Source organism: Bifidobacterium leontopitheci (assembly GCF_009193355.1).
In the GTDB taxonomy this organism is placed as follows: domain Bacteria; phylum Actinomycetota; class Actinomycetes; order Actinomycetales; family Bifidobacteriaceae; genus Bifidobacterium; species Bifidobacterium leontopitheci.
Window position 1 is genome coordinate 1 of sequence record NZ_WBVT01000017.1, and the last position, 57,671, is coordinate 57,671.

A 57,671-nucleotide genomic window follows, 5' to 3' on the forward strand; every position below is an offset into this window, starting at 1 on the left:
GCCAGGCGATCCAGAACCTGGTGATCACGGGTTCGCTGATCACGATCGTCCCTCTGGTGATCGCGTTCCTGTGCCTGCAGAAGTACTGGCAGTCCGGCCTCGCCGCCGGCGCCGTCAAAGAATGACGCAATGACACGACGGGCGGGGTGCGCCGAAATCCGGCCGGCGCCACAGCCGGCGCCACAGCCATCGCCACAGCCGGCGGCCGTTCCGGATCGGCAGCCCGCCCGTCCACACCCATATCTTCAAGGAGAACATCCGATGTCGCTGTCAACCACCAAGGCGCTGGGCCGTTCCGACTCCGCCATCCGTCGCCCGTTCCGCTGGCCGACGCTGCTGACCGATAACGGCGCAGGCCTCGCCTACGGCGGCGACTACAACCCCGACCAGTGGCCCGAAACAACCTGGGACGAGGACATCCGCCTCATGCGGCAGGCACACGTCAACACGGTCGCGCTCGGCATCTTCAGCTGGAGCCGCCTCGAGCCACGCGAAGGCGAGTACGACTTCGACTGGCTCGACCGCATCATCGACAAGCTCGGCCGCGCCGGCATCGCCGTCGACCTCGCCTCCGCCACGGCGGCCGCACCCCTGTGGCTGTACGAACGTCACCCCGAAGTGCTGCCCGTCGACCGCTACGGCCACGTCGTCAATCCGGGGTCGCGGCAGTCGTGGCGGCCCACCAGCCCCGTATTCCGCACGTATGCGCTGGAACTGTGCCGCCGCCTCGCCGAACGATACAAGGACCACCCGGCCGTCACCGCCTGGCATATGAACAACGAGTACGGCTGGAACAACCGCAACGACTACTCCGACGACTCCCAGCGCGCGTTCCGCGAGTGGTGCCGCGCCAAGTACGGCACCATCGACGCGCTCAACGAGGCGTGGGGCACGGCGTTCTGGTCGCAGCACGTCAACGACTTCGACGAGATCCTGCTGCCGCGGCACATGGGCGGCGACGCGATGGCCAACCCCTCGCAGCAGCTCGACTACGAACGCTTCGGCTCGGACGCGCTCAAGGAGTTCTACAAGGCCGAACGCGACGCCATCGCGCGCATCTGCCCCGACAAACCGTTCACCACGAACTTCATGGTCTCCACCGACCAGTGCGCGATGGACTACGCCGACTGGAGCGACGAAGTCGACTTCGTCTCCAACGACCACTACTTCCACGAAGGCGAATCGCACCTGGACGAACTCGCCTGCTCCGACTCGCTGGTGTCCGGCTTCGCGCTCGGCCGGCCATGGTATCTCATGGAACACTCCACGTCGGCCGTGCAGTGGAAGCCGCTCAACGCGCGCAAACGGCACGGCGAGCTGATTCGCGACGCGCTCGCCCACGTGGCCATGGGCGCCGACGCCATCAACTTCTTCCAGTGGCGGCAGTCGCGATCCGGCGCCGAGGCGTTCCATTCGGCCATGCTGCCGCACGCGGGCGCCGGCACGCGCGTCTTCCGCGACGTGTGCGAGCTCGGCGGACTGCTCAAACGGCTGGGCGAGGCCGGACTGCAGGGCAGCCGCGTCGCCCCCTCGCGCACGGCAATCCTGTTCGACGCTGACAGCGAATGGGCGACTCGTTGCCAGACGCTGCCGAGCATGAAACTCAGCCACTGGCATGACGTGCGCGACTGGTACCGCGCGTTCCTGGACGTCGCCGACCGCGCCGACGTGGTGCCGTTGCGCGCCGACTGGAGCGGTTACGACACCATCGTGCTGCCGACCGTGCTGGTACTGTCCGCTGCCGACGTGCGGCGCCTCGCCGACTTCGTGCGCGGCGGCGGCACGGCGATCGTCGGATACGCGACCGGACTCGTGGACGAACGGTTCCACGTCGGTCTGGGCGGCTACCCGGGTGCGGGCGACGGTCTGCTGCGCGACGTGCTCGGCGTGCGCGGCGAGGAGTTCAACATCATCGGCGACGAGGGGGAGGACGGCTGCGACGGGTGCGGCTGTGGTGGTGATGGTGTGACGGCTGTCGGCGACCCGGCGACGGTCGGCCTGTCCAACGGCGCCGTCTGCCGGCTGTGGGCGAACGTCGTCGACGAGGTCGCGCCCGACGCGGCCGTGCTGGCGCGGTACGAGGGCGACACGGCCACCGAATGGGAACTGGACGGCACGCCGGCGATCGTGCGGCACGACTACGGCGACGGCACGGCGTACTTCGTCGGCTGCGACTTCGACCGCGGCGACATCGCGCGCTTCCTGCGCGACGTCGGCTATGGCCGCGGTCGCGGTCGCGCTGATTGCGCGGACGGTTGGGCGGATGAGCCGTCCGGCCAATCGGACGCCCGCATCCTGCACGTGACGCGCGAGACGGACGGGCGGCGGTTCGACTTCTACATCAACCGCGCCCACGACGATACGGTCGTGCGCGAGCCGGCCGGTGAGACGCTGATCGCCTACCGCTGTGACACTGGCGTGGCTGACGGGGCTGGCGTGGCCGATGCGGCTGGTGCGGCCTGCAGGGCGGTCACATTGCACCGCAACGGCGTGCTCGTCACCACAACCGCATCCCGGACGCAGTGACCCCGGCTCGCCTGCAAGTACGGTCGGTCATGTTTTCTCAACCGACCGTACTCGGGTGATTCGTTTCGGGTACGGTTCGTTGTGAATTATTGACGAACCGTACTCGGACGGGTTTGTTCGGGTACGTTCGGTCGTGTTTTTTCAACGGATCGTACTTGTAGGGTTCGTTCGGGTACGTTCGGTTGTGTTTTTCTGACCGACCGTACTCGTAGGGTCTGTTTGAGTACGGTCGGTTGAGAATTGTGAACGGACCGTACTCGGGAACATCAACGGCGATGGTTACGATGGGGAGGATTCCCAAGCAGCGAGGTGACATGATGGCCAAGACCGACGAGCGAGATGCAGGCAAGCGCAGCCCGGCTCACGGCACTTCAGTATCGTCGGCAACAGTATCGTCGGCTTCGTCGTCGGCAGTATCATCGGCATCATCAGTAACGTCGTCGGCAAGCCCACGCCGGCGCGTCACCCTGCGCGACGTCGCCGAGGAAGCCGGCGTATCGCTGAAAACCGCGTCGAACGTGATCAACGGCAACGGCCGTATGAGCAAGGCGACGCGAGCCAAGGTCGAAGCGGTCATCAAACGCACCGGCTACCGGGTCAACGTGGCCGCGCGTAACCTCAACCGCGACCGCACCGGATTCATCACCCTCGCCGTGCCCACGCTCACCGCGCCGTACCTGGCGGAGCTCGCGAACCGCGTGATCGACGCGGCCCGGCAGCGCGGCTACCTTGTTTATGTCACCACGTACGCGGAGGGTTCGGCGAAAGGCGCGCGGGCGCTGCTGCGCAGCTTCAACTCGACGGTCTCGGACGGCATGATCCTGTCGATGAGCGAGGTAGAGGACATCTCCCCGGAGGATCTGGACGTCGACTTTCCGCTCGTGGTGGTCGGCGCGCGCACCACGTGGGGCAAAGCCGATCACGTCACGCCCAACGACGTTCAGGCGGCGCGCGCGGCTGCCGGATACCTGTTCGACCGGGGCGTGCGCTCGCTGGCCGTGATCGGCGGCCGCGGCGAGTACGACGAGGATCGACTGCTCGGCGCGACGGAGGGCAACGCGCAGCTGCGCCTGCGCGGCATCATCGAAGAGTGCCGGCGGCGCGGGGCGACGTTGGACGCGCGGCTCGTCGGCAACGTCGAGCAGGAGTGGACGATCGGCGCGGGGGCGCACGCCACGCAGGAGCTGATCGACCGGGGGATCGCGTTCGACGGCGTGATCGGGCTGAACGACCAGCTGGCCATCGGCGCGTTGACGGTCATGCGCGCGAACGGCATCGAGATTCCGCGGCAGGTGCAGGTGATCGGCTTCGACAACATCGAGGAGGCCCAGTACCTGCAGATTCCGCTCACCACGATGGATTCGCGGCTGGAATGGACCGCGCCGACCGCGGTGGACCGCATTCTCGGGCGCATCCGCGGCGAGATCGTCAAGCCGGAGCTGCTCATGACCGACTGCGGCGTCATCGTGCGCGACAGCACACGCTAAGAGCGGGCTGGCATGGGTGCCGTTGCCGCGGTTTGCGGGATGTGACGTTGCCGGGGATTGCGCTCAGGCTCCCAAGGAGCGTATGGTGAGGCGACCGCCCCCTGTTCTCTGCTTCGAGACGGGAGACGCGGTGATGTCGTCGCGGTGATTGCCGTCTGGCTTGTTTTCCCTGAATAGTCTGAGCGCGATTCCTCATCAGTCGGCGCGACACGCCAGAAGTGGATGCACGCTCGAAAGATACGATTCGTGGAATCGCCGGTTTTCCGCTGTTCCTGTATGACCTATCTTTCGAGCGTGCAACCATCCTGGGCGTGTCGCGCGGGTGATGAGGCCGATACGGTGGTTCGGACGATCGCCGGTCTGTCCGCACTCACCCCAATCGGCGCGGATGCTCGCCGGAGACCTCCCAGCCCAAGGCCATCAGCGTCTTGCGGTCGGCCTTGTCGAGCCGACGGCAGTCCAGCTTCGCGATGAGGTCCGGTCGGATCCGGTCCGTACGCTCCAGCGCCTCATCGCGGCGGAACCGGTCGACCTTGCCGTGGTCGCCGGACAGCAGCACGTCCGGCACGCCCACGCCGCGCCACACGGCCGGCTTCGTGTACTGCCGATGCTCGAGCAGCGCGTTCTCGCCCGTGTACGACTCCTCGACGATCGAATCGGCGTTGCCCATGAACCCGGGCAGCAGCCGCGTGATCGCCTCCAGCATCACCGAAACCGCGACTTCGCCGCCATTGAGCACATAGTCGCCGATCGAATATTCACGCACGTCCACGCCCTGCGCCCGGTAATAGGGCGGGATGCGCGCGTCATACCCCTCGTACCGCCCGCAGCCGAACACCAGCCGGCCCGCGTGGCTGAGCTCGGTGGCGTCGCGCTGGGTGAACAGCGGCGCCGACGGGTTCGGGAAGATGAGCACGGTGCCGGGAGCGGCCGCAGGTTGCGCGTCGGCTTCCGATTGCGGCATGGCCTGCGTGTCATCGTCCGTCGCATCTGACGGCTGCGCATGTATTCCGTCCACGGCTGTCGGCTGCTCGGAGCGGTCAATACGAACCTCGCTTGCGTCCGCCGCCGGCTGTTCGTCGGTCGGCTGGTCATCGACGCCGGCCGAATCGGCCGCGGCATCCTCGGACGCGTCGCAGGCACCCATCTCGACCGGCTCCAATCCGAGCAGCTCGTCGAGGCATTCCGCCCATACGGCGGGTTTCATCACCATGCCGGCCCCACCGCCGACAGGGGTGTCGTCCACCGAATGATGCACGTCATGCGTCCAGTCGCGCAGGTTGTGCGCGGCGACTGAGACGATGCCCTTCTCCTGCGCCTTGCCGAACAGGCTGAGGTTCAGCACGTCGAAATATTCCGGGAACACGGACACGATATCGATCTTCATGCCCACCAGCCTACCGAACCGGTCAGAAAGCAGCACCAGGACGGCTAAAACCATGCATATGGTTCATGTTCGTATGGTCGATGCGCGGTTGCAGCCCCTGCTCAGGCCTTCAACCAGCACCGTGCTCGAGATGTGGGTGTTTTGTTGTCGTCAATGCAACAGGAACCGCATCGCGGAATGGCCATTTTCCAACGATTCTGTGATTCGCGACAGCGTGTTTGCGGTGATATTCGCCAAACAAAACACCCACATCTCGGCAAGAAGGCGAAAAGTCACATCTCCAGCGCATCTCAATCACCCCTTCACCCGTCAATAGCGCATGTTGATGCCGTGCTTGCGCCCGTACCTCAGAATCAGCGTGAATAGCACATACCCGAGCGCCAGATACACGACGACCTGCACGGCCAACGCCAGCCATTCAACCAACGACACCGGCCGTCCGAGAATGTAGTCGCGCGCCATCTGCGTGCCCAGCGTGATCGGCAGGCAGCGGCCGATCCATGCGAGAGGCGTGGGCAGTGAGGCCAGCGGCACAATCACTCCCGAAAGGAACATCATCGCGTAGCCGAGCATGTCGGCGAACGATGCGGTTTTCGTGTACACCACGGTCACGCCGGCCAGCACCATGGTGAAGCCGAACAGCGCGACCAGCGTCAGCAGCGCGACGGGGACCGCACCAAGGCTCATGCCCATCGGCACGTGCAGCAACGCGAACAAGAGCAGGATGAACGCCGTGTCCACGACGGTCGACACGACAACCCAGGTGAGCGCCTTGACGGTGATCTGCGTGAGCAGCGAGGTCGGCCGCAGCATGAGCTGCGTGAACGTGCCGTCCTGTTTGTCGCTGGAGATGGACACGCTGGATTCAGAGATCAGCGTCGACGAGGTGGTCCACAGCAGGAAGCCAATCCAGTATGAGGGGTCGGTGCGCGCCTCGCTCGACAGCGCCAGCATGGCGATGACGATGCCGGAGACGATGAGACTGGAGATGTAGCCGCTCACGTACCGGCTCACCTCGGCGAGATACCGCCGTATTTCGGCGGCGAACAGCAATGGGATCCGTGTCATCATCGTGCCTCTTTCACTCGTTGTCTTCGTCATCTTCGTCATCGTCATCCCCCGTATCCGCATCGAAGATGCGCAGCAGTATCGTCTCCAGCGGCTCCGGCCCGCCGCCCTGCGAATGGTCGGCGATGAACCGGTCATACGGCCCGGACCATAGCGCGTGGCCGTGTTCGATGAGCAGCACGTCGTCGGCCAGCTGCTCGATCACCTCCGACTGGTGCGAGGCGAGCAGCACGGCGGTGCCCTCGTCTGCCAGCTGCCGCACGGTGCGCATGAAGTCACGCTTGGAGACCACATCCAGTCCGAGCGTCGGCTCGTCAAGGATCAGCACCTGCGGCCGGGGGATCATGGCGGTGACCAGCGCAAGCTTCTGTTGGGTGCCGCGTGACCAGTCGCCGACCCGCTTGCCCATGTGCCGTTCCAATCCGAGCAGGCGGATCATCGGCAGACAGCGTTCGCGCGTTCGCCTGCGGCTCAGCCCGTACAGTGCGCCCTGATAGTAGAGGTTCTCCCAGCCGGGCAGGAACATGTAGGTCAGGGCGCTGTCCTCCAACACGCAGGACAGATGATTGTACAGTTTCGGTCCCAACGTGCGGATGGGTGCGCCTTGGAACAGCACGTCGCCGGCGTCGGGCTCCAGCAGTCCGCATGCGGTGTGCAGCAGCGTCGACTTGCCGGCGCCGTTCGGCCCGAGCACGCCGACGATGCGGCCTGCCGGCACGGTGAGGCTGACCGACATGAGTGCGTGGACGTCACCGTAGGATTTGGATACGGATGATATGGACAATTGCGCGGCGTGCGGCGCAGCGTTCGACACGTTGCGCGTCGACGACATGACCGTCATGGTTCCTTCTTTCGTCACCTGCGCCGCCGCCGAACCCAACCGCGATACGACACGCGACGCGATACTATGACAATGGCAGGCGATCTGACCCGGCAACCCGCCCGGCGTCCTGCCCATGACCCGCCTCTTGTTATACCCCCGCCGATTGATAACACCCTATATCAAATGCGTATAACGGGCCCCACATGTGAGCGCGACCAATGGTGTAGTGTTCTGAACTCGGAAGGGAAAGCGGCAGTCTTAGGAACTTTTCCTGAAATTATCGCGTACAGCAGAAAAATCACTGTGGTATCCGAGCGTCATGTCAGGATACGGCAGAGACCAAAGGAAAGACAGAAAGCAGAGGAAAGCGGAATATGTCACTTGCAACCAAGTCGCGCGCCCGCCGGATCACCTCGGTGCTGGCGGCGGCGGTCGCGGCGCTGATGCTCGCCGGATGCGGCGCCAGCAACAACAGCGCCACCAGCTCCACGCCCACCACCGTGGACGGCAGCCTCAACAAGATCGTCTACAAGGGCGACGCCTCCAAGAGCCCGGCCAAGGCCAACCAGCGCGACGACACGTTCGTCACCACTATCGGCACCCCGTCCGGCGTGTTCCTGCCCTACTTCCAGGACAACGGCTGGGACGGCAACGCCACGCAGCCGATCTTCAACTCGCTCGTCGTGGTCGACAACTCCGGCAACGTCAAGCCCGACCTCGCCGAGAAGTGGGACATCTCCAGCGACGGCCTGACCTACACGTACCACCTGCGCAAGGGCCTCAAGTTCTCGGACGGCAGCCCGCTGACCGCCAAGGACGTGGCCTTCACGCTCACCCTGCTCAACGACCCGGCCTACTCGGGCGGCGCCGACTTCACGAACATCGGCATCAAGGGCGTCGACGAGTACAAGAACGGCAACGCGAAGTCCATCTCCGGCATCAAGGTCGTGGACGACCAGACCATCACCATCGAGACCACGAAGGTCAACCCGCTCGCCCTGCAGACGCTCGGCGGCTCGGTCCTCTCCAAGGCCTACTACGGCAAGGACTACAAGAAGGGCAAGCTCGACTACCTCAAGGACCTCTACTCCAAGCCGATGGGCGACGGCCCCTACCAGCTGAGCAAGTACGTCGACGGCCAGGAGATCCGTTACAAGGCCAACAAGTACTACTACGGCGGCAAGCCGAAGATCGAGAACCTCATCTTCAAGGTCACGTCCAAGGACACCGCGCTCGCCAACTTCCAGAACGGCGAGACCGACGACGACAGCTTCACCCCCGATCAGGACAACCTCGACCAGCTCAAGTCCTTCGGCTTCGCGACGATCCGCGAATCCACCGTGCCGGACATCAGCGAGATCTGGCTGAACAACAAGAACGACATCCTCAAGGACAAGAAGGTGCGTCAGGCCCTCGTCTACGGCCTCGACCGTCAGCAGATCGTCGACGTCCAGCTCAAGGGCTTCGGCCAGGTCGCCAACGTCTACGCCGCCCCCACCCAGTGGTCCTACACCGAAAAGGGCGTGCCGACCTACAAGTACAACGCCGACAAGGCCAAGAAGCTGCTTGACGAGGCCGGCTGGAGGGAAGGCTCGGACGGCATCCGCGTCAAGGACGGCAAGAAGCTGACCCTGCGCTATCTGACCAGCAAGAGCGACGATCCGGTCGTGCCGATCGCCACCGAGAACTACAAGGCCATCGGCGTCAACTTCCAGCCGGAAGTGCTCGACGGCGACACCATCATCCAGCGCTGGACCCAGGGCGGCGACTGGGATATGGTCGGCGGCTTCCGCACCAACGGCCTGGTCGACCCGGACGACGCCATCAACGAGTTCTACAGCACCAACACGAGCGTGAACCTCACCGGCTACGACAACGCCGAGGTCACCAAGCTCGCCAAGGAGGGCATCGCCACCCAGGACAAGGACAAGCGCAAGGAGATCTACGCCGAACTGTACAAGAAGCTCGGCGAGGACGTCCCCACCATCCTCGTCTCCTACCGCCAGTCGCTGTCCGCCTGGAACGCCCGCATCAAGAACGCCGAGGACTTCAGCACCGGCTCCGGCGACAGCTCGCAGGCGCTCGCCAAGCTGGAGATCACGAAGTGACGGCCCCGGCCGGCTCAGGTCGGTCACGCTGACCGGTTGCGCTGACCGGTCACGCTGACCGCTTGCGCCGACCGGCCACGCCGCACGCCGCGGCACGCCCCCGCTGACGGATTCCACGTCGGCGGGGGCGCCTGCGTACGCCGGTGGCCCCCCGGTTCTGCGACGCGCGGCCCGCGCGGACTGACTCGAATCCGACCCCGCACCCCGCTGCCCGTCCGGCAGCCGCGCTGCCGCGCACCCCGCACGGTCCTCCCCAAGGAAACCCCATGCTCAAGTACACACTCAAACGCTTCGGCCAGATGATCCTGATGATGTTCCTCCTCTCGATCCTGGTCTTCTTCCTCTTCGCGCTCATGCCCGGCGACTTCTTCTCCGGCAACCGCAAGCTCACCCCCACCCGTCTCGCCGAGCTGCGCGCGCTCTACGGGCTCGACAAGCCGCCGCTGCAGCGCTACTTCATCTGGCTCGGCAACGTGCTGCACGGCGACTTCGGCTGGTCGCTCAAATACAACGAGCCGGTCACCGACCTGCTCAAGACGTACATGTTCAACTCGTTCATCGTGGCGCTCGCCGCCATGGTCATCGCGTGGACCATCGCCGTGATCGTCGGCGTGTACTCGGCCACCCACCAGTATGCGTTCGTCGACAAGCTGGTCACGGTCATCGTGTTCGCGTCGCTGTCGTTCCCGTCGTTCTTCATCGGCCTGCTGGCGATCAAGTTCTTCGCCGTGGACCTCAAGTGGCTGCCGGTCGGCGGCATGATCGACACGGGCAGCAACAGCACGGGCCTCGCGTACGTGCTCGAGGTGGGTCGTCACATGATCCTGCCGGTGCTGATCCTCGCGTTCTTCTCGGCGGGCGGCCTCACGCGTTACTTCCGTTCCGGCATGCTCGACGTGCTGCGGCTCGACTTCGTGCGCTGCGCCCGCGCCCGCGGCATCAAGGAGCATGCGGTCGTGTACCGTCACGCGCTGCGCAACGCGCTGCTGCCGGCGATCACGCTGCTCGGCTTCGAGCTGCCCGGCCTGTTCTCCGGCGCGATCATCACCGAGCAGATCTTCGGCTGGCCGGGCATCGGCCCGATCCAGCTGGACGCCCTGAACGCGCACGACTACGAGGTGCTGATGACGTGTACGCTGCTGCTGTCGTTCCTGACGATCCTCGGCAACTTCCTTGCGGACGTCATGTATTCGGTGGCCGACCCGCGCGTGCGCCTCGCGCAGAAGGCTGAGGCGTGAGATGGCCGTCGTGAACGAGAAAGAGACAGGCACAACCGTGAAACAGTCTGTGAAACAGCCGGATGGCAAGGCGGCGGCCCGCGCGAAGCGGCCGCTGCCGCTGTGGCGCCGCCACCTGCGCGACCTCATGCAGGTGCGCGCCGCCCGCATCGCCGTGTTCTTCCTGATCTTCATGCTGCTGTTCAGCTTCATCGGGCCGCTGTTCAGCCCGTACGGCCAGAACCAGCTCAATGTGCGCTTCGCCGAGCAGGCGCCGACCATCGACCACTGGCTCGGCACCGACGACTACGGCCGTGACGTGCTGACCCGACTCATGTACGCCGGCCGCATCTCGATGACCATCGGCATCGCCTCGACGGTCTTGTCGATGGTGCTCGGCGCGCTCATCGGCGTCGCCTCCGGGTACTTCGGCGGCTGGATCGACGCGATCATCATGCGCTTCGCCGACCTGCTCATGTCGATCCCGAGCCTGCCGCTGCTCATCATCATGGCGGCGCTGCTCTCCGCGTTCGACGTACCGCCGGACACGCGCATCTACTATGTGATGGTCATGCTCAGCGTCATCGGCTGGCCGGGCATCGCGCGCATGATCCGCGGCGAGGTGCTCTCCCTGCGCGAGGAGCTGTACATGAAAGCCACGGAGGCGCTCGGCCTGAGCACACGCTCGAGGCTCTTCCACCATCTCATGCCGAACGTGTACCCGCTGCTCATCGTGCAGACCACGCTGAGCGTCGCCGGCGGCATCCTCATGGAGTCCACGCTGAGCTTCCTCGGTCTGGGCGTCATGCCGCCGAACGCCTCATGGGGCAACATGATGGCCGTCGCCTCGAACCTCATGGACTTCCAGAAGCGTCCGTGGCTGTGGATCCCGCCGGGAACCGCGGTGTTCGTGACGGTCGTGTGCATCAACGTGCTCGGCGACCGCATCCGGGATGTCGTCGATCCCCGCGCGAAGGAGGCGTGACATGAGCAACGACAAGAACCTGAGGACATCGTCTTCGGCCGCGGCCGCGTCCGGTACGTCGGCTGCCGGTACGTCGGCTGTTGATACGTCGACCGCGTCCGGTGTCGCCGCGTCGGCTGCGGCCGGTACGTCGGCTGCGTCCGGTGCCGCCGCGATGACCTCAACCGGTACGTCGGCTGCCGCCGGTGCCGCTGCGACGACCGTGACCGCGACCAAGCCGGACGTGCTGCTGTCGGTGCGCGACCTGCACGTCGTCTTCCCCCGTGAGGACGCGGACTCGACCGCTACCCCCTCCCGCCCCCGCCGGCGGGGGCTGTCGTCGCAGACGACTGGGGGTGGTCCCGCCGCCGCGACGTCCGACGCTGCGCCCACGTCCACGGCTCCCACGCCGGCCGTCGTCAAGGCGGTCGACGGCGTGACCTTCGACATCCCGCGCGGCAAGGTCACCTGCATCGTCGGCGAATCCGGCTCCGGCAAGTCGGTGACCGCCATGTCGATGATCAACCTCATCGACCGGCCGGGCCGCATCGAATCCGGCTCGATCCTCTTCGAGGGCCGCGACGTGCTCACGATGGACCGCAAGTCGCTGCAGCGGCTGCGCGGCGAAGGCATCTCGATGATCTTCCAGGAGCCGATGCACTCGCTCAACCCCGTGTTCACCATCGGCAAGCAGATCGTCGAGACGATCATGACCCACCGTGACGTGAGCAAGAAGGAGGCGTGGAAGCAGTCCGTCTCCTGGCTGGAGCGCGTCGGCCTGCCCAACCCCGAGCGGATCATGGACATGTACCCGCACGAGCTGTCCGGCGGCATGGTCCAGCGTGCGATGATCGCCATCGCGCTCAGCTGCGAGCCGAAACTGCTCATCGCCGACGAGCCGACCACCGCGCTCGACGTGACCATCCAGGCGCAGATCATCGACCTGCTGCTCTCGCTCAAAGCCCAGATGGGTCTGACGATCCTGTTCATCACGCATGATTTCGGCGTGGTCGCGGAGGTCGCCGACGAGGTCGTCGTCATGTACGAAGGTCACATCATGGAGCAGGGTGACGTGACCGAGATCTTCGACCATCCGACCCACCCGTACACGAAGGCGCTGCTCGCCACCCGGCCGGTCATCGGCCGTCGTCAGCGGCGGCTGCCCACCGTGCGCGACATCGCGCCGGAATTCTCCGATCTGTCGGACGGCACGTACTTCAGCAAGCGGTTCGGCTTCGACGAGGCCGGCGCGGCTGTTGACAGCGCGGCCAGCGGCGACGTTCGCAACGCGGCTTCCGGCCAGCAGCTCAACGGCTCGCGCACGGCCGCAGCGGACGCGTTCGCCGCGTTCGCCGAGCCGCTGCCGCAGCTGGCCTCGCGCGACGCCGGCGACCCGTCGGCGCCGCTGCTCGAGGTGCGGCATCTCAAGAAGTACTTCACGTCCAAGTCCGGCCTGTTCGGCCGCAAGACGAGCGTGGTGCGTGGTGTGAACGACGTGAGCCTGACCATTCAGTCCGGTGAGACGGTCGGCCTGGTGGGGGAGTCCGGTTCCGGCAAGACGACGCTCGGCCAGACGATCCTGCGGCTGCAGGGCAAGACGGACGGCGACGTGCGGTTCCGCGGGCGTGACGTGTTCGCGATGCCGGCCAAGCAGCTGCGCGCGCTGCGTCCCGAAATGCAGTACATCTTCCAGGATCCGTACAGCTCGCTCAATCCGCGACTGCCGGTGATCGACGCGATCGGCGAGCCGATGCTCGAGCATGGCCTCGCCACCAAGGACGACGTGCGCGACCACGTCACGCAGGTGCTGGAGATCTGCGGACTCAACGCCGACGCGCTCGACCGGTATCCGCACGAGTTCTCCGGCGGCCAGCGGCAGCGCATCGGCATCGCGCGCGCGATGGCGTTGCGGCCGGACTTCGTGGTGGCCGACGAGCCGGTCGCCTCGCTGGACGTGTCGATCCAGGCGCAGATCATCAACCTGTTCAGCGACCTGCAGGAGATCCGCAAGACCGCGTTCCTGTTCATCTCGCATGACCTGAGCGTGGTGGAGCACCTGTGCGAGCGGATCGTCATCATGTATCTCGGCGTGGTGGTGGAGACGGGCAGCCGCGACGAGCTGTTCAACAACCCGCTGCACCCGTACACCAAGGAGCTGCTGGACGCGATCCCGGTGCCGAACCCGCGGCTGCGGCGTACGATCACCGCGTCGACGCGCATCCCGGACGGCGACCCTGCAGCGCATCGCCCGTATGCGGCGGCGATTCGCGAGGGCAAGGTGCCTGAGCTGCATCAGGTCAACGAACACCACTGGGTCGCCGACGTGTGAGTCTGAGGTGCGGTTGTGACTGAGTGAGGTTGCGCCCCTCCACCTCGATACAGTTCAGCGCAAGGATTTACGGAAATCAGCCTTGACCTCCGTAAATCCTTGCGCCGGAATAGATGACGACAGTGCGATGGAGACGGGGAGAACAACGAAACCATACACAGACATGTGCGGGTGCATAGCAGTGAGGGGGTGTTTGTCACAGCGGGTAGCTACCCGCTGTGACAAACACCCCCTCACTGCTATCCGGTGCGGTTCGGCCGGCCGGTCAGATCCCCGGAATCAGGCCGCCCGGCGAGTCGATCGTCAGGTAGCCTTCCTCCAGATCGATGTCCGGCACCAGCTCGTCGACGAACGGCACCAATGCCGTCGATTCGGTCACCTCGCCGGTGGCCTCGTCACGAACCGGATTCGCGAGACGGATCTTGAGCAGCGACTGCGCGCCGTCGATCACGTCCACGACCTTGCCGACCACCTGCCCGTCCGGCAGACCCAGGCCGTTGCCGTCGGCGAGACGCGCCTCAAGCCCGACCAGATCCTTCGGATACCAGGCGTCCTCCTCGAGCATGTCCTCGGGGTCGTCCGGCTCGCCGAACAGTTCCAGCCCGTTGACCGCCTCGGCGGCGTTACGGTCGCCCAGTCGGTCGAACTTCACGATCCAACGGTTGTTATGTGTGCGTGCATGCTCGACGACGTATTCCTCGCCGCCGTCGCGCGTGTACAGCACGGAGTCGGGAGCGAACCGGTATTCCGGCTCGTCCGTGAAGAGGTACACATTGACTTCGCCTTTGAGTCCCTGTGCGCGGCCGATACGACAAACCCTCAGCAGTTCGCGCTGCTGAGGGCTGTCAGAGTGTTGCACTCGCTCCACGCCAGGGATCACCTGCGCACATCCATGATGTCGACGCGCACCTTGTGGTCGGCCAGTGCCTGCACCACCGTGCGGATCGCATTGGCGGTACGGCCGCTGCGACCGATGACGCGTCCGATGTCCTCCGGGTTCACGCGCACGCGAATCAGCTCGCCGCGCGGGTTCTCGTGGGACTTGACCGACACGTCGTCGGGGAAGTCAACGATGTTCTTGATGAGGTGTTCCACAGCCTGCGCGAGCATGATCACTCAGCCTGCGCTTCCTCAGCGGTCTCCTCGGCGGGAGCCTCAGCGGCGGCGGCAGCCTCGGCCTCGGCCTTGGCCTTCGCCTCGGCTTCGGACTTGGCGGCCTTCAGCTTCTGGGCCTCGGCCTCGACGGCCTCGACACGGGCGGCGGCGTCCGGGCCGGCCTCCACGGTCTTCAGGGTGCCCTCGGCGCCGTCCAGGCCCTTGAACTTCTGCCAGTCACCGGTGATGTTCAGGAGCTTGAAGACGGGCTCGGACGGCTGAGCGCCGACGCCGAGCCAGTACTGGGCGCGCTCGGAGTTGATCTTGATGGTCGAAGGCTGGGTGTTCGGATCGTAGGTGCCGATCTCCTCGATGGACTTGCCGTCACGCTTGTTGCGGGAATCGGTGATGACCACGCGGTAGAAGGCGTAGAACTTCTTGCCCATGCGCTTCAGACGAATCTTGGTTGCCAAAATGGCTCTCCTTGTAAACTAGGTGTGCGGATTTTCGATTGTGTGTGGGGCACCTCAACCGGAAACCCACGTGTTCCTCGTGCGATGCGGAATGAGAGGGCTCCACACCCACGAATAACCGGAACATTATAACGCACAGGGGTGGATACCCGACACGCTGGACGTCGTCCCCTCCGAGCGTCGTCCCCGAGTACGTTCGGTTATGGCGTGAGTCGGCTGACGCCCTTGGCCCCCTCGGTGGAGGGGGCTGTCGGCGGAGCCGACTGGGGGAGCGTCACCCGCTTGCCCACATCACAACAAACCGTACTCATACACCCCTCTCCGAGTACGTTCCGTCAAGAAAATACAACCGACCGTACCCGACCGTCGTCCCCGGGTACGTTTCGTCGAAAAAATATGACGAACCGTACTCGTACGTTTCGTTAGAGTACGTTCCGTCAGGAAAATATAACCGACCGTACTCGTGCGTCGTCCCCGAGTACGTTTCGTCGAAAAAATATGACGAACCGTACCCGTACATCTCGTTAGAGTACGTTTCGTTGGGAAAATCTAACCGACCGTACTCGTACGTCTCGTCGGAGTACGTTTCGTTGGGGGAAAAATGACCGACCGTACTCGTACACCCCTCTCCGAGTACGTTCCGTTGAAAACGTGCAACGGACCGTACTCGTCTGATATGGCGAGTTCGGCCTAAGTATCCGCTCGCGTCGCATGTCGTCTACCTGCCGTTCGCTTTCCGCTCCTAGCGTCGGTGACGGAAGTCAATGAAAGAGGAGTGTCATGACTGAAATCACCGAAACAGAGACGTCGGGCGGCACGTCGGACGTCACGTCCGGCGTGCTGCAGGACGCGTCCGCGCTGCCGCCGCGTCGTCGTATCGGCCTGCTGCCGCGCATCGCCGCCGCGCTCGCCGCGATCGCCACGACGGCCACGTTCGCGGCCGGTCCGGCCGCCGCGTTCGCCGCCGGCCGCACGCAGGTGCCGCCCGAACTGCAGGATGCGCAGAACTCGCTCGAGGTCAAGCCGAACTTCGGCGGCCTCGGCAAGACGTCCGCCAAGTCGCGCGCGGCCACCGGCTTCGCGCAGACGCAAGCCGACAGCGGCAAGCGGAACGAAGCCGCCGCCGCGAACACGGTCGACGGCATGGTCCTCGACCAGAACGGCCAGGCGATCGTCAACGACCTCAAGGTCACCGACATCGCGCCCGGCCTGCGGCACTACTCGTTCGAGCGCATCAGCGCCGAGGGCCGCCAGCCGATCAACATCCTCAAGGCCACAATCGGCAAGGATACGGTCTCGCTCAAGTACCTCAACCCCGGCACCGTGAGCGGCACGGGCGCGACCGTCAGCGACATGACCGACTCGGCGAAGGCGGTCGGCGGCGTGAACCTCGATCATTTCGACATCAACAACAGCGCCGCGTCGGGCGGCTGGGGCATCTCCGGCGGCAAGCTCGTCAAATCCGGCGACCCCGGTAACGACACGGTCCTCGGCGAGGGCGCCGACGGTCTGGCAAGGCTCGTCAACCTCACGCTCAAGGGCGAGGCGACCATCACCGCCGCCGCGAACAGCGCCGCCACCCCCGCCAAGCTCCCCATCAACCGCGTGAACGTCGCGTTCGCCAACGCGGGCGAAACCGTGCTGTTCAACGCGCAGTGGGGCGCGTACAACCGCGGCCGGTTCCTCGCCGGCGCGAAGGGCGTCGAGGTCACCATCGGCAAGGACGGTGTGGTCACGTCCGTCGGCGAGCCGGCGGAAGGCCAGCTGCCGGACGGCGTGGAGACGCTCGACGCGGCCGCCGACTCCGACGCGGGCCGCACGCTCGCCGCCGTGAAGGTCGGCGACAAGGTGGCCGTCAGCTACGATTTCGACCGTTCGATGGGCGACCTCAAGGAGGCCGGCGGCGTGTGGCAGAGCCTGATCAGCGCCGGCCAGTCCGTCGCCTTCGACCCGAACGACACGTTCGCCACCGGCCGCAACCCGCGCACGATGCTCGGCGTCAGCCAGGACGGCAAGACCGTGTTCTACGTGGTCGCCGACGGCCGTGCGGACAACGCGGTCGGCATGACGTTCGCCGACGAGATCTCGCTCATGCACGACCTCGGCGCGTGGGACGCCGTGAACGTCGACGGCGGCGGCTCCTCGCAGATGAACGTGCGCGAGCCCGGCGACGAGAAGTCCACCGTGCAGAACCAGCCGTCCGACGGCCACGAACGTCTCGACGGTGACGGTCTCGGCTTCGTGCTCGCCAAGCCGGCCTCCGGCAAGGCGAGCGGCATCGCCGTGCAGGCCGCGTCCAGCAGCGCGCAGGCGTTGCGCGTCTTCCCCGGACTGCATCGCACACTGACCGCCAAGCCGTATGACGAGACGCGCAGCGCCGCCAAGACCGACGTCACGTGGGCTGCGGCGACGGCCGCCGGCGCGCGCGGCAAGGTCACCGTCTCCGCGGACGGCGTCGTCGCCGGCGTCGACACCGGCGCGGCGACCGTCACCGCGACCGCGACGACGAACAGCAAGGCGACCGGCAGCGTGAACGTCGACGTACTCGGCAAGCTCACGCGGCTCACCGCCTCGGACAGCGTCATCTCGCTCACCGGCAAGGACGCGGCCGCCACGCTCGCTCTCGTCGGCCACGACGGCAACGGCTTCTCGGCACCCGTCGAGGCGCGCGACGCGAAAGTCACCGGCAGCAAGGACGACCTTGTGCGCATCGACCAGGCCGCCGACGGCTCGCTCAAGCTCACCGCGGTCGGCGACAGCGGCAGCGAGACGCTCGGCTTCGACGTCGACGGCGTGAAGGTGCAGGTCGCCGTCACCGTCGGCCTCGTCGACAAGCCGATCGTGAACATCGGCGACGTGTTCGACAAGGACAACTGGTACGTCTCCGGCGCACGGTACAAGAGCGCGAGCGTCGTCAAGGCGGTCGGCCACGACGGCAAGAGCGAATCCGGTGAGAAGATCACGTACGACTTCTCCGGCGAGACGCGCACCCGCACCGCCAACACCTGGCCGAAGGGCGAAGGCAAGGGGTACGCGATCCCCGGCCAGCCGAAGATCGTCAAAGTGTGGGCGAAAGGCTCCACGACCACCGGCAACAACCCGCAGACCTACATCGGCTTCAGCGACGCGAACGGCAACATGAAGTTCGTCTACGGCGACCGGCTGCCCGGCGACTGGGCGCAGCTGAGCTACACGATCCCCGAAGGCACCGCCTACCCGATCAAACTCGAAGGCCTGTCGATCTGGGACACCGGCGCCAACCAGCCGGTCGGCGAAGCCTGGTTCGACGCGCCGAGCGCGCAGGTCGCGCCCGACGTCGAACTGCCCGCACGCCAGCTGACCGAGGACCACACAGTGATTCGTCAGTCCGGCGCGACCGACGGCAAGCCGCAGCGCATCGCCATCCTCTCCGACGCGCAGTTCGTGGCGCGCGACCCGAACAGCGTGCAGGCGAACGGCGCCCGCGCCGCGCTCAAGGAGATCGTCGCCGCCAAGCCGGACGCGCTGTTCATCGTCGGCGACCTCGTGGACGAAGCCTCGGAGGCCGACTTCCAGCTCGCCAAGCAGATCCTGGACGAAGGGCTCAAGGACGCCACGTTCCCCTGGTACTACGTGCCCGGCAACCATGAGGTGATGGGCTCCACGATCGACAACTTCAAGAAGGCGGCGCTCGGCGGCTTCGAGGGCGCGACCAGCGGCCACGTCGACATCGGCGGCACGCGGTTCATTACGCTGAACACGGCCGACGGCACGCTGTCGAGCGACTTCTCGCAGGTCAAGATGCTGCGCGACCAGCTCGACGACGCAGCCTCCAACAAAGACGTCACTGGCGTGGTCATCGTGCAGCACATGCCGATCGACGATCAGAACGTGCCGCAGAACTCCCAGCTCGGCAACCGGCTCGACGCCGACATGGAACGCGAGTGGATCAGCGACTTCCGCGCGAAGTCCGGCAAGTCCGTCGCCATGATCAACGGCCACGTCGGCGACTTCTACGCCAAGCGCGACGACGGCGTGCCGTACGTGGTCAACGGCAACTCCGGCAAGACGCCGACCGTCGCCCCGCAGGGCGCGTTCGTCGGCTGGACCATGGTCGGCATCGACCCGGCCGCCGGCGACTGGAAGACGGCCGGGCGCTCGCTGGCCGACGACAACGCCGACTGGTTCACCGCCGAAACCAAGGTGCGCGCGGCCGAAGTCGCACTGAAGCCGGTCAACGACGGCAAGACGCTCGAACCAGGCGGCAAGGCGACGGTCATGGGCACGGTCAAGCAGTACAAGGACGCCGACCCGATCGACATCGCATGGCCGATGAGCGTGGCATGGTCCGGCTCGAAGAACCTGTACGTCGGCGACGCGGCGAAGGCCCCGGTCACGGCGGCCGCCGCGCTCGACCCGACCACCGGCACGCTCACCGCGCTGCACGGCGGCACGGTCACCATCACCGCGACGCTTGACGGCGTATCGGCCAGCACGACCGCGACCATCGCGAACGCCACGTTCACCGGCGCCGCCAAGCCGGTCGTCTCCGGCTCGGCGAAGGTCGGCGGCACGCTTACTGCGCGGCTCGGCGACTGGGCCGACGGCGCGGACGTGAGCTGGCAGTGGCTGCGCGACGGTGCTGGGATCACCGGCGCCACGCGGGCTGCCTATGTGCCGGTCGACGCCGACGCCGGCCACCGGCTGAGCGTGCGCGCGACCGTCTCGCGCGACGGGTACGACACGGTTCGCGTCGAATCCGACCAGACCGCGGCCGTGGTCGCGGCCGGCTCGGGCTCGGGCGAGCCGCAGCAGCCGGGCGGCAATGGTGGTCAGCAGCCGGGTGGTCAGCCGGGTAGCGGGTCTGGCCAGCCGGACGGTAACGGTTCCGGGCACGGCGGCAACGCTGGTAACGCTGGAACGGGCGCGGGCGGCAACGCCGGTGCACAGCGCAAGCCGCGTCCGCTCAGCTCGACCGGCGCCGACATCGTGCCGCTCGCGATGCTGATGGCGCTGCTCGTCGCAGCCGGTCTCATCACGACCGACCTGCGCCGCCGCATCCGCTAAACCCCCGTGCGTCACGCGGGCCGTCCAGCCCGTGTGACGCGGGGTCCATCGTGTCGCTCTGCTCGCCCTATGCGGGGAGCGAGGTGCGTGACAAGTAACGACAGACTCCTGTCCCTCGGCCCCCTCGGTGGAGGGTGGTGGGTCCATGTTCGACATGAGCGGGAACAGACCCGCCCCTCGGCCCCCTCGGTGGAGGGTGGTGGGTCCATGTTCGACATGAGCGGGAACAGACCCGCCCCTCGGCCCTCGGCGAAGGGGTGAGCCATGCAAGCAGCGGCGCTGGCTGGCCCGCCCCTTGGCCCCCTCGGTGGAGGGGGCTGTCGGCGGAGCCGACTGGGGGAGCGTCACGCTCGGCGTCTGTGCGCCTGCAGCGCATGGATTGCAATCGCTCCTATCGCGATGTATAACCCCGTTCACAGTGACGCTGCACCCGCGCACGGTAACGCGGTTTCCCCGTTCCGGTACGTGGTTTGCGTCACTCTGCTCGCCCGAGCAGCGTGACGCACCCCGAAAACCGTCACACCAGCGACGCCAGCACTGCTGCGGCGTCGGCGAACTCCTCGGGCGTGGTGTAGACGTAGCTGAGCCGCAGCGCGTTGTCGCCCTCGAAATCGTAGATGTCGCCCGGATTGAGCAGCACGCCGTGATCGATCGCCTGCCGGAACAGCCGCCCCATACGCACCGGCTCATCGAACGTCAGCCAGATGTAGAACCCGCCGCGCGGCACAATCCACCGCGCGCGTCCGGCGAACAGCCGCTCCAACGTCTCGACAGCCGCGTCGCGCCGACGCCGCAGCTCGCCGCGCAACCGCTCCAGATACTCCGCGTACATGCCGGACGTCAAAAACCTCGCGAACACCCACTGGCTGAGCGTGCTCGCGCCGTAATCCATCTGCATCTTCACATCCGCCAGCCGGTGCACGATCCGCTCGTCGGCGACGATCCAGCCGATGCGCAGCCCCGGCGCCAGCGACTTCGACGCACTGCCGAGCGTGATCACCATGCCGGTCTCGTCGAACGATTTCAGCGAGCGCGGGGTCTCGCCGTCGAAGACGAGATCCTGATACGCGCAATCCTCGATGACCGGCAGACGGTCGCGCACGCAGGCGTCGACGAGCGCCAGACGGCGTGACTCCGGCATCGTGCGGCCGGTGGGATTGTGGTTCGTGGGGATCGTGTACAGCACCGCGCCGTCGTCGCGTGCCGACTGCCGCGGCAGGACGGGGGCAGCGGCAGCGGCCGCGCCGGCCTCCCGAATACTCTGTCCGTCTTGGCCGCTCTGTCCGCTGCCATGTCCGCCGCCCAGCAGGCGGTCCAGGGCGTGCACGTCGAGCCCATCGTCGTCCATGGGAACGCCGGCGAGCTTCATCCCCGCCGACTGGAACACCTGCAACGACTTGATATAGCTCGGCGCTTCCGCGAACACGGTCGACCCGGCCGACAGCAGGCTCACCGAAATCATCTGCAGCCCCTGCAGCGCGCCCGACGAGACGAGCACCTGCTCAGGTCGGCAGTCGATGCCCCAGTCGCGCATGTGCGCGGCGATCGCCTCGCGCAGCACGTCAAGCCCCTCGGCGGGCGGATAGCCGAGCGAGTCGATCTCCGCGGCCGCCTGCGCCGCCACCCGGCGCCACATGTCGCGCGGGAACAGCCGCGGGTCGAGCTCGCCGGTGCCGAGGCGAGTCGCGGTGTTGGTGGATTCAAGCCGGTTGATGGTCTGGATCGTTGCGTTGTTCGCCTTGAAGAACCCCGACGACACGTAGTCGGCCCAGTCGGGCGCGCCCGGCAGCATCAGCGACCACGTGTTGCTCACCACGCGCGTGCCCGCCCCGCGTCGCCCGGCCACGATGCCGTAATCGGTCAGCTCCTCGATGGCCGCGGTGATGGTCGACCGGTTCACGCCGAACCGTTCGGCCATGTCGCGCTGGCTGGGCAGGCGCGAGCCGATCGGCCACGCGCCGCCCGAGATCTGCCGGCACATGTAGTCGACGATCTGCTCGGTGATGGGCCGCGAGTCGCCGCGGTCCGGCTTCCAATCGATGTCCAGTGGCGCGTTGCGTGTCATGCTGCCCTCATTTGGTTTGTTTGGTTGGGTTGTTGCTATGGTTCTTGGCTGGTTGTCAAGTGTAAACCGTTGCGTACAATAAGGCAAAGATGCTTGAAAACGTTGGAAAATAACGCTTTGCTGGCTATGAAAAAGCAACGTCAAGGCTAACTTGGCGTTAACGATGGCTGGTTTTGGCTGGGTTGGTGATATCCAGCCAAATAGGATGCCCGGCCATATTGCGCCCGGCCGGCGGTGGTATGCAAACGGTACGAGGGGAGAGGTCATGGGACTGTTCATGCAAGGGCTCACGATGGGATTGGCGTACATCGCGCCGATCGGCATGCAGAATCTGTTCGTCATCAACTCGGCGCTCACGCGCACGCGCCGCAACGCGCTCATCACGGCGCTGATCGTCATCGTGTTCGACGTGTCGCTGTCGCTCGCGTGCTTCTTCGGCATCGGCGCGCTCATGCAGGCGCACCCGTGGCTGGAGAACGTGGTGCTGGGGCTCGGCGGCGCGGTCGTGATCCGCATCGGCTGGGGGCTGGTGCGGCCGAAGAAGGACGGCGGGGAAGCCGTCGGTTCCGGTTCCGTGGCGCAGTCCGTCGCTGTTGGGACTGGCGACGGCGCTCGCGGCGGTTCGGCCGTCGCTCCCGCTGGCGACGGGGCTCACAGGGGTGAGGTTGCGTCGTTTGCGCAAGGCGATTTGGCTTCCGCTCCCGCTGATGACGGGGCTCGCAGGGGTGAGGTTTCGCCGTTTGCGCAAGGTGAATTGGCTTCCGCTCCCGCTGGCGGGAGCTCCCGCGTAGCGGGTGAGGGTGGTCACCGAGGTGCCGCGGCCGTACTCGCCGCCCCCTCCACCCCGGCCCGCTTCGGCCTGCGCGAGGTGCTGCGCACCATCGGCACGGCCTGCGTGGTCACCTGGTTCAATCCGCAGGCGATCGTCGACGGCACGCTGCTGCTCGGCGCATTCGCCGCCACACTCAAGGCCGGCCAGACCGCCCCGTTCATCACAGGTGTGGAGACCGCCTCCGTGGTGTGGTTCATCGGCGTCACGCTGCTCGTGAACGCGTTCGCCCACAAGTTCAGCCCGAAGGTGCTGGACGTGCTCAACCGCGTCTGCGGCGGCGTGATCATCCTCTACGGTCTCAAGCTGCTCGTCGACTTCGTGCTCGCCGTGCTGTAAGGTCGGCGCCCGCGCCGTCGTAGCAACCCCGGTCGTTTTCGACTGCTGGTTAACGCCGGATTCCTTTCGCTGACGTGGCTCAGTGCGGGGAATCCGGCGTTTTCCATGATGGAAACGGCATAGCCTCTGCGGGGCTTGTTTATGACTCGGACATGTTGTGCCATAAACGTCCTATAAAGCTCCAGCTCGTCGCATCCCATCTCCGTTGGGGGCGGCGAGTCTGCCTCGTGGTGTGGATGATTGGTCGGCTCCCATGTCGGTTCGCGGTGGGTCGGCATGGCATGTGTCGTGACGTCCCCGTGTCACGCTGCTCGCCCTAGCACAGTGACGCAATGTCGAAACACCTTGCAAATACTGGGCTTTCGTTCCTATGTCACTGTGATCGGGCGAGCAGCGTGACATGAAAGAGCGTCTGGCTCGGTCTCATCGTTGGTCTTGCAATCCTTAGCCGGCAAACAGGCCGGCTTTGCGGTTTCGGCCTGTTTTCGAGGCTATTCCGGAGTAGGCGGGCATGGGTTCAAGTAGCGGCGGCAAAATCACAATCCGGCGCCGGTGAAAACGGCCATTTTCCAATGGTCACGATTCGCGCTTTTCGCGCAATACTCGGACCAATGCCCGCCTACTCCGGAATAGCCCGCGTGACAAGCGGTTTTCGCGGTTGCGGGCCGTCGCGGAACCTTCGAGGGGCCATTGCGGCGCCATAGGGGGCGTCGCGAACCATTGCGGGCAACTCCGTTTACGCTGATGGGGAGAGCCCCAACGTGTAATCGTCCCTGCGAGTCGTCCCTGCGTAATCCTCCCGTGCGGTCGTTCCTCCCGCGCGGTTCTCAGCTTGCTGTCCCTGCGTATTAAAACCGCTTACACGCCGAAGAGCCTCAAATCAGCTTCGTATTTTCCGCAACATGCCATCATTTCAAAGGCCTTGGTATTAAGCCGTTTTCAGTACTTTTTGCAGGCTGATTCCGTGTTCGTATTTCAAGAAACCGCAAAACATGAAATTTTTTTGATATATAGTGTTCGGTATTCCATCGGGGGACGGACGCTGACAGCCGTCGGCAACGGAACATGCGGTACCGGCATTGACCTCGATCGAATGCAGCACAGGAACAGAGCAAGGAGTCCCAATGCACAGAACATGGCTGAAAGCCGTGGCGGTGGTCGCCAGCGTGGCAACGCTGATGGCGCTGCCCACGGCGACGGCGCTCGCCCAGCCCGGCGAAGCGTCGCAGACGCAGCAATCGCAGCAGACATCGGCTTCCGATGCCACCACCACAAGCGTCGGCAACGGCCGCTTCACGTGGAAGGCGCCGGTCGAGAAGAACATGCCGACCATCAAGTCCGAGAAGGCCGGCGACGGCGCCATCGTCTATGACGGCGCCGAAACCAATGCGACACTGGTCATGACGCCGGCCAGCATCAACAAGTACAACTTCTGGTCCGACTGCGTCACTGCGACCGCCACCGGATTCACGAACGGTGAGAACATCGTCTTCACCGACACCGCGCCCAGCGGCAAGAAGCGCACCGCGGTGATCGCCCCGGCGCAATCCGACGGCAGCGTCACCACGAAGGTCTGCGGCGCCAACCAGTCCACAGAGGTCGGGCCGCACGCCATCGTCGCCTCCGGCCAGATGAGCAAGACGACCGCGGCGGCGACGCTCACCGTCACCGACAACCCGCTGGAGACCGTCAAGGTCACGCTCGACCGCGCCAGCGTCTCGCAGGACAAGTTCATCGACACGAAGATCAAGGTGAAGGCCACCGGTCTGCCCGCCAACACGAAGGTCAACTTCATGCTGGAAGGCCAGGACGGCACCATCGTCAACTTCGCCGACTACGACCACCTCTACTCCGACGCGGACGGCGAGTTCACCGACGCGATCCAGGCCAACACCGTCAACTATCCGGCGGGCAAGTGGTCCGTCATGGTCGGTTCGCGCACCGGTTCCAGCGCCACCACCGTATACGGTTTCGCATCCTTTGTCGTCACGGCCGGCGCCAAGCGCGTGGAGAACAAGAAACTCGCCGTCGACAAGACCAAGTTCACGCTTGACGAGTTCGTCAAGAGCGGCCTGACCCAGACGGAGACCGGCTTCGACCCGTTCGATGCCTTCGACATCACCGTCACCGACCGCACCGGCTACACGACCAGCCTCGGCACGGCGCGCGCCAACGGCGACGGCACGTACACGAACGTGCTGCGCGGCGGCCAGCAGGCGACCATCGGCGAGTACACGCTCGTCGCCACGTCGCGCACGACCGGCGACTACGCGACCGCGAAGTTCATCGTCACCGACGCGGACGGCAATTATCCGCCCTCCGTCACCGCATCGTTCGCACCGACCACGCTGAGCAAAGACGCGTTCGGCCCCAACGGCGATGGCGTCACCGTCACGATGAAGAACCTCGAAGCCAACGGCAAGGCCGTGTTCAACGTGTACGATTCCAACCTCAACATCCAGCGTCAGCTGCCCGACGGCACGCAGGGTGAGGGCACGTTCTTCGCCACCGGCACCGCCGACGACCAGGGCACGCTCGTCTACCACGTGCGTCTCGCCTCGGACGCGAACGACGATACGTACGCCATTCAGGCGAACGCCTTCCAGCAGATCGTCACCGTCGGCGACCCGGCCGACGCCGGCGGCAGCGGCAACGGCTCCACCGCGACCCCGCCGGCCTCCGATGACACGGTCTCCGGCAACCTCGTCAACACGTCCGGCACGCTTTCCGCGTTCGTACAGGTCAAGGGTGTGGGCGGCCTCGAGCAGAAGCGCATGGCCCTGCAGTCCCTCGGCAAGCAGCGCATGAGCGTCAAGAGCCGCAACGCCGAAGCGATGAAGAGCGTCACCAGCCGCGCCAAGAACGCGACCGATGACGCGAACGACGTGTTCGCCGCACTGAAGAAACTTGATCCGAAGGCATCGAAGCTGTATACCAGCGCGTACAGCATCCCCGGCATCGCCGTGCGAGCCGACGCGGACGCGCTGCGCACGCTCGGCCGGCAGAACCCGGACGTGATTGACATCTCCCCGATCGTCCAGCGCACCGCCACCTCCGCTTCGACGTCCGGCAGCGGCAACGCCACTGGCACCACGTCCACCGAAGAGGCGACCAAGACGACCGGCGCCACGCCGAGCAACTACAACAACGATTCGTTCGTCAACGCGCTCAAGACCTGGCAGAAGACCGGCGAGACCGGCAAGAACGCCAAGGTCGTCATCATCGACACCGGTATCGACTACACGCACGCCGACTTCGGCGGCAGCGGCAGCACCGCCGACTATCAGGCCGCGCTCGCCTCGGACGCCGACCCGCTGACCGACCCGACGCTGTCCAAGATGCTCGACAAGTCCAAGTTCCTCGGCGGCTACGACTTCGCCGGCGCCACCTACAACGCCGACTCCTCCGCCACCGAAGACGTGTACGACCCGATCCCCAAGCCCGACGCGAACCCGATCGACGGCCCCGGCGGCGGCCACGGTTCCCACGTGGCCGGCACGCTCGGCGGTTACGGCGAGGACGCGAACGGCAAGACCTTCACCGGCGACTACTCTAAGCTCACCGACGCTGACCTCAAGACCATGAAGATCGGCCCCGGCAGCGCCCCTGAAGTCGGCATCTACATGCTCAAGGTGTTCGGCGACGGCGGCGGCTCCACCGACGTGACCGGCGAAGCGCTCGACTGGGTGGCCAAGAAGGTCGCCGAAGGCACGCAGATCGACATCGTCTCCATGTCGCTCGGCACCGCCTACGGCACGCAGGACGACCCCGACACCAAGAAGGTCAACGAGCTGACCGAAGCCGGCGTGCTGTCCGTGGCCGCCGCCGGCAACGACGACGACGTGACCGACATCGGCGGCAGCCCCGCCACCGCGCACAGCTCGCTCGCCGTCGCGGCCACCAAGTCGAACGGCGCCCTGCAGGACGCCATCCAGATCGACCAGCCGAGCGACCTCGCCGGCAACGGCTACGCCGGCCAGTACTCGATCGACTACAGCTACCCGCACCCCACGTTCAAGGTGAGCGGCAAGGTCGTGCCCCTGACCGATTCGACCAACCTCGACGGCTGCGTCGCCTACTCCGACGAGCAGGCCGCCGCGGTCAAGGGCAAGATCGTCTTCGCCACGGTCGACGACACGAACTTCCGCTGCAAGACCGGAACCATGTTCGACAACGCGTCCAAGGCCGGCGCCATCGGCGTCGTCTTCGGATCGCAGTACGACGTGCCCGAAGCCGGCATCGCCGGCAACTACGACATCCCCGGCTTCCAGCTCGCCAAGTCCTCGTACGCCAAGCTCAAGTCCGCTCTCGAAGCCGGAACCGTCGAACTGACCTTCGACTCCAGCCTCAAGCAGACCGTGCGCTCCACCGTGCCCGGCATGGCCGACCGCATCGCGTCCTTCAGCTCCCGCGGCATCCACGGCTCGTATGACGGCACCGTCAAGCCCGACATCGCGGCCCCCGGCGTCGGCATCATCTCCGTGGGCAGCGGAACCGGCAACAAGGCCGCCTCGATGAGCGGCACCTCGATGGCCACCCCGCTGACCGCCGGCGTGGCCGCGCTGGTCGCCAGCAAGCATCCGGACTGGAGCGGCACGCGCATCAAGCAGCAGATGATGAGCACCGCCGACCATGACATCGTCACGGACGACGGCTCGCAGGCGTACGGCATCATCCGCGCCGGCATCGGCCGCGTCGACGCCTACGCCGCAGTCAACGGCGACGCCCGCGTCTACGTGAGCGACGACCCGACCGGCGTGACCGGCGGCTTCGGCATCGTGCAGGTGGGCGAGAAAGGCTACAGCAAGTCCAAGAAGTTCACAGTCGAGAACGACTCCGACAAGGACCGCACGTATAAGGTCAGCTACCTGCCGCGTGTGAAGACGGACGGCGTCAGCTACGACCTCGACCAGACCACGGTGAAGGTCGCCGCCCACTCCTCCGCACAGTTCTCCGTCACCCTGAACATCCCCGACGCCTCCAAGCTGCGGCACACGATCGACACGACCATGGCCAAGCAGTCGGGCGGCAAGGACCGCTCCTACGTGACCGATGCCAGCGGCATCATCCGTCTCGAGCCGGCCGACACTGCCGACGATGCCACCGCATTTCCGCTGCGCGCCGCCGTCAGCGCCGCCCCGAAGCCCATCTCCGAAACCACGGCGACGGTGAAGTTCGCTTCGGCGAAGGCCGAACAGGGCACGCTGACCGTCTCCGGGCACGGCGTCTCTCAGGGCACCGACAGTGAGGCGTACCAGTCCGAACTCGCCGCCATGCAGCTCGGCGCGCTTGACCCGCAGGCCGGCGCCAAGGGTTCGGACGGCAAGGTCGACGACGCTTACACCGGCAACGATGCGGCCGCGCGCAGCCTCGCCGCGGCCGACATCCGCGCGGTCGGCGTCGCCAGCACCGCGCCGCAGATGAAGGATCCGTCGCAGGGCATGCTCGCCTTCGGCATCGTCACCGAAAACAGCTGGTCGCGCCTCGGTATGACCATCACGCCCGAAGTGTACATCGACGCGAGCGGCGACGGCCGTCCCGACTTCGAGATTGCCGCCGGCGTCTCCGGCGACAACGTCTACGCGGTCACCTACGACCTGGCGACCGGCGGCACGCTGGACGTCGAGCCCATCGACGACGCCTCCGTCTCCGACTCCAACACCGTGGTGCTGCGCACCAAGCTCTCGGCTCTCGGCTACACGCCCACCACCAAGGTCACGAAGATCACCTACCAGGCGGCCATGTCGTCGGTGTACGCGCAGCGCAACAGCGAGGACTCCAACTCCACGAAGACGTTCGTGGTCGACACCGCCAAGTCCGCGACCTACGACGTCTACCAGCCGGCCCTGTGGTTCGGCGAGGCCGACGCCAAGACCGAGGGCAACGGCGACGTGCTGGCCAAGGATCAGGATGGCGTCACGCTGACCGCGCATCGCACGGTCGCCGGTGCCGCTACCGCCGCCCAGCCGCTCGTGCTGCACCTGCGTGGCGCAGCTCCCGATGCGGCTGGCACCAGCGCGAGCATCGACACGCCGGCGGTGGATGACGGCACCCAGCCGAAGCCGACCGTCGACAAGACGAAGCTGCAGTCGCTCGTGGACTCTGCCAGCGGCCTCAAGGCGTCCGATTACACGCGCGAATCTTGGGCCGCCCTGCAAGGCGCGCTCGCCTCGGCGCGCGGCGTGCTGGCCGATAAGGATGCCACGCAGCTGAGCGTCGACGGTGCCTACCGCGCGTTGAAGACCGCGCTTGACGGCCTCAAGCCGTATGTGCCCGGATCCGGTGCGGGCAACGGCAGCGGTTCGGGCGCAGGCGCCGCAGGTGCAGGTGCTGCTGACGGTGCGGCGGCCGGTCCGACGCCGAACGCCATCGGCAAGACGGGTGCCAGTGTCGCTGCGGTGGCGATTGCGGCGGTCGTCATGCTGATGGCGGGTGCCGGCGTGCTTCGCCGCCGCGCTCTTGCCTCGGAGAGCAAGCGTGGGGCCGCGGGTTCCGGCCCTCGCCATGCCTGATGGGCCTCTGATGGGCCTCTGAAAGCCCTGATGCGGTCGCGGTTACGGTCTGACGCGGATCGGTGACGGCTGAGCCGTAGCGATAACGGCGGACTGAAGCCGGTGAGAAGCTGTTTTTGTGCCGGGAAGCTCGTGCGGGCGTCCCGGCACAAAACAGGTTCGGCCTGTTTTCGAGGCTATTCCGGAGTAGGCGGGCATGGGGTCGAGTATCCCGTGAGAACCAAGAATCGTGACCATTGGAATATGGCCGTTTTCGCAGGCCCGAAATCGCGTTTTTCGTGCCGCTACTCGACCCCATGCCCGCCTACTCCGGAATAGGTCGTAAAACATGCGGAACATGCAGTCGCGAGGACGATATGGCTGGGAGATGCTCTTCCCGTGATTCGGCAGACGTCTTCGTAGGGCTTCCGGGACCGGTGCATGTGGTTGTGGTTGAATTGGTGAAATGGTGTGCGCCGGCGTAGGATGCCGTGTTTTCCTGAAGATAAAGGATGTGAAGTGATGGCCAAGGAGCGGAAGGAATCGTCCGCAAACGAGCATGATAGTGGCGACATGAATGGTGGTAAGGCGCTTCGGCCCGGCGCGACGGGTTCCGTGTTCGACGACGGCCGCAAGAAGCCCGTCGACCCGCCTGCCGAGCTCAACATCACCGACCCCGAGGTCATCCGCATGGTCTCGAACCCGACCCGGCTCATGGTCGTTGAGGAGCTGTTCGATTGCCAGGAACCCCACACGGCCACGCAGCTCGCCGAGCTCGTCGGCGTATCACCGAGTTCGATGAGCTACCATCTGCGGCTGCTCGGCAAAGCCGGAATCGTGCGCCGCGTGTCGGACGTGACCGGCGACGGGCGCGAATGCCCGTGGGTGGCGAGCGCGTCGAGCATCGGCATCGCGCTCAGCCAGCAGGAGGAGTCCACCCGGATGCGCGTCATGGACGGCATGCTGCGCGCGATGCGCATGCGCATCAGCCGTTTCATGACCGCCAGCGCCGCCGTGCCAATCGACCGGCGCCGTGAGATGTTCCCGTTCATGTCGCTGGACACGGGCAGTCTGATCCTTACGCATGAGGAGCTGCTGGAGGCCCAGTCGCGCATCGTGCAGGTGTGGGAGGAGTATCTGGCGTTGAGCCGCGGCCGCCGCGCTTCGGATTATCCCTATCGGGTCACCTATGCATGGTCGTGCCTGCCGTCCGGTCTGATCGACGAGCCGGACGGCGACGGGGATGCGGACGGCGGTGAGACCGGTGGCGCGGAGGAGCTTGGCAAGGGTTCCGGCGATATCCCCGGTGCCGACGGCGATTCGGGCGTTCGGTGACGGAGAGCAGCGGAGACATGTAACGGTCCTGCGGGGTCGGTTACTTGGTGACCCGGCCGCAGTCGTAGCCACTCGGCCGTAGCCGTCGAAAGCCCTCGCAGAACCGATGCCCGTCAGTCCGCCTGCAGCTCCAGTGTCGCGGTGAGCGCGAGATGATCGGTGTCGCGTACCACGAACGACGCCACATCGTGCGCGGTGACGCCGCCGGTGAACAGCACATGGTCGAGTTCGATGCGAGGCCATGGCACCTGGCTGGGGAACGAGTTCGTATGGCCGCGGGACTCCTGAAGACTCGCATCGGTCAGGCCGGAGCGCAGCAGCTCGCGGAAACTCGGATGGTCGAGCACCGCGTTCAGATCGCCCATCACCACGGCGATGCGGTTGTTCGCCTGATCGCCGGTCGTGTCGCCGAACGCCGTCATTGCGGCCAGTCTGCGGATGCCGTTCGACCATTCGCGGGGGCCGCGCATCGGCGACTTCGTGTGCGCCGAAGCGAAGGCGACGATCGCGGACTTGCGGCCGTGTACCTCGTCCAACGCAAACGTCATGCCCGGCACGTCGGCGGCGGGAATCGTCACCATGGTTTCGGTCGAGGAGACCGGCTTGGTGCGCGACCACAATCCGTTGAAGCCGCCGTTGTCGGTGTCCTTCTGCGGCACGCCAAGCTGGCGGTAGGGGAGCAGGTCGGGGAGGCCGGCAGCATCAAGACGTTTGACCAGGTCCTTGCTCAGTTCCTGAAGCGCGAGCACGTCGATGCGGCGCTCGCGGACCGCGGCGACGATATCGTCCGCGTTGGCCCGGCCGTAGCGGCAGTTCAGCGTCATCACGCGCAGCTCCGTGCGCGGATCGCCGGCAGGTGTTTCACGCGATGTTTCACGGCTCGTACGGTGGAAGATGCGACGCCAATACGGCCCCTGCAACGCCCCGATCGATAGCATCCCGGCTACGGCCATGCCGAACGTCACCCAGTGCCCCAGCGGCGCCGCGACACACGCGACCAGCAGGTACGGCACCCACAGGAACCGGATCAGGGCGATCACGTAGGGGAACGGCATATGGGCCTCCGCGCCGGCGGGTAGCCAGCGAAGCGCCGTCCACGCGATGCACAGTACGAGTACGATCCACAGGGCGATGGTCACGAATGGTGCTCCTTACTATCGGAACGTCGCGGCTCGGAAGGCCGCTCAGGCTGGAACACCAGTGTAGCGGCGCAGATGTGAACATTCCTGTGAGACCCTGTGAGGATTTGTGCGGGAATGCGGCAGGTCCGCCGGAAAGAAACAGGCAGGCAAGGGTATTCTGACGCGAATCAGATGTGAAAGAGGGGGATTCTTCGAGATGTGGGTGTTTTGTTTGACGTTTTTTGAGGAGCGTGCGGCGACGGGAATCGCGAAATCGTTGGAAAATGGCCAAACTTGATGATGGCCTTGCGTGTATGTCTGAAATCAAAACACCCACATCTCGAACCTGAAGGTAAAACGGGCGTATCCGAGTCGATGAATGAGCCGCCATGCCGTTGGTGTGGGACGCCGCGATGCGGCGCGGGCTGTCGCGAAGACGAAAAACGGGGTGGAGTCACTACCGTGATGATTGATTGTGGTAGTGGCTTCACCCCGTTGCAAGCAACTGGGCTCCCTTGGTGCTTCGCCTCCGGCCCCTGCAATTAAGGACTCGCCTTGCGGCGAGACTCAATGCTGCCTTCGCTCGGCTATCGCCTCGCTCAGGCTGACGGCAGCCGGGAGCCCACAGGGCTCCCTTGGTGATTTCGCCTTCGGCCCCTGCAATTAAGGACTCGCCTGACGGCGAGACTCAATAATACCTTCGCTCGGCTGCCGCCTCGCTCAGGCTGAAGCCCGTCGGAAGCCCACAGGGCTTCCTTTGGGGCTTCAGCCCAACAGTCCGCTCAGACCGCCGCCGAGGTTCGGGGGGAGTTCGCCGCCGTTCGCGTCGAGCACGTCCTGCAGGCCGGCGGGAAGCGCCGGGTTCTGCGGTTTCTTCATGAACGCGGAGCCGCCGGAGCCGGAACCGCTCTTGCCGCCGCCGGCGAGGCGCTGACGAAGCGCCCTCTCCTCGGCCTCACGACGCATCGGGTTGCCGGACTTCGAGCCCTTCTTCTTGCCTTTGCCCTTGCCACCCTTGCCTTTGCCGCCGCCCGAAGCCGGACCGCCGAAACCGGGGATGCCGCCCATGGCCTTGTTGCTCATGCGCTTCATCATCTTCGACGCCTGCTCGAACCGCTGCAGCAGCGCGTTCACCGCGGACACCGTGTTGCCGGAACCGTAGGCGATGCGCGCGCGACGCGAACCGTCGATGATCTTCGGATTGCGTCGCTCCGCCGGCGTCATCGAGCGGATGATCGCCTCCGTACGGTCGATCTCCTTCTCATCGAACTGCTCCAGCTCCTTGCGATGCTGGGCCATGCCCGGAATCATGCCGAGCAGCTTCTTCATCGAGCCGAGCTTGCGCACCTGCTGCAGCTGCTCCATGAAATCGTCGAGCCCGAACTCGCCCTCCGCCATCTTGACGGCGGCCTTGCGGGCCTCCTCCTCGTCGAACTGCTTCTGCGCCTGCTCGATGAGCGTGAGGATGTCGCCCATGTCGAGGATGCGCGAGGCCATACGATCCGGGTGGAAGACCTCGAAATCCTTGAGTCCCTCGCCGGTGGACGCGAACAGGATCGGCTTGCCGGTCACGCTCGCCACGGACAGCGCCGCACCGCCGCGCGCGTCGCCGTCGAGCTTGGAGAGCACCACGCCGGTGAAGTCCACGCCCTCATCGAACGCCTTCGCGGTCTGCACCGCATCCTGACCGATCATCGCGTCGATGACGAACAGGATCTCGTTCGGCTGCACGGCGTCGCGGATGTCGCGCGCCTGCTGCATCAGCGTCTCGTCCACGCCGAGACGGCCGGCGGTATCGATGATCACCGTGTCGTACAGCTTCTGCTTGGCGAACGCAATCGAATCGCGCGCCACCTTCACCGGGTCGCCGGTGGTCAGGCCGGGTGCGGACACCGCGTCGCCGCCGTCGGACTGCACACCCTTCTCGGGAGCGTACACCGGCACGCCGGCGCGTTCGCCGACCACCTGCAGCTGCGTCACCGCGTTCGGACGTTGCAAATCGGCGGCCACGAGCAGCGGCGTGTGGCCGGAATCCTTGAGCCAGTAGCCGAGCTTGCCGGCGAGCGTCGTCTTACCGGCGCCCTGCAGACCGGCGAGCATGATGATCGTCGGCGGCTTCTTCGCGAAGTTCAGCGGACGGTCAACGCCCTGGCCGAGCACGTCGGTCAGCTCTTCGTTGACGATCTTGACCACCTGCTGCGCAGGGTTGAGCGCCTGCGACACCTCGGTGCCGAGCGCGCGCTCGCGGATGCGCGCGGTGAAGGAACGCACCACGTCGAGTGCCACGTCGGCGTCGAGCAGTGCGCGGCGGATTTCGCGGATCGTGCCGTCGATGTCCGCCTCGGACAGTTTGCCCTTGCTCTTCAGATGCTTGAACGCATTCGAGAGCCGGTCGGTAAGAGAACTAAAAGCAGCCATAATGCGAACCAGTTTAGCCGCCACGCGGGAAAACCGGTCACCCGCCGCCCGGCCCCCGCAGCCGCCACGCTCTGAGCGAAGCGACACGCCCGGAATCAAACGGTTCCGCTACCATGGAAGGGCAAAATTTCCGTGGATTTTTGGAATGCCTATGCTGTTTTGAAATTCCTTCGGACACCACCTATACGCAGACTGCCGTGCGCCCTCGCGAATCGAGCCGTCCGTCAGCAGCGCCGCCGCCGTGCCCCGCAGTACAGCCGCGTCGCCGCGGTTCCGGCCAGTGAAGTAGCGGGCCAACGCAGACATGCCGTGCAATATGGAAGGCCCGCCTATGCCACAACATAAGTCAATAGAACGCAAGGCCCTGTTCGTGGGCATCGTCGTCAACGCCATGCAGGTCGCGGCCGGCATGGTCGTGTTCTTCATGACCGGCCTGAAGGCCATGTTCCTTGATTTCTCATTCACCGCCATATCCGTGCTGTCGGGCATGGTGGCGGTCTATCTCTCCTCGCGTACCGTGCGCACCACCGAGCGGTTCCCCAACGGCCTGTTCGCGCTCGAGCCGATCTACGCCATCGCCAAGGCCATGCTCACCCTGTCCCTGCTCATGTTTTCGCTCGTGGACGTCACGCAGGTCGCCTACGACTATTTCGCGCTCGGTCAGGGCGAGCGCATCGAGACCGGTCCCGTCGTGGTCTATGAGATCCTGACCGTGCTGGTCTGCTTCGGCCTATTCGTCTATTATCGCCGCGAAAACCGGCGCATCCGCAACGCGAGCACCATGCTGACGGCCGAATGCAAGAGCACGCTCGTTGACGGCGCGATGTCGTTCGGCATCGGCGTGGTGGCGGTCGTGCTCATGGTGCTGCCGGATGGCGGCATGTTTGGCTTCCTGCATTACACCGGCGATTTCTTCATCACCGTCGCGCTGGTGCTGCTGACGGTCAAGGAGCCGTTCGGCGTGCTTAAGGACGCGTTCGTCGAGCTGGTCGGCGGCGTGCATGACGACGATGAGACGAACGGTTTCGTGGAGGCCGCCGCGCAACGGCATCTTCCGGCCGATACGGAGTACGAGAAGACGCTGATCTTCAAGACCGGCATGAACTATACGGTCGACGTGTACCTGTCCGGAACGGGCAACAGCATCGACGTAGGCGACCTGATCGACTGCAAACGCGCGCTGGAGAAAGAGCTGCGCAAGCGGCTGCACATCGTGGACGTCGACTTCGTGTTCGACTGATGCCGTTGTGTTCTGCTGCGTGAGGCCCGGCAATGTCAACACATTGCCGGGCTGTCATATGCGAATTCATGCGATGGCGGTGCGCCCCGGTCCCGGCCGTAATTCCTCCAGCTCGTCCTTTGTCAAGAAACCATGTCATGACTGCCGGCTCATCCACTGGTGCCATCCCCAATCCGCTCAGATGATGTCCCGCCGCACGCCGTTCCGTAGCCGTTTGACCGCCACATGCACGAACAGCAGTCCTACAGCCGCCCAGCAGGTTGCCGCCAGTAGATCCACCGCCGCATCCAACGCATCCATCAACGTATTCCCGCCATTCGCCAGCGACGCCAGCGTGCCGGTCATCGGGACGAGGTGAAACACGCCGCGCAGCCAGCCCGGGTACAGGGTGACCGGCACGATCACGCCGGCCGTCAGCGGCATGATCGCGTCCAGGATGGTATCTCCGAGATAGGGGTCCGGCAGGCTTACGCCTATGCCGGCGCAACATACGCCCATCAGCACTCCGACAATCATCGTCGGCGGGCACAAGGCCACGACGCGCAACAGAAACCCGACATCATGCGCAGGCGAGAACGCGAACACGGATCCAATGGTGACCGCCGCGGTGAGTGTCGAGAGCAGCAGAGGCATGACGGCCCCGCCGATCCAATAGGCGAGGTCCACACTGCGCCGCAGATGGATGTCCTCGAAAATGCCAAGGTCACGGTCCGTGGCGGCCTTGTCGACGACGCCCGCCTCCACCGACAAGCACAGCGAGACGAGCGCGGCCGCGTAGCCGATGCGAGTGTAGTCGGGCGCGAGCAGATCCTGACCGAACATGATGTCGTATGCGATGCTGAACAGCGGCGTCAGGACCAGCGTCGTCAAGGCGGTCCCCAGCGTCGCGAACGCCGTCGACGACGCGAAGGAGATACGCACCATGCTGGCGACGCGGTACGCGAACCCGTTGCCCATTCAGACCACCTCCAGAGTCGCGCTGCGGCACGCGCGGTCAAGTACCACGCGGCCGAGCGTCCACGCGGCCGCCATCCATATCAGACTGACCGTGAGCCCTATGCTGGCGTTCGTCCATGTCGCGAGCGCGCCGCCGGCCGTTTCGCGGTTGCCCAGCAGCATATCGATCGGCCAGTGGATGGGAATGACCATGCCGGCCGCGTGCAGCCATGCCGGCGGCGTGGACTGCGTGAACAGCAGGCCGGACGCGATGAGCACCGGGGCCAGCAGCAGGCTTTCATAGGCGATCGCGTTCGGCGTGAGCACGAACACCGTGGCGATCACGAACGCGACCGACAGGCAAGCGAACCACAGTAGTACGGTGCCGCCGATGAGCCGGGGTACTTGCGACATGCTGACGCCGGCCGTTCGCGTGAGCGCCGTCCATATGGCCCATGACAGGGGCATGGCCGCCAGACCGAACGTGGATACGGAACTGACGACCGCGGCCAGCGGACGCCTCGGGTCGATGCGGCCGGCGACCAGATACACCAGCGTTCCTTTGTATCGTTCGAATCCGAGGATTCCGGTCGCGCATGTGGAGACGGTCCACATGCCGATGATGCCGCTGCGCACCCACAGCACCGCAGGGTCGCCGCCCCACACGCGCCAAGCGAGCACCTGCGTTACCACGGCGCTGAGCGTGGCGACCACCATGAGCTGTGCGAAATACGGGACGGAGGCGAACTGCCGCAGCTCGAACCACATCATGCGCAATTGCCGTCTCACCGTTGCAATCCTTCGCTGATGGCCAGATAGGCATCCTCCAGGCTTGCCGGATGCGTCAGCAGGTCCAGCGGCCGGTCGAATCCGGAGTGCCGCAGCACTGTAAGCAGCTGGGCTACACCGGCATCCGGATTCGACCGCCAGTGCACAGTGAGGGCCCAGTTCGCGCCTTTGGGGCGTATACGGGCGTCGCCGAGCGTGCGGACGGATTCGATCAGGATGTCGCGGATATCGGCAGCGCGCGCGGGCAGCGTGGCGGTGGTCGTCGCGCGGATGCCCGCGTAGTCGGCGATGTCGCGCACCTGACCGGATACGACGATGCTGCCGGCGCCGATGACCGCTATCGTGGTCGCGAGTTCTTCGACCTCGTCCATGGCATGGCTGGTCAGCAGGATGCCGCGACCTTCCGCGGCCAAGGTGGCGATCAGGTCGCGCACGCTCAAGGAGGCTTCCGGATCCAAACCGCTGGTCGGCTCGTCAAGCAGCAGCAGTCCCGGCTTGCCGAGCAGCGCGCGGGCGATATGCAGCCGCTGCTTCATGCCGCGCGAGAATTCGCCGACCTTGCTGGTGGAACGGTCGGCGAGCCCTACTCGTTCCAGCGCCTGGTCGACTTCACCGCGTCGGCGTGAGCCGGGAACGCCGGCCACGTCGGCGAAGAACAGCAGATTGTCCAATGCTGAGGCGCGCGGGTAGAAACCCAGGTCGCCGCCGAGTGCGAGGCCCAGGCCGCTGCGTGCCTGAAACGGGTGACGGATCGCGTCGACGCCGCCGATGGTCAGCTCGCCGCCGGTCGGCGTCAGCAGCGTGGAACACATGCGCACGGTGGTCGTCTTGCCGGCGCCGTTGGGGCCGACCAGTGCGAACACTTCGCCGGGCCTAATATCGAACGACACGTCATGCACCGCGACGAACTTCCCCTTGTCGAAGGTGCGTTCCAGATGCCGTGCGGATAAGAGCGTGCCTTTATTATTCATCATACGGAGGATTACCTTCTTTCGTTTGCTGGATGCCTCCGCTGCGTTCGCTTGTGCCGGTTGCATGCGGTGTGCCGTGCTATGGAATTGCGTCATGCATAAGGTAGGGCGCCTTCCGCATGTGAGGTTCGGATTCGCGATTGGCGCTCTGCATATGCGGCAATCAGCCTGCCTTCCCCCCCTTAAAACGATACATGCGTAGGTGATTATCGGTCAACGGGCGCGACGGTGTGGTTCGTCACATTTCGTCTATTGCTTCTTCCGCGTCGGGTTCTTTCGTCTTCCTGTCTTCCCTCCTTCCCCGTCTCTAAGATGCACAATCTGCATCTTAGAGACGGGGAAGGCTCGGATTGTGTGCTTTAAGGTACACAATCCGCGTTATTCCTTCACGCTCTGATTACAAAAAATCCGCAAGATGCACATTGTGTATCTTGCGGATTGTGGGTATGGCGGTTATCCCGCGGTCCGGTTCGGCCCGGTCCGGTCCGGTTCGGTCCGGTTCGGCCCGGTTCGGTCCAGCTCGGTCCGGTTCGGTCCGGTTCGGCCGAACCGGACCCCTTATTTCAGGCTCCAGGTGCTGCCCTGCGGGCTGTCCTCGATGGCGATGCCCGCGGCGCCCAGCGCGTCGCGGATCGCGTCGGCCTTCGCGAAGTCGCGCTCCTTGCGGGCGGCGGCGCGCGCGGCCAGCTGTTCGCCGATCAGCGCGTCCAGGGCCTTGCGTTCCGGGCTGGCGTCCGCGTCGTCGGCGGAGCCGGCTGCGCCGGAGCTCAGCCACGGCTCGGCCAGCGGGTCAAGGCCCAGCGTGTCGAGCATGGCGCGCACGTCGCGCAGCGCGAGCTTGATCTGCTCCACGGCCACCTCCGGCGTGTACTGCGTCGACTTCGTCTCGAGCTGGCTGAGCAGGATGTTGCCCTTGCGGATTTCACCGAAGATCGCTGCCAGTGCGCCTGGCACGTTGATGTCGTTGTTGAGTGCCGCCACGAAATCGTCCGGCAGCTCGTCGGCGCCCATGGCCTCGATCTCTTCGCGAGTCGGCTGTTCGCCGACCGCCGCGCCGGCGCGTTCGATGAAGTTCGAGACGCGATCGTACGCCGTCTGCGCCTCCACCAGCGCCTGGTCGGACCATTCCAGCATCGAACGGTACTGCACGGAGCCCAGCGCATAGCGCACCACCCATGCGGAATGCGCCGCGAGCACGCTCGGCACCGAAAGCCCCGTGCCCAGCGACTTGCTCATCTTCTCGCCCTTGGTGGTCACCCACGCGGAGTGCATCCAGCGCGCCGCCGACTCGTAACCGGCCGCACGCGTCTGCGCCATCTCGTTCTCGTGGTGCGGGAACCGCAGGTCAAGGCCGCCGCCGTGGATGTCGAAACCGTCCTTGAGATACCGGTGGCTCATCGCAGAGCATTCGATATGCCAGCCGGGCCGTCCCACGCCGAACGGCGTCGCCCAGCGCGCGTCGAGCGGATCGGTGCTCTTCGGCGCCTTCCACAGCGCGAAGTCGCGCGGGTCGTGCTTGTCGGGGGAGGCGTCGGCCGGGTCGACGGGATTGTACTTGTCGGCGCCGGTCGCGTCCACGCTCGGCCCCATGCGGTCGGCGACGGCGGCCGCCTCGTCCACTTCCGCGGTCTGCTTCTGGTGGGTGAGCTCGCCGTAGTGCGGCCAGCTGGCCACGTCGAAGTACACGTTGCCGGTGGGCTTGCCGTCTGCGTCGCGTACGACGTAGGCGTGGCCGTTGTCGATGATCCGCTGGATGAGGTCGACCATGTCGGGCACGTGGCCGGTCGCGCGCGGCTCGACGGTCGGCGGCAGCACGCCGAGCGTGTCGTACGCCTGCGTGAACTCGCGCTCGTAGTAGTACGCCCGCGCCCACCACTGCTGGCCTGCGGCGGCGGCCTTGTCTAGGATCTTGTCGTCGATGTCGGTCACGTTGCGCACGAACGTGACCTGATAGCCGAGCCGCATCATCCAGCGGCGCACCACGTCGAATGCGACTGCAGCGCGGATGTGGCCGATGTGCGGCGAGGACTGCACGGTCGCGCCGCACACGTAGATGCCGACCTTGCCGGGCTTGATCGGCGTGAAGGCGGAGACGGTGTGCGAGGCGGTGTCGTACAGTTTGAGCCCGGCGGCGGCGCGGGTGACGCCGGGCTGCCGGGTGGTGGCTTCTGCGGTTGCAGAAACGTTGGAATTCTGCGGTTCTTGGGCTTGTGTCATACCTTTGAGGGTATCTGTGTTGCGCGACATCGCGGGTGGGTTTTGGACGGGAGGGGTTCGGGAGTCTGATGGGCGTACTCCCGGGATCCTCCCATCCGAGGTGCCTGGAATGGGAGGATGTTGGGAGTTGGGGTGCCTACTCCCAACATCCTCCCGTCTAAAGGGTTTGGGATGGGAGGATGTCGGGATTCTGCTTGATGTACTCCCGGGATTCTCCCATCCGAAGGTCTTGGAATGGGAGGATGTTGGGAGTCTGCCGGGTGTGCGGCGATTTCAATCCCGTAATCCTCCCATCCGGGGTGCCCGGAATGGGAGAAAAACGGGAGTCTGACGCTGCCCCGGCCAACCCCGCTCACCCGACATGCCGCTCGAACCGGTGGAATCCGCTGATCCGGTCGATTTCGGCCATAGCATCGTCCGGAATCTCCAGCCCGGATGCCGCAAGATTGCTTTCCAGCTGGCTGGGCTTGCTCGCACCGGCGATCACGCAGCTGATTTCCGGATGCTGCAGGATCCACGCCAGCGACAGCACGGCCAGGCTCACGCCGAGGCCGTCCGCCACGCCGCGCAGCTGTTCCACGAGGTCGAGGTTCCGGTCGGTGAGCAGGTCGTTGATCTGGTGGTCGGCCTGCCAGGTGGCGCGCGAGCCGGCTGGCAGCGGCTTGCCTTTGCGGTACTTGCCGGTGAGCAGTCCCTGCGCGAGCGGCGAGAACGTGGTGATGCCGATGCCGTGGCGGCGGCATTCGCCCATGATCTCGTGTTCGATGTAGCGGTCCACGATGTTGTACTGCGGCTGCACCACGGTGATCGGGTACAGGTTGTACCGGTCGACGATGCGCTGCGCTTCTTCGAGCCGTGCGCCGCCCCATTCTTCGGAGACGCCGTAATAGAGGACCTTGCCTTGCGCGACGAGGTCGCTCATTGCGCGTAGTGTTTCGGTCAGGTCGCAGGTTTCGTCGAAACGGTGGCAGTAGTAGAGGTCCACGTAGTCGGTCTGCAGGTTCTTGAGCGTCTGGTCGATGCTTTCGAAGATGTGCTTGCGGCTCAGGCCGCGGTCGTTCACGCCGTCGCCGGTGGGGAAGTACACTTTGCTGGAAATGACCAGTTCGCGGCGTGGGTATTGTTTGAGTGTGTCGCCGAGGAACCGTTCGGCGTCGCCGCCGGAGTAGGCGTCGGCGCAGTCGAAGAAGTTGACGCCGTTGTCGTAGGCGAGGCGGACGACGTCTCGTGCGACGTCCAGCTGGGTGTCGTCGGCGAGCCGCGTCACCCAGCTGCCGAGTGCGATTTCGCTGATTTTCAGTCCTGACTTGCCAACTGGACGGTAGTGCATGATGGTTCCTTCCGTGGGTGTGTGGTTGGTGCGTCCTGTGTGGGGTGTTGTGCGGCGGTGATGGATTGCCGACGTTGCGGACACGGGATTGTGCGCGCTAACAATCGTATGTACGATACCGCTGATGCCGGATATGGCCGCACGTGCCGTGGGAACGGTTGGCAGCCGACTGACGACCGCTTGTTACACCGCTTTACGGTGGTGATGCAACAATAGGAGTCATGACGCAATCGCAAGTGCTTATCGTGCAGCATGTCCCGTGGGAGAAGCCGGGGCGCATCCTCGACAATCTGGAGGATCTGAACCTGCCGACGGTCACGGTGAACATCGCCAAGGTCAAGAAGCCCGACCTTCCCGATTTCTCGCAGGTGTGCGGCGTGGTCGTGATGGGCGGGCCGATGGGGGCGCTCGACTATGACAAGTATCCCGGCCTCAAGGCCGAGGCGAAACTCGTCAAGGCGGCGGTCAGCGTCGGCAAGCCGGTGCTCGGCGTGTGCTTGGGCCATCAGATCATCGCGACTGCGCTCGGCGCGAAGCTCAGCCGCGGCGAGGCTCCCGAGATCGGTCTCGCTCCGATCAAGCGCGTCGACAAGCATGCGTATTTTTCCATGTGGAACAAGCAGACCGAGGTGCTCCACTGGCATAACGATGTGGTGGGGCTGCCTGAAGGCGCTCAGCTGCTCGCCCGTTCCGAGCACACCAAGGTGCAGGCGTTCCGTGTCGGCTCCGCGCTGGGGCTCCAATTCCATCTTGAGGTTACGCCCACGCTGCTTGAGGAGTGGCTGAGCGAGCCGTCCATGGTCAAGGACCTCAAGGCGGCCGGCGGGTCCAAATCGCAGCTGCGCGAGGCGTTCGCCGCCAGCAACCCGCAGATCGCCCCGCTCGCCGAGCAGGTGTTCTCCGGATTCGCCGCCCGCTGCGCCTCCTACGCGAAAACCCTCAACTGACTTGTTATCCCTCGGCTCGGGAGCCACGGGACTGGCCCGACCCTTGGCCCCCTCGGTGGAGGGGGCTGTCAGCGAAGCTGACTGGGGGAGCGTCACCCGCATATTGAGCCTGCCGTAGGCGGTCCTTAATCGCAGGACGCTGCCAGCGAAGCCGACTGTCCCGTTCCTTGGCCCCCTCGGTGGAGGGGGCTGTCTGAGCATAGCGAAGACTGGGGGAGCGCCGACGCTACCACATGAAGAAGCGGTTATTAACCACATCACCCGCACATACCCGTTTCGGGTATATACACGGCGTGTCGCGGATTTGCGGTGTCTTGTTTTCCTCTACGCTGAGAGTACCCGCACGAGAGGAGTGCGGAAGACCTGCTTCCTTCATGACGCCGGTGACGGCGCCCCCAATACACAGAAACCCCATCCGCCCGCCGATCGATTCGATTCAGCATTGGCCCTATCCAAGGAAGGAAGTGAATCCGCCGCTATGACCAAGAAAGATTCCATGAGAAAACGCCTCTCCGCGCTTGCCGCGGCCGCTGCCTGCCTGATGGCCGTCGGCGTCGCGCCCGCCGCGAACGCCTGGTATAACAGCGGGGAGCGCAACGACTCCTACATGACCGGCCTGTGGAAGTACAACTGGACGCACTCGTACGCCACCTGCCGCGCAGGGCGTGCCCAGTGCACGGCCGAGGCCATCCAGGACGTCACGACGGTAGACCGGAAAATCGCAGCAGCACGCGGTTCCGTAGTCACTGCGGAAGCATACGGCATCGAGCGGAACGCTCATGACAGCGCGAGACTCTACTGACTAGTCCACACACAATGAGGAATGGCTGCCGAGGGGTCGCGGGACTCCCCGGCGGCCTATTCCTTTTAACTGCATGGAGGTGAACAATGGGTGCAAAAGTATTATCGTCAATCCGCGGGGCGCGGGTGCTGGCAGCCGTCCTCTGCAGTGTGGCGCTTGTCGCGGGATTGGCTGGCTGCGGCTCGACCGGCTCGAGGAAGAGCGAACGCCGGTCGGGCGCGAGCGGGCAGGAGACGATCGACTACCAGCTGTCCGGTCTGGGCGAGAGGCGGGCGGGGTCGATGGGCGAGTTCATCGACTCGCTGATCAAGGACCCCGCGACCACGGAGAAGGCCAAAGGGATTCTCGAACGCGCCAAGCGGGACGGCGGCATGTCCGCCACGGACTACGAGCGGTCATGGGCCGACTATAAACAGTGCATGCTGGACCGCGGCTACAAGGAGATCATCCTCATCAAATACCCCAACGGGATATATGCCGAGCCCGGGCATTACAGAGGCACCGCCGAGCAGGAGGCGAAACAGACTGAGGACATGCGCTCGTGCATGAGCGACTTGTTCCCGTTGATCGAGCTGTACGGCGCTCAGATTGGCAACCCGAACCTGTATTCGAATCAATCGGAGGCGATCGTGGATTGCATGCGCCGTAACGGCATGGTGCCGATGAGCTACACGGTAAACGACTACGTGAACGACAAGGCGAAGGACGACTACACGAAGGCCGGCATCGATGTGCGCGACATGAAGGTGCGCGAATGCGAGGTCGCCAACAACTGGTTCAGCAGCTATCCCGACGACGTACTCGAGCATCTCTGGTAAGGAGCCATCATGAGCATGACAGCACGTTCCGTTTTCTCCACACTGGCCGCGGTCGTCTGCTGTGCGGCGCTATCGGTGGGCTTGGCTGGCTGCGGCTCGGCTGGTTCGAGGAAGAGCGAACGCCGGTCGGGCGCGAGCGAGCAGGAGTACATCGACTACCAGCTGGCCGGATTGGGCGAGAAGCGCGCGGAGTCGTTGGACGCGTTCATCGACCAGCGGATCGTGTTCGCCGAGAAGAGGGGCAGTGAGAAGGCGGTGGAGGTCCTCAAGCGGGCGAAGGCCAACGGCGGCGTGTCCGCCTCGGACTACGAGGCGCTGTGGATGGGGTACAAGCAGTGCATGCTAGACCGCGGCTACAAGGAGATCATCCTGATCAAGTACCCTAACGGCATGTACAACGAGGCCGCATACTACTTCAACGGCACACCCGAGCAGGAACAAAAGTTCTGGGACGACCAGGACGAGTGCATGAAGAACGTGAACCCGGTGGATGAGGTCTACGGCATGCAGGTCGGCAACGTGAACCTGTACTCGAACCCGTCGGAGGCTATCGTGGACTGCATGCACCGCAACGGGGCCGCGCCGATGAGCTACACAGTGAACGACTACGTGAACGACAAGGCGACCGGCGACCCGAACAAGGCCAGCATCAACGTGCGCGACATCAAGGTGCGCGAATGCGAGGTCGCCAACAACTGGTTCAGCAGCTACAACGAAGACCCCCTCGAACACCCATTCTGACGGTGCGGCACAATCAGAGTCTCGTGATGCGACTCACCGCAGCGGCGGTATCAGCACGAACATCGTCCACATGCCATGCTCCGTGCTCACGAGGAACCGCCCGCCGCGCTGCTCCACCATCTGCCGATAGTGGCGCAGTCCGCTGCCGGATTCCAGCAGCAGGTCCGTCGCCTCCAGCTCATCCATGCCGGTCGTATCCGGCACCGCACCATCGGTCATGCCACGGCGCAAGTCATTGATTTCCGTGATCTCCAGACCGCGGCTGCTCCATACAATGGAAATCTCATATGACGATGCGGCGTAACGGCTGACATTCGCATAGATTTCGTTGATCAGGCCGCCGTAGAGTGACATATCACGGTCGTTGGCCGCGTTGTCGTGAGCGCCGACCTGCAACAGCGCATGGCCGTCCAAGCCGGCCGCTTGCAGTTCGCCGTCGTGCCGGTCCAGTATCTCTTGCAACGTCATCGTATCGGCTTGCACGTCACGGCTCGGGCGGCGCGGCTTGCCGTACAGCCGGTCGATGATGTCGTGCGACTGCCGTAACGCCTGCCGCGCATAGCCGTCGATTTGCCGCCATAACTCGACTTTGTCAGGGTCGTTCTCTTCGGCCATGGCCTGCTGTGCCGTGCGGGCGATCAGCGACAGTTCGCCGGTCAGACCGTCATGCAGCTCGGCAGCGGTCCGCGCATCATGCCGAAGCATCATGAGACGCTGCATGTTCGCCTGTTCCTTTGCCGAGCTGGCTTGGGCACTCTCGCGCCAGCGTACGCCGAATCCCGCAAGCGCGGCCAATGCGTAGACGAGCATGATGACGGCCGACTCGTTGACGGATGGCGGATAGCGGACCGGAATCCAGCGGAACGCCAGCGAAATCTGCTGCACCGCAATGACGGCGTAGGTTGCGGCTGCCGGCCGCACGCCGTAATCGTAGGCGATGAATCCAAGCGCGAACAGCATGGCCGTCGTGCCAGTGGGCGTCGCGGCGTCTCTTGCCATGACGGATGACACCACATCAAGCATTATCGCCAAGGCCTCCGTCAGAGCCGGTTTGAACGGCAGCAGCAGTATGGACGCCACAAGACAACAGCAGATCAGGGTTCCCGGCAGGCCCACGGGAACGGTCTCCCACCATTCCACCGCGAACAGGATCTCCGCGACGACGGCGATGACGATACGCGCGCGTGGCCAGGCGGCGGTCGCCGCATCAATCCGCTGCGCAAGGCACCTGAAGACATGCGCTATTCGTGCCGTGTATTCCGCCATGAGATTACCGCCTGCAGCAGATTCGTGACGTGTAGCTTGTGGATGATGTGGTTGAGATGCTTGCGTACCGTTTCGACCGAAATGCCGAACCGTGCGGAGACGTCCTCGTTCGATGCGCCGGTGGCAGCAACATAGTCGAGCAGCTCTTCTTCGCGTACGGTCAGCCTGCTGCCGTTTGGCTCATGACTGATGCGCACGTGCGCGGTCATTGCGGATTCGAACCCTTCCAATGCCGGGCTTTTTACCAGCAGGCAGATCATCGTCTCAAGCATCAGGCGGATATTGTTCTTGCTGACTATGCCTTGGGCGCCCGCATCGCGTATGACCTGACGATAGCTGTTCAGGCTGAAGCTGCTGATGGCGAGGATCTTGACCGTGCCGTCCCGGCGCCGTATGCGGCGGCAGACGGACGGACCCTGCACTCCTTCGAGCGACATGTCCAGCAACAGCAGATCGGGTGCCGTCGACTTGTCGAGACAGAGGTCAATGGCGTTTCTGCCGTCGGTGTCGGTCCACAGTACGGAACAGAGGGGTATGTGCTCGTGAATCGAGTTGACGATGAATTGCGACGAGTTCTTGTCGTTGTCCACAATCGCCACGGTCGAGTTGCCGCAGTATTCGGCGAACTCCAGTTGTTCTGTCATATGCGCCACCCCACTTCCTTCCCTTGGAGACCAAGGTACACCGGAAGAGGGCATGACGTGTTACGGACCACGGAACATGGACACGCGGACGCTACCAGAGGTGTTCGTGTACGTCGTCGTCATAGCTGCTGAACCAGTTGTTGGCGACCTCGCATTCGCGCACCTTGATGTCGCGCACGTTGATGCTGGCCTTGTTCGGGTCGCCGGTCGCCTTGTCGTTTACGTAGTCGTTCACCGTGTGGCTCATCGGTGCGGCGCCGTTGCGGTGCATGCAGTCCACGATAGCCTCCGACGGGTTCGAGTACAGGTTCACGTTGCCGACCTGCATGCCGTAGACCTCATCCACCAGAAGCGTGTCCGTGATGCACGACCCCATGTCCGTGGTATGCTTGTCCTCCTGTTCGGGCGTGCCGGTGCCGTAGTAGGGCGCCTCGTCGTACATGCCGTTGGGGTATTTGATGAGGATGATCTCCTTGTAGCCGCGGTCGAGCATGCACTGCTTGTACCCCATCCACAGCGCCTCGTAGTCCGAGGCGGACACGCCGCCGTTGGCCTTCGCCCGCTTGAGGACCTCCACCGCCTTCTCACTGCCCTTCTCCTCCGCGGCAGCGATCCGCTGGTCGATGAACGCGTCCAACGACTCCGCCCGTTTGCCGCCCAGGCCGGACAGCTGGTGGCCGACGTACTCCTGCCCGCTCACGCCCGACCGGCGTTCGCTCTTCCTCGAGCCGGCCGAGCCGCAGCCTGCCAACCCCGCGACAAGCGCCACACAACAAGCAACCGCGGCCAGCGTGGAGAAAACGGAACGTGCTGTCATGCTCATGACGGACTCCTTTACCAAGGGGCTTCCCGAGTATCTCCGGGATAGCTGCTGAACCAGTTGTTGGCGACCTCGCATTCGCGCACCTTCATGTCGCGCACATCGATGCCGGCCTTCGTGTAGTCGTCCTTCGCCTTGTCGGCCGCATAGTCGTTCACCGTGTAGCTCATCGGGACGGCCCCGTTGCGGCGCAAGCAGTCCACGATCGCCTCCGATTTGTTCGCATACAGGTTCGGGTTGCCGACCTGTGCGCCGTACAGCTCGATTAACGGGAACAAGTCGCTCATGCACGAGCGCATGTCCTCCACGTATCTCGCGGTCTGCTCGTTCGTGCCGCTAACTTTAAGGGGCGCCTCGCGGTAGATCCCGTTGGGGTATTTGATGAGGATGATCTCCTTGTAGCCGCGGTCCAGCATGCACTGTTTATAGTCGGCCCACGACCGCTCGTAGTCCGTGGCGGACATGCCGCCTTCCCGCTTGGCGCGTTCGAGAATCCCTTTGGCCTTCTCCGTGGTCGCGGGATCCTTGATCAGCGAGTCGATGAACTCGCCCATCGACTCCGCCCGTTTCTCGCCCAGGCCGGACAGCTGGTACTCAATCGCCTCCTGCTCGCTCGCGCCTTGCCCACGTGCGTCACCACGAGAACCAGATGAACCGCAACCAGCCAATCCCGCGACAAGCGCCACGCAACAGAGGGCGGCTGTGAGAGTGCGTGTCCCGAGGACTAATGACAGCTTCGCACCCATTGTCCACCTCCATTAATCAAGGGGAATGACTGCTAGGAGTTTGGACTCTCGGCAGCCATTCCTCATTGTGCGTGGACTACTCAGTAGAGCCTCGCACTGTCATGCACGTTCTGCTCGATGCCGTATGCTTCCGCAATAACGGACGAGCCTCGCGTCACTGCAATCTTGATGTCTTTGTTGTTGACGTCCTGTATGGCCTCGGCCGTGCACTGGGCACGCCCCGCAGCACAAGTCGCGTACGAGTGTGTCCAGTTGTACTTCCACAGGCCGGTCATGTAGGAGTCGTTGCGCTCCCCGCTGTTATACCAGGCGTTCGCGGCGGGCGCGACGCCGATGGCCATCAGACAGGCCGCGGCGGCAGCCAGCGCGGAGAGGCGTTTTCTCATGGAGCCTTTCTTGGTCATAGCGGCGGATTCACCTCCTTCCTTGGATAGGGCCAATGCTGAATCGAATCGAATGGCTGACGGATGGGATTTACTGGGGGCGCCGTCATCGGCGTCATGAAGAAGGCAGGTCATCCGCACTCCTCTCGTGCGGGTACCTTCAGCGTAGAGGAAAATCAGACCCCGCAAATCCGCGACACGCCGTGTATATACCCAAAACGGGTACGCCGGCGAAATTCCTCATCGCCGCCTCCGCTATCGCGCCGCAGGTTCGCCACATGCCCACCGGCCACGCTACATTGGTGAATCATGCCGACTTATGATCTTGGATTGGAACACGTTTCGCTCGCCTTCGCCACCAAAACCATCTTCACCGACGTGACGCAAGGCGTGTTCGAGGGCGACCGCATCGGCATCGTCGGCCGTAACGGCGACGGCAAGTCCACGCTGCTCCACCTGTTCAACGGCACGCAGGAGCCGGACTCCGGCCGCGTGACCAAACGCAACGGTCTCACCTTCGGCATGCTCGACCAGCGTGACCCGCTCGCCGACGACGCGACCGTACGCGAGGCGGCGCTCGAAGGCCGCGAGGATTACGAGTGGGCGGCCGACAACAAGTCGCGTGAGATCGTGGAGGCGCTGCTCGGCGGCATCGACCTCAACGCGCGCGTCGGCTCACTGTCCGGCGGCCAGCGTCGCCGCGCCGATCTCGCCCGCCTGCTGCTCAAGGACTGGGACATCCTCGCGCTTGACGAGCCCACGAACCATCTGGATGTGGTCACCATCCACTGGCTTGCCGAACATCTCAAGAACCGCTGGTCGCGCGGCTCGGGTGCGCTGCTGCTCGTCACCCACGACCGATGGTTCCTCGATGAGGTGTGCGAATCCATGTGGGAGGTGCATGACGGGCTCATCGACCCGTTCGAGGGCGGCTACTCTGCGTACATCCTGCAGCGCGTCGAACGTGACCGTCAGGCCGACGTGCGCGAGACCAAGCGCCGCAACCTCGCCCGCAAGGAGCTCGCCTGGCTGTCGCGCGGCGCCCGCGCCCGCTCCACCAAGCAGAAGTTCCATGTGAAGGCCGCGCGTGAGCTCATCGCCGACGTGCCGCCCGTGCGCAACACGCTCGAACTCAAGCAGATGGCCACGTCCCGGCTTGGCAAGCAGGTGGTCGACCTGATTGACGTGACGCAGATCTTCGCGCACGAGCAGGGTGCGGCGAGCGGTGATGCTGCGAGTGCGGGCACGTCCGCTGATGCCGCCGCACAGCCGCGCAAGTCGGCCTCTCAGGTCGACGTGGTCCCGCCCATGTACGCCGAGCCGCAGCTGCACGGCTCGCTTGAGGTCGCCGTCGACACGCTCGCCGATCCGCGTCTCGTGGACGCCGGCGTGCCGGAGGCCGTCGCGGCGGCCGCGGCGGCGAAGGCCGAAGCCGAGGCGAAGGCGGCGCGACAGGGCGTCACCGAAGAGTCGGTCGAGCCTGAAGTCACGTCCGCCGCGCAGCGCGTGACCGTCGCCGGCCGCGAGATCCTCGACGACGTGACCTGGCTGATCGGTCCCGGCGACCGGTTCGGCATCGTCGGCGCGAACGGCGCCGGCAAATCCACGCTGCTCAAGCTCATCGACGGCACGCTCACCCCGACCGCCGGGCATGTGAACATCGGCAAGACCGTCAAGTTCGCCGTACTCTCGCAACGGCTCGACGAGCTGGAGAAGCTCGGCAAATACAAGATCAAGGAAGTGCTCTCGCGCTACAAGCCGAGCTACATCGTGGACGGCAAGGAGGTCACGCCGGGGCAGTTGATGGAGCGGCTCGGCTTCGAGTCCGCGCAGCTCATGACGCCGATCCGCGACCTGTCGGGCGGTCAGAAGCGACGCATGCAGCTGCTGCTGATCCTGCTCGACGAGCCGAACGTGCTCGTCATGGACGAGCCGGGCAACGACCTTGACACCGACATGCTCGCCGTCATGGAGGACCTGCTCGACACTTGGCCGGGCACGCTGATCGTGGTTTCGCACGACCGGTACCTGCTCGAGCGCGTCACTGACCAGCAGTTCGCGCTCATCGGCGGCAAGGTGCGGCATCTGCCCGGCGGCGTGCAGGATTACCTCGACATGGTCGAGGATCTGAAGAACGGCAAGGGGCTGCCCGAGGATGTGGCCGGTATCGCCGGGACCGGCTCGCGCGGCGGGGCCGGGCGGGGTGCCGGCAAGGGCGGCGCGGGGGCTGTTGGTGTTGGTACTGCTGCTGCGGGCGGATCGTCTGCCGGCGATGCCGCACAGGGCGGCGCCGGTGCGGGCGCGGGCTCGTCGGCTGATGATGTTGCGCCGAAGCTCACCGGCAAGGCGTTCCATGATGCAAGCAAGCGCGTCTCGGCCATCGAACGCAAGCTGGCGAAGCTGGAGGAGACGAAGGCCGACCTCGAAGCGCAGATGGCCGCGCACGACCCGTCCGACTATGAGGGCCTCAACAAGCTCAACCAGCAGCTGCAGGCCGTGAACGACGAATCCGGCGACCTCGAAGCCGAATGGCTCGAGCTTTCCGAAAAGATCGAATAGCGTTTGCCGGGCGGGATTGCTTGCGTGCGGCTGGCGCTGTCAAGCAGGTGATACTGCGTCACTGTGCTCGGGCGAGCTGAGTGACGCGGCCTGTGAATCCCAGTGTTTTCAATGGTTTTCGCGGGTGCGTCACTGTGCTCGGGCGGGCAGAGTGACGCGGATGTCGTGTGAGGTCGCGCGTATCACGTCACTGTGTCCGGGTTGCGCGTCACCGTGATCGGGTTGCGCGTCACCCTGCCCGGGCTAGGCGTCACGCTGCCCGGGTTGCCGCCCGCGCCCGTGCGATGGCGCTCAGTGCATCATCTCTTCGTAGATGCGACGGCACTCGGGGCACACCGGGTACTGCGACGGGTCGTGCTTCGGCACCCAGATCTTGCCGCACAGCGCCACCACCGGCCGTCCGGTGATCTTCGACTCGGCGATGCGGTCACGGGACACGTAATGCGCGAAACGGTCCGCATCCCCGTCGTCCGAACGGTTCGTCTGCTCCTCGGTCTGCGGGCGCTCCAGCACCGCAGTGCCCGTCGCCTGGTCCGGGCTCGACAGCGGCGACACCGGATCGGCCAGATCCGCAGCCTCCATCACACTCGCCATCATCGGCATCCCATCCATTGCAACCGCCATAATCGCTCCGTTCCATCATCCAAATTCGCGCCCCGCCAAACGAGACCCGACATCGTACCGTCACCCATCATAGAAGTCCCCTGTTACCGGCACACCGTCGCACACCGTCGCATGCCGCCGCAACTCCCCACCCCGCGCAGCCACACCCGCCGCAACCGCCGCGCAAACCCTGCACGAACGCCGCGCCAACAAGACGAACAGGTCGTGAACGCCCGCCGAAATCTCAACGAAACAGCCGCCGCGCCACACAGCACCATCCGTATCGTGGTCACGGCGCAAGCCAGCCATCCAATACGCAACAATCACCAATCAACCAAAGCAGTACAGGGAAGAACGGAGATACAGGTATGGCATCGCACATGAAACGAATCGGCCTCGCGGCGCTCGCCGTCGCGGCCATGGTCGCACCGGCCGGCATGACCTACGCGGCGGCCGCGGCGGACACCGCGAACGCCGCCAAGCCGGACGTCGTGGCCGACTGGAAGTTCCAGAAGACGAACTCCACCGGCAGCATCGACGACGGCAACGTGGTCATCAAGGACGCGTCCGGCAACGGCAACGACCTGCGGATGGAGACGTACGGCAAGGGCGACTACAAGCTCAGCGACTACATCTCATGGGACAGCAAGTCCATGAACGGCGACGCGAACGGCAGCCTCAAACTCAACGGCGACAGCGACCTCGCGCACAAGAAGCAGAACCACGAACAGCGCGACCCCAAGGGCGCCGACTTCATCACCGTCGACGGCGCGCCCATCAACAAGGAGACGTTCCGGAACGGCTACACGCTCGAATTCGTCTACTACCTGCCCGACGACTTCAACGCCGGCACCGACGCCTGGATGGGCATCGCCGCCCGCCAGTCGACGAACAGCAACATGGACGAGCACGAGATGGGCTCGATGAGCCTCGCCGTCTCCAACTGCAAGGAGACGCAGTTCAAGGCCGCCAACGCGGACAACCAGTCCACGATGAACACCGACGACCCGAACAACGGCGTCACCAGCTGGGGCGTGACCATGGACCACGGCGGCGTGTGGTACCACATCGCCATCGTCTCCGACGGCACCAACGTCGTCACCTACACGAACGGCGCGAAGGCGTTCCGCAACATCAACAAGAACGGCAACGGCCTGTACGCCGACCCGACCGACGGCCGCTTCCGCATCGGCTCCGCGTTCTACAACGACACGTACGACACCGCGCACTACAACCAGGAGGACTTCGACAAGTTCCTGCGCGGCAACCTGCAGGAGGTGCGCTTCTCGCGCGGCGCCGTGCAGCAGTCCGAGTGGGTGATCCCGAACCCGACCGAGATGATCGGCGAGTACGGCACCAACGACCGGTTCACGCTCGCCAACCCGAGCGTCAACACGATGACGTTCCTGCCGGACACGCAGAACACGATCCGCTGGGTGCCGGACGTGATGGACAAGGCCATCGACCAGCTTGACGCTGAAGCGAAGTCCCAGCATGTGACCAACATCGTCTCGCTGGGCGATATCGTCGACAACTGGGACAGCATCGAGCAGTGGGAGTACTCCAAGCTGTTCTTCGACCGCCTGCAGAACACCGGCATCCCGTTCCTCGAGCAGCCCGGCAACCACGACTACAACGGCAGCGCGCGCGGCTACGGCTGGCCGGGCGGCCGCGTCGCCAGCAACTACCTGACCTACTTCGGGCCCGACAGCGCGTTCGGCGCCAAGCAGAAGGCGAACGGATTCACCTACTCGCCCGACGGCATGTCCTCGTACGTGACCGTCGACAACGGCTCCTACCAGTACCTCGTCGTCAACATCGACATGGGCGCGGTCACCGGCAACTCGTCCGCCACCAGCAACGACGACATGCGCTGGTTCGAGCAGGTGCTCAAGGACCACCCGGACAACCCGACCGTGGTCGTCAGCCACGACATCTTCATGTGCTCTGACTCCCACCCGAACCAGATCGCGCTCGACACCGACCGCGGCTACAACGGCGAGAACGGCGACCGCGAAGGCGCCGGCTCGAAGATCTGGAACATCGTCAAGAAGTACAACCAGGTGTTCATGATGTACTCCGGCCACAACCACGGCTCCGGCCAGATGACGCTCACCAACGACGCCGGCAACCCGGTGCTCGGCCTGCTCGCCGACTACCAGTTCGGCTACAACGGCGGCAACGCGTTCTTCCAGTACGTCGGATTCGACGAGGCCGACAACAAGCTCACCATGCGCACCTACTCGCCGTACTCCGCCTCGCTCAAGGACTCCGAACGCTCGTTCTTCGACGTGAACTTCCTCACCGGCGAAGGCAACGAGTACAGCCAGGACTTCGACTACGCGACCCGCTTCGCCGGGTACAAGCACTCCGCCGGCTACGAGCAGCAGCAGAAGGTCGTGCGCGTGGTGCGCGGCATCGAAGGGCTGGGCTCGGGTGCTGGTGCGGGCGCGGCTGACGCGGCCGCGGTCAAGGACCTGTACGCGCTGTTCCGGTCGCTGCCGGATGACGTGCGCGCCGAATTCGGCTCCGAATCCGACGCGAGCACGCTCGCCGGCAAGCTCGCGGCCGCCTACAAGAAGGCGACCGAAGGTGAGCAGGGCGGCAACAACGGCGGCCAGCAGCCGGGCAAGCCGGGTGAGCCGGGTGAGGGTGGCCAGCCGGGCAAGCCGGGCAAGCCGGGCAAGCCGGGCAAGCCGGGTGTCGGCGGCGGTCAGGGCGGCAACGCCGGCGCGTCGGCAAACGGCGGCAAGCCGCAGGAGCTGGGCCGTACCGGCGCCGACGTGGCGCTGATCGCGGGGGCCGGTGCCTTGGCCCTGGCCTTCGGAGCCGTGGCGCTCGCCGCGGTCAACCGTCGTCGCTAGCGAAAAACAGCCATTCGAGTCAGCCCCTTGCAGTGTCCGGTATCATTCGGTACCCGCGCTGTAGGGGGCTGACTCGGTTCCATGTCTGCAAGTCACCGGTGTGGGTCTTTCGGTGTCCGCATTGCGGGGGCGTTTCCCGTTGGCTACGGGCGGGCTGGACTGGTGGCCATTCGCCATGCTGCACGGTCGCGTGTGAGGCGCTTGGCCGGAAGTCGGGGCAGTGCGTCGACGCTGCGTCGCTTTGGTTGCGCGGGCTGCGTTGGTTGCATGATCCATTGGTTTCACGGTGGCATTGCGCATACGGCCGATTGTGGGTGATTATGGACCGTGCCAGTGTCATTTCGGGCCGGTCGCGGGCCTTGCTATGCGGGATTCGGCCTGTTTTCGAGCCTATTCCGGAGTAGGCGGGCATCACCCGAAGTATGGGATGATACGGCGTAATGGCGAATGGCGGAACGAAGCCATTTTCATAGGTCGCGAATGCGCCGTATTTGCGTTGTACTTGAGCCGCTGCCCGTCTACTCCGGAATAGGCGTCAAAACAAGCCGATTCGGGTAGCGGGCGGCATTGCGTCGGCAGACAAATGGTGGTGATGTGTTCAGCGCAGTCCCATTCTTCTGGTCCCGCGGCCAAATCAATGTATTGAAGGCGGTATGGAGAATAAGCTGCGCCGACTCCGCCCGGAGGCTTGACGGTTGGTTGGGATGCGGCTCGGGATCGGTGGTTTTTCGCTTCGCGTCCCATGGGGTATTGGGACGCGGAGCTGAAATCGGGTGTTTCGGGGCTTGCGTCCCACGATTTCGTGGGACGCGACGTGGTGTAAACGGTTGCATGTCCTCGTGTCCCAAGGGTCATTGGGACACGGCCTGAAATCGGCTGTTTTTCGCCTCGCGTCCCATTGGCCTGGCAGCGGATGGAGTGGCGAGGCCATAGTGGCTCTCGGACCAATTCATTGAATCTGCCCCGTGTAATGCCCAGTGCAAGGATTTACGGCCATCAGGGGCGATTCCCGTAATTATTGGCGTCGGCGAAACGTCGCTCGGCGAGAGCCGCTATTGAAACGGTGCCGGAGGGGTGCCGCCGGGAGCAACGCCATCGGAGGACGGCATTTCCCAGTACTATCCTCTCCCATCCGGTTCCGCCGCCGAGCCTCCCCACCGCGACACTGTCCGGCGACCCGCGGTAGGCTATACCCTATGACAATTGCAGTTTGCCCAGGCTCGTATGACCCCGTCACCGCCGGCCATCTGGACGTGATCGAACGGTGCGCCCGCTTCTTCGACGAAGTGCATGTGGTGGTGGCCATCAACGCGGCGAAGACGCCGATGTTCTCGGAATCCACCCGGGTCGACATCATCCGGCACGCGCTCGACGCGGACGGCTTCCCGAACGTCAAGGTCGCCAGCACCACCGGCCTCATCACCGACTACTGCAAGCGCGTCGGCGCGACGGTCATCGTCAAGGGCCTTCGCCAGAACGGCGACTATGAGGCGGAGCTCGGCATGGCGCTCGTCAACCGCAAGCTCGCCGGCGTCGAGACGCTGTTCCTGCCCGCCGATCCCGTGCTCGAGCACATCTCCAGCTCCATCGTCAAGGACGTGGCCCGGCACGGCGGCGACGTGACCGGCATGGTGCCCGACGGCGTGATCCCGCTGCTTGACGAGGCGTTGCGCCGCGAGCGCGGCGAGGCCTGACCGGCCCCTTCCGTGTTTCCCGCAATTCACGCGGTTTGCGCGGTTTTTCCTGTGGAATATGCGGGTCATGATATCACCGCGCGTTCGCTATGATGGATGCGATACGGCATTGACAGCGCATGAATGGCAGGGGATGCAAGGATGGATGACTCAATGAACGGCGATATGGATTCCGCGGCC

Annotated in this window: 39 protein-coding genes and 1 pseudogene (1 of these 40 running past the window's edge); 20 read left to right on the forward strand and 20 right to left on the reverse strand. The window is 64.9% G+C overall.

Annotated elements, in window-relative coordinates; all coding sequences use genetic code 11:
* From F7D09_RS06335 to F7D09_RS06345, 3 genes and pseudogenes are all read left to right on the forward strand, one after another.
* Positions 1-125, forward strand: a pseudogene (locus F7D09_RS06335) (carbohydrate ABC transporter permease); the annotation flags it as partial.
* Positions 126-261: 136 nt separating this feature from the next.
* Positions 262-2,526 carry a beta-galactosidase gene (locus tag F7D09_RS06340; protein WP_152234568.1) on the forward strand — a complete coding sequence of 755 codons (2,265 nt, stop codon included), beginning with the start codon at positions 262-264 and terminating at the stop codon, positions 2,524-2,526.
* 284 nt (positions 2,527-2,810) lie between these two features.
* Positions 2,811-4,013, forward strand: a complete 1,203-nt coding sequence (locus F7D09_RS06345) for a LacI family DNA-binding transcriptional regulator (RefSeq protein WP_226836022.1) — start codon at positions 2,811-2,813, stop codon at positions 4,011-4,013.
* 370 nt (positions 4,014-4,383) lie between these two features.
* On the opposite strand, the gene F7D09_RS06350 is transcribed toward F7D09_RS06345, so the two are convergent.
* From F7D09_RS06350 to F7D09_RS06365, 3 genes are all read right to left on the reverse strand, one after another.
* Positions 4,384-5,400, reverse strand: a complete 1,017-nt coding sequence (locus tag F7D09_RS06350) for a tRNA (guanine(37)-N(1))-methyltransferase (protein ID WP_152234569.1) — start codon at positions 5,398-5,400, stop codon at positions 4,384-4,386.
* A 309-nt stretch (positions 5,401-5,709) separates the two neighbouring features.
* Entirely contained in the window at positions 5,710-6,471 is a 762-nt protein-coding gene (locus tag F7D09_RS06360) for an ABC transporter permease (protein WP_226836024.1), read from the reverse strand.
* Positions 6,472-6,481: 10 nt separating this feature from the next.
* Positions 6,482-7,309 (reverse strand): ABC transporter ATP-binding protein, encoded by an 828-nt coding sequence (locus tag F7D09_RS06365; protein WP_226836026.1) that lies wholly within the window; start codon positions 7,307-7,309, stop codon positions 6,482-6,484.
* A 356-nt stretch (positions 7,310-7,665) separates the two neighbouring features.
* On the opposite strand from F7D09_RS06365, the gene F7D09_RS06370 reads away from it, so the two are divergent.
* The 4 genes from F7D09_RS06370 to F7D09_RS06385 all read left to right on the forward strand — a co-directional run bounded on the left by F7D09_RS06370 (position 7,666) and on the right by F7D09_RS06385 (position 13,909).
* Positions 7,666-9,399: an ABC transporter substrate-binding protein gene (locus tag F7D09_RS06370; RefSeq protein WP_152234571.1), complete on the forward strand. Its 1,734-nt coding sequence runs from the start codon at positions 7,666-7,668 to the stop codon at positions 9,397-9,399.
* A gap of 266 nt (positions 9,400-9,665) precedes the next feature.
* Positions 9,666-10,637, forward strand: coding sequence for an ABC transporter permease (locus F7D09_RS06375; protein ID WP_152234572.1), 972 nt, complete (start codon positions 9,666-9,668; stop codon positions 10,635-10,637).
* Between the two features lie 37 nt (positions 10,638-10,674).
* Positions 10,675-11,601: an ABC transporter permease gene (locus F7D09_RS06380; RefSeq protein ID WP_226836028.1), complete on the forward strand. Its 927-nt coding sequence runs from the start codon at positions 10,675-10,677 to the stop codon at positions 11,599-11,601.
* Position 11,602: 1 nt separating this feature from the next.
* Entirely contained in the window at positions 11,603-13,909 is a 2,307-nt protein-coding gene (locus tag F7D09_RS06385) for a dipeptide ABC transporter ATP-binding protein (RefSeq protein WP_152234574.1), read from the forward strand.
* A 265-nt stretch (positions 13,910-14,174) separates the two neighbouring features.
* On the opposite strand, the gene rimM is transcribed toward F7D09_RS06385, so the two are convergent.
* The 3 genes from rimM to rpsP are packed head-to-tail and all read right to left on the reverse strand — an operon-like array spanning position 14,175 to position 15,477.
* Positions 14,175-14,777, reverse strand: a complete 603-nt coding sequence (rimM, locus tag F7D09_RS06390) for a ribosome maturation factor RimM (protein ID WP_152234575.1) — start codon at positions 14,775-14,777, stop codon at positions 14,175-14,177.
* Between the two features lie 8 nt (positions 14,778-14,785).
* A complete protein-coding gene (locus tag F7D09_RS06395) occupies positions 14,786-15,019 on the reverse strand; it encodes an RNA-binding protein (RefSeq protein WP_152234576.1) in 234 nt (77 codons plus the stop codon).
* 2 nt (positions 15,020-15,021) lie between these two features.
* Positions 15,022-15,477, reverse strand: coding sequence for a 30S ribosomal protein S16 (gene rpsP, locus F7D09_RS06400; RefSeq protein ID WP_152234577.1), 456 nt, complete (start codon positions 15,475-15,477; stop codon positions 15,022-15,024).
* A 780-nt stretch (positions 15,478-16,257) separates the two neighbouring features.
* On the opposite strand from rpsP, the gene F7D09_RS06405 reads away from it, so the two are divergent.
* Positions 16,258-20,523, forward strand: a complete 4,266-nt coding sequence (locus tag F7D09_RS06405; protein ID WP_152234578.1) for a phosphodiester glycosidase family protein — start codon at positions 16,258-16,260, stop codon at positions 20,521-20,523.
* Between the two features lie 517 nt (positions 20,524-21,040).
* On the opposite strand, the gene F7D09_RS06410 is transcribed toward F7D09_RS06405, so the two are convergent.
* Positions 21,041-22,588, reverse strand: coding sequence for an aminotransferase-like domain-containing protein (locus F7D09_RS06410; RefSeq protein ID WP_152234579.1), 1,548 nt, complete (start codon positions 22,586-22,588; stop codon positions 21,041-21,043).
* Between the two features lie 265 nt (positions 22,589-22,853).
* Between F7D09_RS06410 and F7D09_RS06415 the strand changes: the two genes are divergently transcribed.
* The 3 genes from F7D09_RS06415 (at position 22,854) to F7D09_RS06425 (ending at position 31,582) form a co-directional block, all read left to right on the forward strand.
* On the forward strand, positions 22,854-23,756 hold the full coding sequence (locus tag F7D09_RS06415; protein ID WP_152234580.1) for a LysE/ArgO family amino acid transporter: 903 nt from the start codon (positions 22,854-22,856) through the stop codon (positions 23,754-23,756).
* A 1,124-nt stretch (positions 23,757-24,880) separates the two neighbouring features.
* Positions 24,881-30,268, forward strand: coding sequence for a S8 family peptidase (locus tag F7D09_RS06420; RefSeq protein ID WP_152234581.1), 5,388 nt, complete (start codon positions 24,881-24,883; stop codon positions 30,266-30,268).
* A gap of 501 nt (positions 30,269-30,769) precedes the next feature.
* Positions 30,770-31,582 carry an ArsR/SmtB family transcription factor gene (locus F7D09_RS06425; RefSeq protein WP_193312363.1) on the forward strand — a complete coding sequence of 271 codons (813 nt, stop codon included), beginning with the start codon at positions 30,770-30,772 and terminating at the stop codon, positions 31,580-31,582.
* Between the two features lie 113 nt (positions 31,583-31,695).
* Here F7D09_RS06425 and F7D09_RS06430 read toward each other — a convergent pair whose 3' ends face one another.
* Both F7D09_RS06430 and ffh read right to left on the reverse strand, forming a co-directional pair.
* Complete coding sequence (locus F7D09_RS06430) at positions 31,696-32,721, reverse strand: endonuclease/exonuclease/phosphatase family protein (protein ID WP_152234583.1); 1,026 nt, start codon at positions 32,719-32,721, stop codon at positions 31,696-31,698.
* A gap of 747 nt (positions 32,722-33,468) precedes the next feature.
* Positions 33,469-35,121 carry a signal recognition particle protein gene (gene ffh, locus F7D09_RS06435; protein WP_152234584.1) on the reverse strand — a complete coding sequence of 551 codons (1,653 nt, stop codon included), beginning with the start codon at positions 35,119-35,121 and terminating at the stop codon, positions 33,469-33,471.
* 331 nt (positions 35,122-35,452) lie between these two features.
* On the opposite strand from ffh, the gene F7D09_RS06440 reads away from it, so the two are divergent.
* A complete protein-coding gene (locus F7D09_RS06440) occupies positions 35,453-36,361 on the forward strand; it encodes a cation transporter (protein ID WP_152234585.1) in 909 nt (302 codons plus the stop codon).
* Positions 36,362-36,538: 177 nt separating this feature from the next.
* Here the strand turns inward: F7D09_RS06440 and F7D09_RS06445 are convergent, their stop codons facing one another.
* The 5 genes from F7D09_RS06445 to F7D09_RS06465 form a co-directional block, all read right to left on the reverse strand.
* Positions 36,539-37,318, reverse strand: a complete 780-nt coding sequence (locus F7D09_RS06445; protein WP_152234586.1) for an ABC transporter — start codon at positions 37,316-37,318, stop codon at positions 36,539-36,541.
* Positions 37,319-38,086: an ABC transporter permease gene (locus F7D09_RS06450; protein ID WP_152234587.1), complete on the reverse strand. Its 768-nt coding sequence runs from the start codon at positions 38,084-38,086 to the stop codon at positions 37,319-37,321.
* On the reverse strand, positions 38,083-39,060 hold the full coding sequence (locus F7D09_RS06455; protein ID WP_226836030.1) for an ABC transporter ATP-binding protein: 978 nt from the start codon (positions 39,058-39,060) through the stop codon (positions 38,083-38,085). Before F7D09_RS06455 ends, F7D09_RS06450 begins: the two co-directional genes overlap by 4 nt.
* 555 nt (positions 39,061-39,615) lie before the next feature.
* Positions 39,616-41,274 carry a cysteine--tRNA ligase gene (gene cysS, locus F7D09_RS06460; protein ID WP_152234588.1) on the reverse strand — a complete coding sequence of 553 codons (1,659 nt, stop codon included), beginning with the start codon at positions 41,272-41,274 and terminating at the stop codon, positions 39,616-39,618.
* A 352-nt stretch (positions 41,275-41,626) separates the two neighbouring features.
* The gene (locus tag F7D09_RS06465) at positions 41,627-42,604 is read right to left on the reverse strand and encodes an aldo/keto reductase family protein (protein WP_152234589.1); all 978 of its coding nucleotides are present in this window, start codon (positions 42,602-42,604) and stop codon (positions 41,627-41,629) included.
* Between the two features lie 221 nt (positions 42,605-42,825).
* Between F7D09_RS06465 and F7D09_RS06470 the strand changes: the two genes are divergently transcribed.
* From F7D09_RS06470 to F7D09_RS06485, 4 genes are all read left to right on the forward strand, one after another.
* Positions 42,826-43,551 carry a type 1 glutamine amidotransferase gene (locus tag F7D09_RS06470; protein ID WP_152234590.1) on the forward strand — a complete coding sequence of 242 codons (726 nt, stop codon included), beginning with the start codon at positions 42,826-42,828 and terminating at the stop codon, positions 43,549-43,551.
* A 478-nt stretch (positions 43,552-44,029) separates the two neighbouring features.
* A complete protein-coding gene (locus tag F7D09_RS06475; RefSeq protein WP_152234591.1) occupies positions 44,030-44,353 on the forward strand; it encodes a hypothetical protein in 324 nt (107 codons plus the stop codon).
* A 149-nt stretch (positions 44,354-44,502) separates the two neighbouring features.
* Entirely contained in the window at positions 44,503-45,171 is a 669-nt protein-coding gene (locus F7D09_RS06480) for a hypothetical protein (protein ID WP_152234592.1), read from the forward strand.
* Positions 45,172-45,180: 9 nt separating this feature from the next.
* Positions 45,181-45,912, forward strand: a complete 732-nt coding sequence (locus tag F7D09_RS06485; protein WP_152234593.1) for a hypothetical protein — start codon at positions 45,181-45,183, stop codon at positions 45,910-45,912.
* Positions 45,913-45,945: 33 nt separating this feature from the next.
* Here the strand turns inward: F7D09_RS06485 and F7D09_RS06490 are convergent, their stop codons facing one another.
* The 5 genes from F7D09_RS06490 to F7D09_RS06510 form a co-directional block, all read right to left on the reverse strand.
* Positions 45,946-47,178 (reverse strand): sensor histidine kinase, encoded by a 1,233-nt coding sequence (locus F7D09_RS06490; RefSeq protein ID WP_152234594.1) that lies wholly within the window; start codon positions 47,176-47,178, stop codon positions 45,946-45,948.
* Positions 47,154-47,822 (reverse strand): response regulator, encoded by a 669-nt coding sequence (locus F7D09_RS06495; protein WP_193312364.1) that lies wholly within the window; start codon positions 47,820-47,822, stop codon positions 47,154-47,156. The genes F7D09_RS06490 and F7D09_RS06495 overlap by 25 nt, the downstream gene beginning before the upstream one ends.
* Before the next feature lie 91 nt (positions 47,823-47,913).
* Entirely contained in the window at positions 47,914-48,645 is a 732-nt protein-coding gene (locus F7D09_RS06500; protein ID WP_152234596.1) for a hypothetical protein, read from the reverse strand.
* An 11-nt stretch (positions 48,646-48,656) separates the two neighbouring features.
* Positions 48,657-49,328: a hypothetical protein gene (locus tag F7D09_RS06505; protein WP_152234597.1), complete on the reverse strand. Its 672-nt coding sequence runs from the start codon at positions 49,326-49,328 to the stop codon at positions 48,657-48,659.
* A 140-nt stretch (positions 49,329-49,468) separates the two neighbouring features.
* Entirely contained in the window at positions 49,469-49,792 is a 324-nt protein-coding gene (locus F7D09_RS06510; protein ID WP_152234598.1) for a hypothetical protein, read from the reverse strand.
* A gap of 288 nt (positions 49,793-50,080) precedes the next feature.
* On the opposite strand from F7D09_RS06510, the gene F7D09_RS06515 reads away from it, so the two are divergent.
* Complete coding sequence (locus F7D09_RS06515) at positions 50,081-52,330, forward strand: ABC-F family ATP-binding cassette domain-containing protein (RefSeq protein ID WP_152234599.1); 2,250 nt, start codon at positions 50,081-50,083, stop codon at positions 52,328-52,330.
* Between the two features lie 291 nt (positions 52,331-52,621).
* Here the strand turns inward: F7D09_RS06515 and F7D09_RS06520 are convergent, their stop codons facing one another.
* Positions 52,622-52,912 carry a DUF3039 domain-containing protein gene (locus F7D09_RS06520; RefSeq protein WP_193312366.1) on the reverse strand — a complete coding sequence of 97 codons (291 nt, stop codon included), beginning with the start codon at positions 52,910-52,912 and terminating at the stop codon, positions 52,622-52,624.
* Between the two features lie 389 nt (positions 52,913-53,301).
* On the opposite strand from F7D09_RS06520, the gene F7D09_RS06525 reads away from it, so the two are divergent.
* The 3 genes from F7D09_RS06525 to F7D09_RS06535 form a co-directional block, all read left to right on the forward strand.
* Positions 53,302-55,797: a LamG-like jellyroll fold domain-containing protein gene (locus F7D09_RS06525; RefSeq protein ID WP_152234601.1), complete on the forward strand. Its 2,496-nt coding sequence runs from the start codon at positions 53,302-53,304 to the stop codon at positions 55,795-55,797.
* Positions 55,798-56,993: 1,196 nt separating this feature from the next.
* Complete coding sequence (gene coaD, locus F7D09_RS06530; RefSeq protein WP_152234602.1) at positions 56,994-57,491, forward strand: pantetheine-phosphate adenylyltransferase; 498 nt, start codon at positions 56,994-56,996, stop codon at positions 57,489-57,491.
* 141 nt (positions 57,492-57,632) lie between these two features.
* On the forward strand, positions 57,633-57,671 hold the 5' portion of the coding sequence (locus F7D09_RS06535) for an ATP synthase subunit B family protein (RefSeq protein ID WP_376862927.1). It continues 930 nt past the right edge of the window; only the first 39 of its 969 coding nucleotides appear in the window; it begins with the start codon at positions 57,633-57,635; the stop codon falls past the right edge of the window.

What these genes read in the sequence shown, in the direction of transcription:
- F7D09_RS06340 (WP_152234568.1), top strand. Translation starts at nt 262, where the DNA reads ATGTCGCTGTCAACCACCAAGGCGCTGGGCCGTTCCGACTCCGCCATC.
- F7D09_RS06345 (WP_226836022.1), top strand. Translation starts at nt 2,811, where the DNA reads ATGGGGAGGATTCCCAAGCAGCGAGGTGACATGATGGCCAAGACCGAC.
- F7D09_RS06350 (WP_152234569.1), bottom strand. Translation starts at nt 5,400, where the DNA reads ATGAAGATCGATATCGTGTCCGTGTTCCCGGAATATTTCGACGTGCTG.
- F7D09_RS06360 (WP_226836024.1), bottom strand. Translation starts at nt 6,471, where the DNA reads ATGATGACACGGATCCCATTGCTGTTCGCCGCCGAAATACGGCGGTAT.
- F7D09_RS06365 (WP_226836026.1), bottom strand. Translation starts at nt 7,309, where the DNA reads ATGACGGTCATGTCGTCGACGCGCAACGTGTCGAACGCTGCGCCGCAC.
- F7D09_RS06370 (WP_152234571.1), top strand. Translation starts at nt 7,666, where the DNA reads ATGTCACTTGCAACCAAGTCGCGCGCCCGCCGGATCACCTCGGTGCTG.
- F7D09_RS06375 (WP_152234572.1), top strand. Translation starts at nt 9,666, where the DNA reads ATGCTCAAGTACACACTCAAACGCTTCGGCCAGATGATCCTGATGATG.
- F7D09_RS06385 (WP_152234574.1), top strand. Translation starts at nt 11,603, where the DNA reads ATGAGCAACGACAAGAACCTGAGGACATCGTCTTCGGCCGCGGCCGCG.
- F7D09_RS06395 (WP_152234576.1), bottom strand. Translation starts at nt 15,019, where the DNA reads ATGCTCGCGCAGGCTGTGGAACACCTCATCAAGAACATCGTTGACTTC.
- F7D09_RS06405 (WP_152234578.1), top strand. Translation starts at nt 16,258, where the DNA reads ATGACTGAAATCACCGAAACAGAGACGTCGGGCGGCACGTCGGACGTC.
- F7D09_RS06410 (WP_152234579.1), bottom strand. Translation starts at nt 22,588, where the DNA reads ATGACACGCAACGCGCCACTGGACATCGATTGGAAGCCGGACCGCGGC.
- F7D09_RS06415 (WP_152234580.1), top strand. Translation starts at nt 22,854, where the DNA reads ATGGGACTGTTCATGCAAGGGCTCACGATGGGATTGGCGTACATCGCG.
- F7D09_RS06420 (WP_152234581.1), top strand. Translation starts at nt 24,881, where the DNA reads ATGCACAGAACATGGCTGAAAGCCGTGGCGGTGGTCGCCAGCGTGGCA.
- F7D09_RS06425 (WP_193312363.1), top strand. Translation starts at nt 30,770, where the DNA reads ATGGCCAAGGAGCGGAAGGAATCGTCCGCAAACGAGCATGATAGTGGC.
- ffh (WP_152234584.1), bottom strand. Translation starts at nt 35,121, where the DNA reads ATGGCTGCTTTTAGTTCTCTTACCGACCGGCTCTCGAATGCGTTCAAG.
- F7D09_RS06440 (WP_152234585.1), top strand. Translation starts at nt 35,453, where the DNA reads ATGCCACAACATAAGTCAATAGAACGCAAGGCCCTGTTCGTGGGCATC.
- F7D09_RS06445 (WP_152234586.1), bottom strand. Translation starts at nt 37,318, where the DNA reads ATGGGCAACGGGTTCGCGTACCGCGTCGCCAGCATGGTGCGTATCTCC.
- F7D09_RS06455 (WP_226836030.1), bottom strand. Translation starts at nt 39,060, where the DNA reads ATGATGAATAATAAAGGCACGCTCTTATCCGCACGGCATCTGGAACGC.
- cysS (WP_152234588.1), bottom strand. Translation starts at nt 41,274, where the DNA reads ATGACACAAGCCCAAGAACCGCAGAATTCCAACGTTTCTGCAACCGCA.
- F7D09_RS06465 (WP_152234589.1), bottom strand. Translation starts at nt 42,604, where the DNA reads ATGCACTACCGTCCAGTTGGCAAGTCAGGACTGAAAATCAGCGAAATC.
- F7D09_RS06470 (WP_152234590.1), top strand. Translation starts at nt 42,826, where the DNA reads ATGACGCAATCGCAAGTGCTTATCGTGCAGCATGTCCCGTGGGAGAAG.
- F7D09_RS06475 (WP_152234591.1), top strand. Translation starts at nt 44,030, where the DNA reads ATGACCAAGAAAGATTCCATGAGAAAACGCCTCTCCGCGCTTGCCGCG.
- F7D09_RS06485 (WP_152234593.1), top strand. Translation starts at nt 45,181, where the DNA reads ATGAGCATGACAGCACGTTCCGTTTTCTCCACACTGGCCGCGGTCGTC.
- F7D09_RS06490 (WP_152234594.1), bottom strand. Translation starts at nt 47,178, where the DNA reads ATGGCGGAATACACGGCACGAATAGCGCATGTCTTCAGGTGCCTTGCG.
- F7D09_RS06495 (WP_193312364.1), bottom strand. Translation starts at nt 47,822, where the DNA reads ATGACAGAACAACTGGAGTTCGCCGAATACTGCGGCAACTCGACCGTG.
- F7D09_RS06500 (WP_152234596.1), bottom strand. Translation starts at nt 48,645, where the DNA reads ATGAGCATGACAGCACGTTCCGTTTTCTCCACGCTGGCCGCGGTTGCT.
- F7D09_RS06510 (WP_152234598.1), bottom strand. Translation starts at nt 49,792, where the DNA reads ATGACCAAGAAAGGCTCCATGAGAAAACGCCTCTCCGCGCTGGCTGCC.
- F7D09_RS06515 (WP_152234599.1), top strand. Translation starts at nt 50,081, where the DNA reads ATGCCGACTTATGATCTTGGATTGGAACACGTTTCGCTCGCCTTCGCC.
- F7D09_RS06520 (WP_193312366.1), bottom strand. Translation starts at nt 52,912, where the DNA reads ATGGAGGCTGCGGATCTGGCCGATCCGGTGTCGCCGCTGTCGAGCCCG.
- F7D09_RS06525 (WP_152234601.1), top strand. Translation starts at nt 53,302, where the DNA reads ATGGCATCGCACATGAAACGAATCGGCCTCGCGGCGCTCGCCGTCGCG.
- coaD (WP_152234602.1), top strand. Translation starts at nt 56,994, where the DNA reads ATGACAATTGCAGTTTGCCCAGGCTCGTATGACCCCGTCACCGCCGGC.